47 protein-coding genes (2 of these 47 only partly in view) are annotated in these 57671 nt (G+C 63.2%); 15 read left to right on the forward strand and 32 right to left on the reverse strand.

Translation table 11 applies throughout. The features are described 5' to 3' along the window. A protein-coding gene (locus tag ACQKOE_RS05390) for a response regulator transcription factor (protein ID WP_427511868.1) crosses the window boundary here: on the forward strand, positions 1-331 show its 3' portion. 269 nt of this gene lie to the left of the window's left edge; 331 of the gene's 600 nt are visible here — the last part of the coding sequence; its start codon lies off the left edge, out of view; its stop codon occupies positions 329-331. A 9-nt stretch (positions 332-340) separates the two neighbouring features. Here ACQKOE_RS05390 and ACQKOE_RS05395 read toward each other — a convergent pair whose 3' ends face one another. Genes ACQKOE_RS05395 through ACQKOE_RS05405 form a run of 3 tightly spaced genes read right to left on the reverse strand, consistent with a single transcriptional unit; the run spans position 341 to position 2693 of the window. After that, positions 341-1912 carry an ATP-binding protein gene (locus ACQKOE_RS05395; RefSeq protein ID WP_427511869.1) on the reverse strand — a complete coding sequence of 524 codons (1572 nt, stop codon included), beginning with the start codon at positions 1910-1912 and terminating at the stop codon, positions 341-343. Next, positions 1909-2460: a heme NO-binding domain-containing protein gene (locus tag ACQKOE_RS05400; RefSeq protein ID WP_427511870.1), complete on the reverse strand. Its 552-nt coding sequence runs from the start codon at positions 2458-2460 to the stop codon at positions 1909-1911. Before ACQKOE_RS05400 ends, ACQKOE_RS05395 begins: the two co-directional genes overlap by 4 nt. A gap of 35 nt (positions 2461-2495) precedes the next feature. Further along, the gene (locus ACQKOE_RS05405; protein WP_427511871.1) at positions 2496-2693 is read right to left on the reverse strand and encodes a histidine kinase dimerization/phospho-acceptor domain-containing protein; all 198 of its coding nucleotides are present in this window, start codon (positions 2691-2693) and stop codon (positions 2496-2498) included. Between the two features lie 253 nt (positions 2694-2946). On the opposite strand from ACQKOE_RS05405, the gene ACQKOE_RS05410 reads away from it, so the two are divergent. The 3 genes from ACQKOE_RS05410 to ribH all read left to right on the forward strand — a co-directional run bounded on the left by ACQKOE_RS05410 (position 2947) and on the right by ribH (position 5664). After that, positions 2947-3840: a response regulator gene (locus ACQKOE_RS05410; RefSeq protein ID WP_427511872.1), complete on the forward strand. Its 894-nt coding sequence runs from the start codon at positions 2947-2949 to the stop codon at positions 3838-3840. A gap of 128 nt (positions 3841-3968) precedes the next feature. Continuing rightward, the gene (gene ribB / locus ACQKOE_RS05415) at positions 3969-5240 is read left to right on the forward strand and encodes a 3,4-dihydroxy-2-butanone-4-phosphate synthase (RefSeq protein WP_427511873.1); all 1272 of its coding nucleotides are present in this window, start codon (positions 3969-3971) and stop codon (positions 5238-5240) included. Positions 5241-5244: 4 nt separating this feature from the next. Next, positions 5245-5664 (forward strand): 6,7-dimethyl-8-ribityllumazine synthase, encoded by a 420-nt coding sequence (ribH, locus tag ACQKOE_RS05420; RefSeq protein ID WP_374591038.1) that lies wholly within the window; start codon positions 5245-5247, stop codon positions 5662-5664. Between the two features lie 80 nt (positions 5665-5744). Here ribH and ACQKOE_RS05425 read toward each other — a convergent pair whose 3' ends face one another. The 20 genes from ACQKOE_RS05425 to ACQKOE_RS05520 all read right to left on the reverse strand — a co-directional run bounded on the left by ACQKOE_RS05425 (position 5745) and on the right by ACQKOE_RS05520 (position 29325). Continuing rightward, a complete protein-coding gene (locus ACQKOE_RS05425) occupies positions 5745-6224 on the reverse strand; it encodes a hypothetical protein (protein ID WP_427511874.1) in 480 nt (159 codons plus the stop codon). Positions 6225-6250: 26 nt separating this feature from the next. Continuing rightward, the gene (locus ACQKOE_RS05430) at positions 6251-7039 is read right to left on the reverse strand and encodes a hypothetical protein (RefSeq protein ID WP_427511875.1); all 789 of its coding nucleotides are present in this window, start codon (positions 7037-7039) and stop codon (positions 6251-6253) included. A gap of 26 nt (positions 7040-7065) precedes the next feature. Beyond that, positions 7066-9528: a fimbria/pilus outer membrane usher protein gene (locus ACQKOE_RS05435; protein ID WP_427511876.1), complete on the reverse strand. Its 2463-nt coding sequence runs from the start codon at positions 9526-9528 to the stop codon at positions 7066-7068. Between the two features lie 294 nt (positions 9529-9822). Beyond that, on the reverse strand, positions 9823-10443 hold the full coding sequence (locus tag ACQKOE_RS05440) for a hypothetical protein (RefSeq protein WP_427511877.1): 621 nt from the start codon (positions 10441-10443) through the stop codon (positions 9823-9825). Positions 10444-10692: 249 nt separating this feature from the next. Next, the gene (locus tag ACQKOE_RS05445) at positions 10693-11313 is read right to left on the reverse strand and encodes a hypothetical protein (RefSeq protein WP_427511878.1); all 621 of its coding nucleotides are present in this window, start codon (positions 11311-11313) and stop codon (positions 10693-10695) included. A 107-nt stretch (positions 11314-11420) separates the two neighbouring features. Further along, the gene (locus ACQKOE_RS05450; RefSeq protein WP_427511879.1) at positions 11421-12029 is read right to left on the reverse strand and encodes a hypothetical protein; all 609 of its coding nucleotides are present in this window, start codon (positions 12027-12029) and stop codon (positions 11421-11423) included. Between the two features lie 101 nt (positions 12030-12130). After that, positions 12131-12742 (reverse strand): hypothetical protein, encoded by a 612-nt coding sequence (locus ACQKOE_RS05455; protein ID WP_427511880.1) that lies wholly within the window; start codon positions 12740-12742, stop codon positions 12131-12133. A gap of 72 nt (positions 12743-12814) precedes the next feature. Further along, positions 12815-13408 (reverse strand): hypothetical protein, encoded by a 594-nt coding sequence (locus tag ACQKOE_RS05460; RefSeq protein ID WP_427511881.1) that lies wholly within the window; start codon positions 13406-13408, stop codon positions 12815-12817. A gap of 76 nt (positions 13409-13484) precedes the next feature. Further along, positions 13485-14078 carry a hypothetical protein gene (locus ACQKOE_RS05465; protein ID WP_427511882.1) on the reverse strand — a complete coding sequence of 198 codons (594 nt, stop codon included), beginning with the start codon at positions 14076-14078 and terminating at the stop codon, positions 13485-13487. An 82-nt stretch (positions 14079-14160) separates the two neighbouring features. Then, entirely contained in the window at positions 14161-14772 is a 612-nt protein-coding gene (locus ACQKOE_RS05470) for a hypothetical protein (RefSeq protein ID WP_427511883.1), read from the reverse strand. 59 nt (positions 14773-14831) lie between these two features. Continuing rightward, a complete protein-coding gene (locus ACQKOE_RS05475; RefSeq protein WP_427511884.1) occupies positions 14832-15443 on the reverse strand; it encodes a hypothetical protein in 612 nt (203 codons plus the stop codon). Between the two features lie 84 nt (positions 15444-15527). Continuing rightward, entirely contained in the window at positions 15528-16142 is a 615-nt protein-coding gene (locus tag ACQKOE_RS05480; RefSeq protein WP_427511885.1) for a hypothetical protein, read from the reverse strand. A gap of 105 nt (positions 16143-16247) precedes the next feature. Continuing rightward, positions 16248-16859 (reverse strand): hypothetical protein, encoded by a 612-nt coding sequence (locus ACQKOE_RS05485; RefSeq protein ID WP_427511886.1) that lies wholly within the window; start codon positions 16857-16859, stop codon positions 16248-16250. Positions 16860-16967: 108 nt separating this feature from the next. Beyond that, the gene (locus tag ACQKOE_RS05490) at positions 16968-17579 is read right to left on the reverse strand and encodes a hypothetical protein (protein ID WP_427511887.1); all 612 of its coding nucleotides are present in this window, start codon (positions 17577-17579) and stop codon (positions 16968-16970) included. Positions 17580-18177: 598 nt separating this feature from the next. Continuing rightward, a complete protein-coding gene (locus ACQKOE_RS05495) occupies positions 18178-19452 on the reverse strand; it encodes a sugar MFS transporter (RefSeq protein ID WP_427511888.1) in 1275 nt (424 codons plus the stop codon). A 21-nt stretch (positions 19453-19473) separates the two neighbouring features. Then, a complete protein-coding gene (locus ACQKOE_RS05500) occupies positions 19474-21510 on the reverse strand; it encodes a glycoside hydrolase family 97 protein (protein ID WP_427511889.1) in 2037 nt (678 codons plus the stop codon). Continuing rightward, complete coding sequence (locus tag ACQKOE_RS05505; protein WP_427511890.1) at positions 21510-23144, reverse strand: alpha-glucosidase; 1635 nt, start codon at positions 23142-23144, stop codon at positions 21510-21512. Before ACQKOE_RS05505 ends, ACQKOE_RS05500 begins: the two co-directional genes overlap by 1 nt. Before the next feature lie 15 nt (positions 23145-23159). Beyond that, positions 23160-24974, reverse strand: a complete 1815-nt coding sequence (locus ACQKOE_RS05510; protein ID WP_427511891.1) for an alpha-amylase family glycosyl hydrolase — start codon at positions 24972-24974, stop codon at positions 23160-23162. A 7-nt stretch (positions 24975-24981) separates the two neighbouring features. Beyond that, entirely contained in the window at positions 24982-26496 is a 1515-nt protein-coding gene (locus tag ACQKOE_RS05515) for a tryptophan halogenase family protein (protein WP_427511892.1), read from the reverse strand. Between the two features lie 96 nt (positions 26497-26592). Continuing rightward, complete coding sequence (locus tag ACQKOE_RS05520; protein ID WP_427511893.1) at positions 26593-29325, reverse strand: TonB-dependent receptor; 2733 nt, start codon at positions 29323-29325, stop codon at positions 26593-26595. Between the two features lie 263 nt (positions 29326-29588). On the opposite strand from ACQKOE_RS05520, the gene ACQKOE_RS05525 reads away from it, so the two are divergent. The 8 genes from ACQKOE_RS05525 to ACQKOE_RS05560 all read left to right on the forward strand — a co-directional run bounded on the left by ACQKOE_RS05525 (position 29589) and on the right by ACQKOE_RS05560 (position 40359). Beyond that, positions 29589-30623, forward strand: a complete 1035-nt coding sequence (locus ACQKOE_RS05525; protein WP_427511894.1) for a LacI family DNA-binding transcriptional regulator — start codon at positions 29589-29591, stop codon at positions 30621-30623. Between the two features lie 99 nt (positions 30624-30722). Next, on the forward strand, positions 30723-32216 hold the full coding sequence (locus tag ACQKOE_RS05530) for an MFS transporter (protein WP_427511895.1): 1494 nt from the start codon (positions 30723-30725) through the stop codon (positions 32214-32216). Between the two features lie 203 nt (positions 32217-32419). Further along, a complete protein-coding gene (locus tag ACQKOE_RS05535) occupies positions 32420-33700 on the forward strand; it encodes an MFS transporter (RefSeq protein WP_427511896.1) in 1281 nt (426 codons plus the stop codon). After that, complete coding sequence (locus ACQKOE_RS05540) at positions 33700-35793, forward strand: alpha-galactosidase (protein ID WP_427511897.1); 2094 nt, start codon at positions 33700-33702, stop codon at positions 35791-35793. Before ACQKOE_RS05535 ends, ACQKOE_RS05540 begins: the two co-directional genes overlap by 1 nt. Further along, positions 35790-36806 (forward strand): UDP-glucose--hexose-1-phosphate uridylyltransferase, encoded by a 1017-nt coding sequence (locus tag ACQKOE_RS05545; protein ID WP_374590037.1) that lies wholly within the window; start codon positions 35790-35792, stop codon positions 36804-36806. The genes ACQKOE_RS05540 and ACQKOE_RS05545 overlap by 4 nt, the downstream gene beginning before the upstream one ends. Continuing rightward, positions 36803-37933 carry a galactokinase gene (galK, locus tag ACQKOE_RS05550; RefSeq protein WP_427511898.1) on the forward strand — a complete coding sequence of 377 codons (1131 nt, stop codon included), beginning with the start codon at positions 36803-36805 and terminating at the stop codon, positions 37931-37933. Before ACQKOE_RS05545 ends, galK begins: the two co-directional genes overlap by 4 nt. Beyond that, positions 37930-39042: a glycoside hydrolase family 68 protein gene (locus ACQKOE_RS05555; RefSeq protein ID WP_427511899.1), complete on the forward strand. Its 1113-nt coding sequence runs from the start codon at positions 37930-37932 to the stop codon at positions 39040-39042. Before galK ends, ACQKOE_RS05555 begins: the two co-directional genes overlap by 4 nt. 9 nt (positions 39043-39051) lie before the next feature. Then, positions 39052-40359 (forward strand): glycoside hydrolase family 32 protein, encoded by a 1308-nt coding sequence (locus ACQKOE_RS05560; protein ID WP_427511900.1) that lies wholly within the window; start codon positions 39052-39054, stop codon positions 40357-40359. 5 nt (positions 40360-40364) lie between these two features. Here the strand turns inward: ACQKOE_RS05560 and ACQKOE_RS05565 are convergent, their stop codons facing one another. From ACQKOE_RS05565 to ACQKOE_RS05575, 3 genes are all read right to left on the reverse strand, one after another. Then, positions 40365-41864 carry a tryptophan halogenase family protein gene (locus ACQKOE_RS05565; RefSeq protein ID WP_427511901.1) on the reverse strand — a complete coding sequence of 500 codons (1500 nt, stop codon included), beginning with the start codon at positions 41862-41864 and terminating at the stop codon, positions 40365-40367. A gap of 82 nt (positions 41865-41946) precedes the next feature. Continuing rightward, positions 41947-43494, reverse strand: a complete 1548-nt coding sequence (locus ACQKOE_RS05570; RefSeq protein WP_427511902.1) for a putative 2OG-Fe(II) oxygenase — start codon at positions 43492-43494, stop codon at positions 41947-41949. Between the two features lie 93 nt (positions 43495-43587). Further along, on the reverse strand, positions 43588-46161 hold the full coding sequence (locus ACQKOE_RS05575) for a TonB-dependent receptor (RefSeq protein ID WP_427511903.1): 2574 nt from the start codon (positions 46159-46161) through the stop codon (positions 43588-43590). Between the two features lie 239 nt (positions 46162-46400). Here ACQKOE_RS05575 and ACQKOE_RS05580 point away from each other — a divergent pair, with 239 nt between their 5' ends. Further along, positions 46401-47423, forward strand: a complete 1023-nt coding sequence (locus tag ACQKOE_RS05580) for a LacI family DNA-binding transcriptional regulator (protein ID WP_427511904.1) — start codon at positions 46401-46403, stop codon at positions 47421-47423. On the opposite strand, the gene ACQKOE_RS05585 is transcribed toward ACQKOE_RS05580, so the two are convergent. After that, positions 47397-48296, reverse strand: coding sequence for an ROK family protein (locus ACQKOE_RS05585; RefSeq protein WP_427511905.1), 900 nt, complete (start codon positions 48294-48296; stop codon positions 47397-47399). The genes ACQKOE_RS05580 and ACQKOE_RS05585 overlap by 27 nt on opposite strands. 228 nt (positions 48297-48524) lie before the next feature. Here ACQKOE_RS05585 and ACQKOE_RS05590 point away from each other — a divergent pair, with 228 nt between their 5' ends. Then, on the forward strand, positions 48525-50528 hold the full coding sequence (locus tag ACQKOE_RS05590; RefSeq protein WP_427511906.1) for an acyltransferase family protein: 2004 nt from the start codon (positions 48525-48527) through the stop codon (positions 50526-50528). Between the two features lie 72 nt (positions 50529-50600). Here the strand turns inward: ACQKOE_RS05590 and ACQKOE_RS05595 are convergent, their stop codons facing one another. The 3 genes from ACQKOE_RS05595 to ACQKOE_RS05605 form a co-directional block, all read right to left on the reverse strand. After that, complete coding sequence (locus ACQKOE_RS05595; RefSeq protein ID WP_427511907.1) at positions 50601-51311, reverse strand: SDR family NAD(P)-dependent oxidoreductase; 711 nt, start codon at positions 51309-51311, stop codon at positions 50601-50603. Between the two features lie 10 nt (positions 51312-51321). After that, positions 51322-52608, reverse strand: coding sequence for an MFS transporter (locus tag ACQKOE_RS05600; RefSeq protein WP_427511908.1), 1287 nt, complete (start codon positions 52606-52608; stop codon positions 51322-51324). Between the two features lie 61 nt (positions 52609-52669). Continuing rightward, positions 52670-53500: a TauD/TfdA dioxygenase family protein gene (locus ACQKOE_RS05605; protein WP_427511909.1), complete on the reverse strand. Its 831-nt coding sequence runs from the start codon at positions 53498-53500 to the stop codon at positions 52670-52672. 138 nt (positions 53501-53638) lie between these two features. On the opposite strand from ACQKOE_RS05605, the gene ACQKOE_RS05610 reads away from it, so the two are divergent. Further along, positions 53639-54250: a TetR/AcrR family transcriptional regulator gene (locus tag ACQKOE_RS05610; RefSeq protein WP_427511910.1), complete on the forward strand. Its 612-nt coding sequence runs from the start codon at positions 53639-53641 to the stop codon at positions 54248-54250. 28 nt (positions 54251-54278) lie between these two features. On the opposite strand, the gene ACQKOE_RS05615 is transcribed toward ACQKOE_RS05610, so the two are convergent. After that, a complete protein-coding gene (locus ACQKOE_RS05615; RefSeq protein ID WP_427511911.1) occupies positions 54279-56570 on the reverse strand; it encodes a TonB-dependent receptor in 2292 nt (763 codons plus the stop codon). Positions 56571-56989: 419 nt separating this feature from the next. Then, on the reverse strand, positions 56990-57671 hold the 3' portion of the coding sequence (locus ACQKOE_RS05620; protein ID WP_427511912.1) for an SMP-30/gluconolactonase/LRE family protein. 224 nt of this gene lie beyond the right edge of the window; only the last 682 of its 906 coding nucleotides appear in the window; its start codon lies off the right edge, out of view; it ends in the stop codon at positions 56990-56992.

Consider the following 57671-nt stretch of genomic DNA (forward strand, 5'->3'; position numbering starts at 1 on the left):
CCGTTCCGGCGCGGCCGACTATTGCCAGTGGCCGCTTGACCCGGAAAGCCTGCAGGAAGCCGTCGACAACTGCCAGGCCGTTGCCGAAACCGAATGGACCCGCGCAGAAAAGCAGGCCTTTGCCCGCAAGCTGATCGAGCGCCTCACCCCGCGTGAAAAGGAAGTCCTGACTTACATGACGCGCGGCTTCTCGAACCGCGCCATCGGCGAGCAGCTGGGGATCAGCCCGCGCACGGTGGAAATCCACCGCGGTCACATGCTGAGCAAGCTTTACGCCAACAATTCGCCCGACGCCGTGCGGATTGCGCTGGAAGCGGGGATCGAAGTCTAGATTACAGACTCACGCCCGGGTAACGACGCGAAGCAATTCGGTCACTGCCCGGGCGTCAATCGGCTTGCGCACGAACATCCAGTCGTCCTTCAGCTCTTCGCCCTGTGGCACGAAGCCGCTCATCAGGACGACTTTCAGCCCCGGATCCATCTCGCAGGCCTTGCTTGCCAGCTGAGCGCCACTTTCTCCCGGCAGGACAATGTCCGTCAGCAAGATTTCGAACCGGTTCCGCGCCAGTTCCTCGGCGGCAGCCTGGCCGTTGGCAACGCCGGTGACGTGAAAGCCGCTGCTGTCCAGCAATTCGCATAGCGCCTCCAGGGCGTAAGGTTCATCTTCGACCACCAGAACCCAGGGCATCAGCGCTTCGGCAGCTGGACCGGTTTTCGCGATTGCGCTTGGTTCACGCGCCTCCGCCCCGACAATCTCGATCTCCGCAACGCCTGGCGGTGTGAAGCACGGTAGGGACACGGTGACCCGCGTCCCAGTGCCAGGGTTCGAAGCAATGCGGGCACTGCCGCCCGAATCCGTGGCAAATTCCAGGACCGAGGGCAGCCCCAGGCCGTTGCCATGGGACTTGGTCGAAAACAGCGGTTCAAAGGCGCGCTCGCACACTTCGGCCGACATCCCCTCCCCGTCGTCGATCACTTCGATCACGATCTGCTGTCCGGTGGCCTGATCCCCCGCCAGCAGCGCGGTCGACAAATGCACGGTGCCGCCGCTTGGCATGGCATCGCGCGCATTGATCAAAAGGTTCACCAGGCAATTCAGCGCGGCAACGGGACTGGCCATTGCCGTCGCCCCTTGCGCATTCAGGTCCAGGTCCAGTTCGACGCGAGCCCCGACAGTGGTCTGGAAAAAGGCCAGGTTCTCCTCGATCAGCGCGTCGATCGAAATGGGAATGCGCGTGTCGTTGCGCTGGTAGGACAAGGTCATCAGCGAACGGGTGACGGCCGATCCCCGCGCGGCGGCACCGGCGATGATTTCCACCAGGCGCAGAGGGCGAGGCTGATCGGCCAGTTTCAATTTCAACCGCTCGCAGTTGAGCTTGATGATCGAAAGGAAATTGTTGAAATCGTGGGCCAGGAACCCCGCCGCTCGGGTTATGCGGTTAACCAGGTCCAGGCTCAACTGGCGCGCCCGGTCAAGCTCAAGCGCGACGAGCCGCTGTTCTTCCAGCACCGCGCGCTGGATGCTGAACATCAGCAGCGCGTGGATGGCAGGATCGCCAGGCGCAAAATCGCTGATCTGCAGGCCCGAGTTTTCCAGGGCATAACCGGCGGGCGCCAGGCGCAGGGCGAGGAAATAGCCCCCGTCAAAGGGTATGACCCAACCGCACAGGACTTCATCGGAGGAGAGCGAGGCTAGGTTGACCATCGTTTCGGTCCCGGCGACCGCCTCGATGGTCGTATCCACGCCCGCTGCGGCTGGCTGAAAGTGATCGAGAAGGGACGCCCCAACCGCCAATTCGGGAAAGCGCCGCCGGACAAATGGACCGAGTGCGACCACGCGCAGTTGCCGGTCCAGCATGATATTGGCCGGAAAGATGGCATCGCGCTGCCGCTTGCCAAGCTCGAACTTCAAGCGCCGCTCCCCGGCTGGTGTGAGATCAGGAAACGCACCTCGCCGCTCTCGCCAGGACTCATCGTTACTTCCCCGATCAGCCCGAAACGATCGAGAAGACCGTGGAGCAGGCCCCGTACGAATGGCCCCAGCCCTTGCCGGATCGAACGGTATTCGACCAGCATTTCCCCCTCGCGTTCCGACACGAGCGCAAAGCGCGGCATTTCGGCTTTAGGCATTACTTCGCGCACACTGTCGTGCAAGCGATCGAGATTTCTGATGAACGTGGGAAAGTCGTGCCCGGTGAAATCCAGGATAGCGCCGAAGGAACCGCGCTGCGCATAACCCATCCAGTAACGGCCGAATTCGAACAGGAACTCGTCCATATCGATCCCCGTGCGCCGCGCCGCCCCGCCCAGCAGCGCGAGGGTGACTTCATCATCGTAAAGTTCGGCACTGATAAGCTGCGAATATCCGATTCCGGCGGCGGATTCGATTTCCAACCACGCATGTTGGCCCACCCGGTCCAGCACCATCTGGCGCACTGCGCGATGGATTACTCCGTACATACCGCCTTATTCGACCTCGCCTTGCATTGCCTCAATCAACGATCCGTCTTCCGCTCGATAAGTTCTGCCGCGCGGGCCACCTGCTGCTCGATCCGGTCGAGCTTTTCATTCAAATAGTCCGCATCCGCCGGATCCAGCCGCGGCCCCAGGCGCGCGCGCAGGTTGGCCGCGGCGAGACTGATGACGTTCAGCGGCTGGCGCAGGTCATGCGATCTTTTCGCCGTATCGGTCATGTTGCCATCCGTCCTTGTCGGCCAGCCAACCAATCTTGAACCCGTCTTGGGGCGAATTGGATCGGTTTTGCTAATTAATGTATATTTCTTAATTGCAATTACCCCCAAGCCCAACACGAATCGTCTCAATTGCATCAGCAATCGGTCCCATTTCGGCAATAATTTGATTCCGCCAACAACAGGCCTCTGGGGTAGTGGCGCGACAGGGTCAGATTTTGATGTCGTAGTCGCACACATAAAACAACAGAGACCGATGATGCTTGCAGAGATGACCACTATCGACGCTACAGAAATGGCCTCGGCACAGTGCCATGTCGTCATCGTGGACGATGATCCGCAGTGCCTGGTGGAGTATCGAGAACTGGTGGAAGCCCTGGGCTATCCCTGCCACCAGGCATCCGATGCGGCCAGCGCCTTGCGGCTGATCGCCAGCGACGCCCGGATCGGCCTGGTCATCACCGACGTGCGAATGCCGGGCATGGACGGGCTGACCCTGCTGGAAGAACTGTCGGAACGGTTCATGAGCGCACGCCCGCTCGTCGCCATCATCATCACTGGCCAATCGAGCATCGACACGGCGATCTGCGCCATGCGCTCCAATGCGGTGGACATGCTGGAAAAGCCGGTGTCTCTGGAGGGCCTGTCCGCTTCGCTGCGCCGCGCAACGGCGCGCTGGGCGCGCCTGGCCGCCCAGTTCAAGCTGCTTGCCCTGTCGCAGACCACGGCACGCCGCCCGGAAACTGCCATTCCGCAACCAGCACCGCAGGACGTCAGCCGCCGCCAACCCAGCGTGGACGAGCTACAGGCGTTCGCGGCCCGGGTAATGAAGGATCGCCAGAGCCGGTCCAAGTTCTTCGATCCGCAGATCCTGTCCGGCCCGGCCTGGGATATCCTGCTCGATCTCGCCGCCGCTGGCCTGAAGGGTGAGCCCGTGCCAACCTCTAGCGCCTGTGCATCGACGCAGGTTCCGCTCAGCACCGCGCTGCGCCACGTCAATCAGCTGGTCGAGGCCGGACTGGTGAAGCGCGAGGCGGACCCGGGCGACAAGCGCCGGACCTTGCTGGAGCTTGAGCCGCATGCGCTTGAATTGATGACTCGCTATCTGACCTCATCGTTCGAAGCCCTGGACCCGCGCCGACCCGGTTGATCGCCCTGCCGTTCAGGCCCCGGCAAAAGATCGGTGCCAAAGTGGAACAATCGATTTAACACTCGGCCCGAGCGTTGATGTGATGCGCGCGTTTGACGCTCACATCGAAATGTGACATGGCGATTCTCATGTCGAGCAACATCATCGATCGCGTTCGCCGCCTCGTCACTGACGGCGGCATGTCCCGTTCCGGCCTAGCCCGCGCGGCAGGTCTTCACGCCAACACCCTGCGCGATTGCACGGATGATGGCTGGAACCCCACCACCGACACCCTGCGCAAGCTGGAACGGTTCCTCTGGGACAGCGATGAAAGCCCGGTGCTGGTCAGCATCGAGGAGATCATCGAGGAAGCGCGCAACGGCCGCATGTTCATCCTGGTCGATGATGAGGACCGCGAGAACGAGGGCGACCTGGTAATCCCCGCGCAGATGGCAACGCCCGATGTGATCAACTTCATGGCCACCCACGGACGCGGCCTGATCTGCCTGACCCTGACCAAGGAGCGTACCGACGCGTTGGGCCTGGAACTGATGAGCCGCAACAACGGCACCCGGCACGAAACCGCCTTCACCGTCTCGATCGAAGCGCGCGAGGGTGTTACCACCGGCATTTCCGCCGGCGACCGCGCCCGCACCGTTGCCGTGGCGATCGACGCGGGCAAGGGCCGCGACGATATCGTCACTCCCGGCCACGTCTTCCCCCTGATTGCCCGCGATGGCGGCGTTCTGGTCCGCGCCGGCCATACCGAAGCCTCGGTCGACATTTCGCGCCTGGCGGGCCTCAACCCCTCGGGCGTGATCTGCGAGATCATGAACGACGATGGCACCATGGCGCGGATGGACGACCTGATTCCGTTCGCCCGCCGCCACGGCCTGAAGATGGGCACGATCCGCGACCTGATCGAATACCGCCGCAAGCACGACCGCCTGGTCGAATGCATCAGCGAAGCCCCCTTCACCTCCGACTATGGCGGGGACTGGACCGCCAAGACCTATCGCAACAAGGTCGATGGTTCGATCAACATCGTCCTGCAAAAGGGCCACGTGGTCCCGGGTCAGCCGACCCTGGTGCGGATGCATTCGATGTCGATCTTCTCCGACGTGCTCGGCCAGCCGGGACCGCGCAAGCGGACCTTGCAGCGCGCGATGACTGCCGTGGGCGAGGAGGAAGCGGGCGTGATCGTCCTGCTGATGCCCAGCTCGCGCGAGCGGCTGACCGCTGAACTGGGCCGCGCCGCAGAGCCGGAGATGGACCTGCGCAATTACGGCATCGGCGCCCAGATCCTCGCGGACCTTGGCATTCACGACATGATCCTGCTCACCAATTCGCACCGCCATATCGTCGCCATCGAAGGATACGGCCTTAACATCGTGGGCGAACGCCCGATCCAGGAAGGATAAGACCTTGGCCCGTTTCCTTATTGTCGAAGCCCGCTTCTACGACCACCTCAACGACATGCTGGTCGATGGCGCCCGCGCCGCGCTCAAGGCCGCCGGGCATGAGGTGGAAGTCATCACCGTACCGGGCGCCCTGGAAATTCCGGGCGCGATTGCCCTGGCGGACCAGGCCGACCTCTACGACGGCTATGTCGCCATCGGCGTGGTGATCCGCGGCGAAACCTATCACTTCGAAATCGTCGCCGGCGAATCCGCGCGCGGGATCATGGCTCTCACCATGGACGGCATTGCCATCGGCAACGGCATCCTGACGGTCGAGAACGAAGAGCAGGCCCTCGTCCGCGCTGACCCCAAGCAGAAGGACAAGGGCGGCGAAGCAGCCAAGGCCGCGCTCGCCCTGCTCGCCCTGCGCGAACGCTTCGCCTGAGCCAATAAATGAAACACCCGCCGGACCTGTTGGACCGGCGGGTGCTCGTTTTGCACCGGACTGGACCGCGCCGCGCGCGGTCAGTCGGTAAAGGTGAAGACCAGCGGTCCGTTGTACTGGCCCGAGCGCATGCCTGCGGGCGCGTTGACCGGCACGAAAACCAGGCCCAGCGTCACGTTGCCCACGAACTCATGCGCGAATTGCGAGAGATCCTTGGGCGATGGCAGCGCATTGCCGTCAACACTGACCAGCCACGGCGCCAAGGTAAGCGTCTGGCCGTCCTTGCTCATGGTCACGCGCTCTGCCCGCACTGACGTGGTCAGCGTTTCCGAGCATCCCGTAAGCGGGACGGAAATCGGCGCCGAGGTTCCCCGCACCAGGGTGCCGCCCTCAGCCCTGCCCTGCATGGCCTGGAGCTGCGGCGCGGAAGTGACGCGTCCCAGCGAGATGTTGGGCATCGGGCTGCAAGCGGCGTGGCTAACCGCGGGCAGCCCCGCTCCCCACAGCGCCGCGCAGGCAGCCATCGCGCGAAGGGGCAAATGACGAGCGGACAGCGTCATGGCAAACTCCTGCCTGCCTGGGAACATCACTGGATCGGAGCGGACCGCAGCGGGTCCTTGTCCTTGCGGACATGTTCCGCACGGCCCGAGGTGTAGAGCAGTTCCAGACCCTTCGTGTCCTGAACTGCGGGCAGTTCAACATCAGCCGTCGATCCGGGCAGAACATAGACCATGGCGTTGTAAACGGTGCCCTTGGCATCGCGGAAACCGGCGACGCGGCCATAGGTTCCGCCGCTGTTGGTAACCCGCACGACGCGCTGTTCCACCATCTTCTTCTCGCCATTGGCGGGTGCTTCTGCGCTTGCCATTGGCCCAGCGTCCACCATGACGGTTTCGAACTTGGCGCTGAACTGGGCCGGCGGAAGGTCGTTGCGGCTGTAGATCACCATCGGCAGCGAAGCGCGCGGACGGACGCGGAAGCCCAGAACGGCCGTGTCCTTGCCCTTGTCGCTTTCGCCCGGACGGTCGAACTCTTCCAGGATCAGGCGGTAATACCGCTCGTCAATCGGCGTGGCCGAACGCGACCATGCCAGGCGAACGCTGGCGCGGGCCTGCGGCTCGAGCCGGACCATCTGGGGGAAGACGGCCACTTCGGGAGCGGGTTCGAGCGCATAGGCATCGTCCGCCGTCTGGACCCAACGATAGACGCGGACCGAGACGTAGCTCACCTCGCGCTCGCTGCCGCCGTAGAGGGGGAGCGAAATACCCTTCTCTGCCTCGGCCTGGCTGGCAAAGACATAGGGATTGCCGAAGTTGATGGATGCCAGGGCCGGATGGGCCATCAGCATCGCCACTGCCGCCAAGGCAAATTTCATTAGACCGCGCATTACTTGTCCTCTTTTCATTTGCATTCGACGTCACGCAATTCGACCAGATCGAACGCGGTACTTCCTTCCGTCGGCAAGGGTGGTGCCGGCAGTTCGATGGAGCAGGATTGCACGCCTTTTTCAGTTTGCCAGGTGACCTCGAGCGGGACGCCGACGTCGGGCCAGGCATTGAAATAGAGCGTGCCGTCCACTTCGATCGGCGCGAAGCTGTTGCCCGAAGTGGCATTGCCGCGCGCCCAGGCCTCCTTGGGGAGGTTCGGGTAGATTCGCAGCGGCTGCAAACGCTTGACCGGCACATCGACCACATAGGCGCGATAGGGCCGCAGCGAGCCGCTGAGCGTGTCCTGCGAGATTTCCGTGCCCAGGGGCAGTCCGGATTCGTCAAAGGCCAGGTTGATCCGGCGATAGGACGGCAGGTCGGTGATAACGGCATAGCCCGCACCGTTGAAGCGGGTCCGGCCCTCCATGTCAGGCGGCACGAACAGTTCGGATCCGGCCAGTTCCTTGCCCCGAACCACCAGCAGCGAATCCGCGATGGGCCGGGTCATGATCAGACCGCCGCCCGCCATTACCAGGGCACCGCGAACGCCCATGTTGCCGAACAGGCGCGAACCGGCTTCGCGGCTCAGGCTCGCGTTGAAATTGCCGAAGCGCGTGCGATAGGCGCCATCGGCATTGATCCGGGCGTCCTGGTCGATCGAGATCTGATAGTTCCCGCCCATGCCATAGGAACCGCCCATGCTGCCCCAGAAGGTCGCGCCGTAACGGTTCTCGCGCGGTGAACCGTCGCCCTTGCTGGTATCCAGGTTCATGCTGAGGCCTTTGCGTCCGCCGAGCGGAACCACCCAGTTGAGCATCGCGCTGGAAAAGGTCTTGCCGAATTGATCGCGCCCGTAACGCCCGAGCAGCGATGCACTGCCCAGCTTGCCCAGGCTGCGGCTCAGGTCGACCTGGATGCTGCGGTTATCCAGGTCGGCATTGCTGTAGATCGAACGCTCCGCCACGACCCGCAGCGAGATGTCGCTGCCCGGGAACGGTACCGGCAGACCCACTGCTGCGCGCGTGGTCTGGGTGATCGAACTGGAATAGACTGCGGCCTGCTCAATGCCCAGGCCGCGATAGCCGCCGTTGAAGTACTGGCGATGCGACAGGTCGAACGACACACTGCCGAAGCGGTTGAAATAGTTCACATCGACCGTCGAGGCGAACGGCCCAGGATTCTTGCCCCAGCCCCGGCTTGTCGCGCCCGCCACGCTGACCGCGCCCAGGATCGAAGGCAGGCGCAGGCTGAACGATCCGCCAATCGCGAAGGCCCGGTCGGTGGCCGAGACGCCAAGATCGAGCGTAAGGTCGCGCAGCAGGCCGTAACGCCCGCCGAGATTGCCGTAGGGAATGTGTCCTTGCGGCGTCTTCAACCCGCCCATCTGAATGTTGAAGCTGAAATCGCCCGGGCGATAAAATGCATAGCTGACCGAAAGGTCGGTCGGGATCGACAATTCGCGGGCAACGCCATCCAGCCCGACGAATTCCAGGCGCCCACCCTGCGGCACGTCGGAGAGGAATTCGGAGCTGATGTCGTACTTGCCTTCGCGCACCGGCAGCTGCTTGTAGACCTTGTCGCCAACGCGGTACTGGATGACCCCTGCACCGGTCGCAAAGCCGGTGATCGGGCGCCGCCCCGCCGTCGGAACCGAACCGACGTCGTCCGAATTGAACCGCTCCAGCGAGATCCCGTCGAACCGCTCGCCGCCCATCAGGCCGCGCCCGACCCCGCTGGTCCGGCCGACCGAGACGCGCAGACGCTCTTCGAACCATTCGCGGCGGAAGACGAAGGAATTGACGGTGATCTGGCTTTTGACCGAAGTCTTGTCGCTGCCGGAGGTGAGGTTCTGGAAATAGCTCGCGTCAACGTCGATCGCGTTTTCCTTGATCCGCAACGAGGGCGAGAGCGTGCCGTAGACCGCCAGGCCACCATTGGGATTGGACACGAAATTGGTGTCATAGTTGAGGAACGCGACAGTCGCCGGTTTCAGTTCGGGCGCGGTTTCCAGCGCGACAGTACCCCCGGCAAGCTTATCGCTCGATTCCACGAACAGACGGTCGCCCTCGGTCCAGAAATTCCGCACGGCGACAGCGCACAGGCTGTCCTCACCCGCCATGACCATTTCACCGCAGTCCAGTCCGGCAACCGCAGCAAGGTTCGACGGCATGTAGAGTTTGTCGTTGGCAACGCCGGTAACGCCCAGACCGTATTCCACGCCGTTAACGATAACGGTGCGCTGGCGACTTTCGCCCATGAAGGTCGCCACGGCCGGAGCCGCCGCAACCGGTTCGCTGACGGGGCTCTTGCGGATGAAGTCCAGGTCATAAGGAACCGCAACGGCCAGGCGCACTTCCTGCCCCGAACCCGAACCGGAACCCGCATCGGCCGCCCAGGCGGGCGTCAGGCAGGATCCAGCGACCGTGGCAGCAGCCACAGCGCGCAGGGCAACGCTGCAAAAGGCAAGTTTACGAGGGTGCGACACTCTTGTTTTTTTCCAACGGTGCGATCCGGCTGGCGACACTGCGGGAGTGTCCCAAAGGCCGCCGAAACGAATCGCGAATGAACGGTTATCTACCTAAATTTCAATAATAAATCCTCACCTATTCCAGTCCGGAGAAATTGCAACGCTTGCGGGCTGCCGATTATCAGACAGTCCCAAAACGAGCCGGATGGAAGGGTAAACGTTGCACCGGGGACGGCCGATGCGCGGCCATCCCCCGACCTGAGATTAGAAGTTGAGGGTATAAGACAGCGTATCGGTTTGAGCGCCGCCGGGCACATTGTCGAAGTATTGGGACATGGAAGCATCGTAATTGAAAGCAACGCTGCCCAGAATGACTTGATCGGCCCCATTACCAACGCCCGATGCAGCGTCGGTATTAACCTTGGCACCAGCACCGACTGCCAGGACATTGGAGTCTGCAACCGTGGTTCCACCGATTGAGTTCACGTAAATGTCGAAGATCGCAGTATAATTGTTATTTTGCGCATCTGACCAGGCGAAGCGAATTCCGCCCGGGGAAAAGGATTGAACGGACGTACCCTTGATCGAAAGCGTATAAGGCACGCCGTTTGAGCAGTTGACCGACCCCCAGGTCAGGTAGGACTGCCCCCGATTACCGGCGGTATAGGCCGCTTCCATGTTGCCCAGTTCCGCCGCCACATCGGCCAGCGTCTGGCTCGTGCTATAAGTGCCAAGGTTAACCGTCGCGCCGGTCACGGAGCATTGGTCCACCACCTGGAACGTGGCGGTTCCGGTCGCTGTGACCGCGCCAGCATGGGCCATTCCCGGCAAACTTGCCGCGCAAAGGACACAGGCGGCTTTGAACAACTTGGAGTAGAACGACATTTGAATTTCCTTCCGGGATCATGATCCACGGTCGGTATAGTCTGCCGCCTGTTGACCAATAAATTCAGCGGCTTAGTTAAAATACTTATTCATTTCCTGAAACCGGATAGCCTGCTCGCATACCGGACAGTCCAGCCCGGAGGGGGTTCGTATTCGGCAGGAACGTCCCGCCCAGACTTTTGAGCCTGGGCGTGCTGGATGACCTGGTCGTTCACCACGAAATACGAACCGCTGCCCCCGGTGCCGGAATCAGAACGTGAGGGTGTAAGACAACGTGTCTACGTGAGTACCGCTCGGGAGTTTGGTGGAGTAGAGGGACATCGATGCAAGGTAATTGAATGCAACGCTTCCCACGATTTCCTGGTCAGTACCTGTACCAGTGCCGGAGGCGGGATCCGTGTTTACTTTTGCGCCGGCACCAACTGCCAAACCATTGGAGTCCGCAACTGCAACACCACCAATCGATTTGACGTAAATGTCGAAATTCGCCCTGTAGTCGAGATTCTGCGCATCGGTCCAGGCAAACTGGATTCCTCCAGGCGACGGGGCCTCAACCGACGTACCCTTGATCGAAAGCGAATAGGGGAGGCCATTACTGCAGTTGATGGTTCCCCAGGTCAGGTAGGACTGTCCGCGACTGCCGGGTGTGTAAGCCGTCCACATGTCGCCCAGCTCAATCGCCACATCTTCAATTCTCTGGCTGGTGGTATAGGTGCCCAGGTTAACCGTAGCGCCGGTGACAGAACATTGGTCGACCACATTGAGCGTCGCGGTTCCGGTCCCTGTGGAGGTTCCGGCATAGGCCATTCCAGGCAAACCTGCGGCGCAGAGGGCGCAGGCGGTCATGAGCAACTTGGAGTAAAACGACATTTGCATTTCCTTCCGGGGTTATCGTCCTCGGTCGGTATAGCTTCCCACTTATTATCAAATTAATTCAATAGCTTGGTTAATATACGTATACGTGATCCAGCGCCGGATCAAAAGGTCAAGACGTAACTGAGAGGAGTGCTGAGCTGCTCGGTCGTGCCGATCTGCTGTTGCGGATGAACCGTTCCAAAGGCGCCGGTTTCCTCGATCCCGATCAGCATCGTGCCACGGAGAACCTGCGGCGCGCCGGTTCCGACGTGCGAAATCGGGAAGCTTGCCCGCGTGCCGAAACCGCCGAACTGTGACGTGTTCGCATCCGGCAGAGGCGTCCCGCCCAGGCTCTTGAACATGGGGATCATGAAGATGAACTGCTCGTTCACCATAAAATACGAATTGTTAGTGTCATTGCCCGTTACCACAAGCGTGTAAGGTGCACCTGCAGAACAATTCACGCTGCCGAATTCCAGCGCTTCCATTCCGGCTGAACCTTCGACCGCGCCATTCTCGCCGTAGGAACCCAAAACACTAGCCACATCGCCCCAGGTCTGGGTGGAGCGATAGGTTCCCATGTTCACCGTCGCCCCGGTAACCGTGCACTGCGCGGCCAGCTCCACCGCGACGTTGCTGACCGCCGTGGTCGTTCCGGCCTGAGCACTCACTGGCACAGCGACCAGACCCAGCGCCAGTGCCGTCCGGAACAAGCTTTTGGATATGATCATGTGCCAGTGCACCCTTCTAGATTGGTTTTACGGACGACTAAGTTACTGCACAATGATGCAAAATCCGTTAGCACGCCTTCAAGGGAAAGCGCGCCGCCGGATCAGAATGTCAGGGTGTAGGTCAGCGGCGAGCTCACCTGGCCGGTGGTCGCGAGCTGCGTAGAGCGGAACGTGCCGTTAGGAGTACCGGCAGCATCGATCCCGACCAGCATCGTGCCCCGCAGAACCTGCGCCACGCCGGTTCCGGTACCGTTGATGTTGAAGCTTGCGCGGGTGCCAAAACCGACGATGTTCGAATTGTTGACGTCCGGCAGCACCACGCCGCCCAGCGACTTGAACATCGGGACAAGGTAGGTGGTCCGTCCGTTGATCACGAAAGTGGACGAAAATCCGGTGCTCCAGTTCCCCTTCACGACCAGGGTATAGGGCAGCCCGTTCGAGCAGAGGACCTGACCGTACTCTAGCCCTTCCGTGCCCTTCGTGCCGATGTACCGGGTGTTGCCTTCACTCGATCCCCAGACAGCCGCGACGTCACCCCAGGTCTGGGTCGAAGTATAGGTGCCCAGGTTCACGGTCGCGCCCGTGACTGTGCACTGATCGGCAACAGCGAACGAGGCCGTGGAGGTGGCGGTGCTCGTCCCGGCCTGGGCGGCGGAGGGAAGTGCCAGTGCGGCGGCGGCGGCCAGGGCCGAAAGTGCAAGCTTGTGGTTCACAGGTTGGTGTCCTTGTCCAATCAGTGTTTGAGCAATGTTCCAGGCGGCGCAAAACGGGGGCGCGCTGGTGGATCAGAAGGTCAGGGTGTAGGTCAGCGGATCGACATGCTGCCCAGCGACCATCTTCTGCTGGAAATGAGACGAGTCGCGCTGCATCACCAGAAAACTACCTTTGATGACTTGTGCGGAACCGGTCCCAGTGGTTCCAATGGAACCGACACTTGCCGAGCCCTGACCGAGATTAGGCCAGAATGTGGCGGTATCCGGGAGGGTAGAATTGCCAATCTGCTTGATGAACATGTACATTTCGGTAGTATTGCCGGCAAGTGTGAACCGGGCCACACCCGTCCCACCACTTGCCAGAACGACAAGCGAATACGGCGTTCCATTGGTGCACAACACCGAACCGTAATCGGCGTAAAGATTTCCCTTACTCCCGGCAACGAAACCACCGGTATCCGGCTGGTACCCAAGGTCCGAGGCAACATCCCCCCAGGTTTGAGCGACGGTGTAAGTGCCGAGGTCGACAATTTTGCCCGAAATTGCGCATTGCTGAACCACGTTGAACGAGGCCGTGCTGGTGGTGGTGCTCGTCCCTGCCTGGGCGGCAGCGGGAAGGCACAGCGCGGCTGCTGCCAGGGCGGAAAGTGCAAGATTGCGCTTCATGGGCGGATGTCCTTGTCCAATCAGGTTGATTTGCCCTTCAACCGGCGCAGGTTTGGGGGGCGCGCCGGTGTAGGCTTTAGAATGTCAGCGTATAGGTCAGCGGGTCGACATATTTGCCGGCAGGCAGGGTATCAGTGAAAAAGGTGTCTACAGTTTGCATGAAGATGACCGAACCCAGGATGGGCTGCTGAAGGCCCGTACCGATTGAACCGATCGAATTGTTGGCCACGTTATTGCCCATGGTTGGGTAGGACGCCGATGCGTCTGATATGGTGAAGTTACCGATCTTGCTTACGAAGGGTGCCAGAACATAGGTCTTGTTGTTCATGTTGAAATTTATGTACCCTAGCCCGCCGCTGCCCTTGATGTTGATCGTGTAAAGAGTGCCGTTGGTGCAAAGGATCGATCCGAAGTTGGCGTACTGGTTGCCCTTGGTGCCCTTCGTGAAAGCGCCTGGGGCCGTGGTGTAGCCGATGTCTTTGCCCAAATCCAACCAGGTCTGCCCGGCGATGTAAGTGCCAACGACCACGGTCGCCCCGGTCACTGCGCATTGCTGAACCACGTTGAACGACGCCGTGCTGGTGGTGGTGCTCGTCCCGGCCTGGGCGGCGGCGGGAAGGCACAGCGCGGCGGCGGCAGCGAGGGCCAGTTTCGATGCTTTGTGGATCATGACATTGGTTCTTTCGCGTGTTGCCCGGCCAGCGCCGTCAGCACTGGGTGCGGCGCGGCCGTGCTGGCCGCGCCGCGTTGCATCAGAAGTTCAAAACGTAGGTAAGCGTGTCGGCGTAGGTTCCGGGCGTGCCGAACTTGTCGGACAACTGCGCAGTGGTGCTGTCAGTTGAGTAGAGCAGGACACTGCCCTGAATATCTTGGGCCGATCCGGTTCCTGAACCGTAAAAAAAGTCCCAGCCGAGGCTTGCACCCCTGCCCGGAATAAATTCGTCGCTGATAACGGCTGCGCCCAACTTCTTGGCATAAATCAAGATGCGGCCGGTCTTCCCGTTGATCGTCAGTTCGATGGCCTTGTCCGCTTGGATGTCGTTGCTCGAGCCACGGATATCGAAGCCGTAAGGCACATTGTTGTCGCAGGTAATGGATCCGATCTTCATCAACGCTTCACCGCGGCTGCCCGCTGTGTAGACAGATCCAGCGATGTTGAGATGGCCAATCGTTGCAGCCAGATCGCCCCAGGTCTGCTGCGTCGTATAGGTACCAAGATCAATCGTGGCGCCCGTGATCGAGCACTGGTTGACCACCGTGAAGCTGGCAGTCTTCGTGTCCGTAGACGTACCAGCCTGGGCGGCGGCGGGAAGGCACAGCGCGGCGGCAGCGGCGAGGGTCAGTTTCGAAGCTTTGCTGATCATGACAGTCTCTCTTTCGTATGTGTTGCAGCGAGTGCAGCCAGTGGCCGCGCCGTGCTTGGTCAGAAGGTCAGGGTGTAGGTCAGCGTGTCGACATAGGTTCCGGCCGCGGCGAACTTGTCCGCCAGTTGTGCCGTGGTGGTGGCCGTGGTGAGGAGAAGAGCGCTGCCCTCAATGTCCTGCGGCACGCCATATCCGATCCACGGAACAGGATCCGCACCGACGCCGATGCCCCGGCCTGGAATATTATCATCGACGGCAAAGTCGCCGCCCACTTTCGTCACATAGAGCTGGAGCCGCGCGGTCTTTCCGCCGATCGTCAGCTCAACCGCCTTGTTCGCCTGCGGATCATTGCTGGAGCCGTGGATGGTGAACCCGTAGAACAGGTTGTTCTGGCAGGTAATGGTCCCCAGCTTCGTCAGCCAATTTCCGCGGCTACCCGCGGTGTAGACGGCGCTACCAACATCGAGATGCCCGATCGAGGCGGCCAGGTCGCCCCAGGTCTGCTGGGTCGTATAGGTGCCCAGATCAATTGTGGCGCCAGAGATCGAGCACTGGTTCACCACATTGAAGCTGGCGTTGGTGGTCCTGATGGACGTACCAGCCTGCGCCGCGCCCGGAACTGCAGCCACGGCGGCCGCAACAAGCGCAATCCTGGAAATGATCTTGTTCATCATCTTTTTCCTAGAAAGCCCCGGGGTGAAGCTGGTTGTCGGGGAAAGGGGAAGGCGATCCGCAGAACGCCCTCCCCCGTCCAATCAGAACGTCAGGGTGTAGGTCAGCGTGTCCGAATACTGCCCCACAGCGCCGAGAGTGTCGGTCACGGCGGCAAAGGTCGGATCCGTTGCAGCGAGCGCGTATACCGTCATGTTCCCCAGCAGGACCTGAGGATTGCCGGTTCCGGTCCCGCTCACAGGGCTGCTCCAGACCTGACGGCCGGTGCCAGGCCATGCAGCGCTGCTATCGGGGAGAGTTACGCCATCAAGCTTTTTGATGCCCATTTCCAGCCGGATGGTCTTGCCATTCAGGGTCATCTTTGCGGTACCGGCATTGCCAGTAGCGTTCGTTCCCTTGATCGTCAGGGTGTAAGGCGTTCCCGAGTCACAGGTGATCGAACCATAGTCCAGGTACTCAAAACCCTTCGAGCCAGCAGTGAAGCCAGTGCTACGAAGACCAAGCGAAGCACCGACCTGCGCCCAGGTGGTGTTGCTGGTATATGAGCCAAGGTTCACGGTAGCGCCCGTTACCGAGCACTGGTTGGTCACAGCAAAGTTGGCCGAGTTGGTTGCAGTCGCGGTGCCGGCCTGGGCTGCGCCCGGAAGAGCTGCGATCGCAGCGGCGGCAATGGCAGCCTTGATAATCGAATTACGCATGAATCTATCCCTGTATTTTGTCACGTCCAGCCGCACCACCGACACTGCCCGACGCATGGAAGTCCGAGGGGTGGCACCCCTGAGCGGAGCGCCACCCGATCAGGATCAGAAGTTGAGGGTGTAGTTCAGGGTGTCGTTGGCAGTGCCGGCAACGCCCAGAGTTTGGGAAGGCAGCGGAGCAGCAGTGCCGCCAACTGCGAAGTTCAGGGTGACGTTGCCGAACAGGGTCTGCGCGGTGCCCGTGCCGGTGGCCGACAGGGTAGCAGTGCCGACCTGGGCGCCCGTACCGGCATAGATGGCCGAGGTGTCGGCAACCACATTACCGGCCAGCTTCTTGATCCCCGGCAGGAAGGTTGCGGTCTTGCCGTTGTGAGCGATGCTGATCGCGCCCGGAACGATGGACGAACCACCCTTGATCGACAGGGTGTACGGCGTGCCGGCATCACAGGTGACCGAACCGAAGTCCAGGTGTTCCTGGCCCAGCGAACCGGGGGTGTAGGTGGTGCCGTTGTAGCTGCCCAGCGCAGCACCAACCTGGCCCCAGGTGTTGGAGGCGGTGTAGGTGCCCAGGTTCACGTTCTTGCCCGTGACGGTGCACTGGTTGATCACGTTCAGCACGGCCTGACCCTGGGCAGTGGCGGTGCCGGCATGAGCAACGCCCGGCAGAGCAGCGAGGGCGGCGGCGGCGATGGCAAGCTTGGAAAGGTTCTTGATCATGATTTGTCCTTTGAATGCAGATCTTTGGGAGTAATTCTAATGCGGTCGCTTCTAACGAATGGAAAAGGGAGGCACCTCGTCAGGAGGCACCTCCCCTTTGCCGGTTTGTTAGAAGTTGAGGGTGTAGTTCAGGGTGTCGTTGGCAGTGCCGGCAACGCCCAGAGTTTGGGAAGGCAGCGGAGCAGCAGTGCCGCCAACTGCGAAGTTCAGGGTGACGTTGCCGAACAGGGTCTGCGCGGTGCCCGTGCCGGTGGCCGACAGGGTAGCAGTGCCGACCTGGGCGCCCGTACCGGCATAGATGGCCGAGGTGTCGGCAACCACATTACCGGCCAGCTTCTTGATCCCCGGCAGGAAGGTTGCGGTCTTGCCGTTGTGAGCGATGCTGATCGCGCCCGGAACGATGGACGAACCACCCTTGATCGACAGGGTGTACGGCGTGCCGGCATCACAGGTGACCGAACCGAAGTCCAGGTGTTCCTGGCCCAGCGAACCGGGGGTGTAGGTGGTGCCGTTGTAGCTGCCCAGCGCAGCACCAACCTGGCCCCAGGTGTTGGAGGCGGTGTAGGTGCCCAGGTTCACGTTCTTGCCCGTGACGGTGCACTGGTTGATCACGTTCAGCACGGCCTGACCCTGGGCAGTGGCGGTGCCGGCATGAGCAACGCCCGGCAGAGCAGCGATGGCGGCGGCGGCGATGGCGAGCTTGCTAACCTTCTTGAACATCTGATTCATCCTGTCTGATGCCAGCCCGACCAAATTTGGCGCGTCACTTGAACCCCACACGAAAGTTCGGAGCGTAACTGGCAGTATTAACTTTCCAGGCCGGATTCGACCTAGGGGGCCGTACCTACCCTGAATTCGTTTTAAATCAATGGGTTAATCCGCCCCGTCCCATCCCGGGACAGTTGCCGGACAAAAGTTAACTCGCGGAAATCTGCGGCAAAATTGAACAGTGCATGAAGTCCATCCAAAAAAGGGCACCATCTGTTCGGTGCGGAATGGAAGACTTCGTTAACTATACTTCTTCATTAATCAGCATGCGTGCGACGCGGGCCAATTAACGCTGGCATCGGGGAGACCTGATAGGGCGCCGCTACTCCAGAGTGTTTCAATTTTTTCGGGATGCGACCCCCGGGCCAGTCTGCAGAACGAATCCGGACTCGGCACTTTTTGCCTAATGACGCGGTAGCATTACCACGGCCTTAGCCAATTGGAAAGATATAATGACACAATTGTAAGCACATAGCCCAAACCGCGCGGTCTGGGCCAGGCTCATTGGTTAACATGTCGCTGACCGGGCGGGTATGACCTGCCCGCGCGGTCAGGCCGGTCGGCGGGCGTACCAGCCGAACCCGGCAATCACGGCGTAGCACAGCGCCGGCAGCAGCAGCGCCAGGGCCAGGCTGCCGGTGGCGTCGGCAATCACCCCGGTCAGCAGCGGGACGACTGCCCCGCCGAAGATCGCGACGTTGATGATCCCGGATCCGTCCGCCGCACGCGGGCCCAGCTTCTCGCAGGCCAGGGTGAAGATGGTCGGGAACATGATCGCGTTCATCAGGCCGATGGCGAGCAGGCTGTAGCCTGACAGGTCGCCGCTGGTCTGGGTGGACAGCCCGATCAGCGCAATCGCGCCCATGGCCACTCCCGCCAGCACCTTGCCCGGACTGACCATGCGCAGCACGGCCGAGCCGATGAAGCGCCCGACCATGGCCCCGCCCCAGTAAAGTCCGATCAGCTTGCCTGCGGCTTGTTCCTGCAGGCCCATGACGTGATCCTGCATGAGGTAGCTGACGATCAGCGATCCAATCGAAACCTCTGCCCCGACGTAGAGGAAGATGCACAGCGCGCCATAGCCGAAGCGCGGCCGCTTCAGCAGGTCCAGACCGGCCAGCCCCGTGCTTTCCTCATGCTTTTCGCCCTTCAACGCATCGCGGAACAGCCAGACCACCCCGGCTACGACGGCCAAAGCCGCGGCAATGCCGAGGTAGCCATTCACGATCGCCTGCGTCTCCGCCGTGCGATAGGCGTCCAGTTCCACGCCCGAAAGCTGGTCCGCCGTGACCGCCGCCAGTCCGCCAAGGATCAGGATCGAGCCGAAATAGGGGAACACCGTCGTCCCCACCGAATTGAACGCCTGGGCAAAGGTCAGGCGGCTGTGGACCGTCTGCGGCTTGCCCAGCAACGAAATCAGCGGATTGGCCACGACCTGGACGATCACCACCCCGCTCGCCAGCACGAACAGGGCCAGCAGGAACAGGGCATAGGTCGCGGTCTGGCTGGCTGGGATGAACAGCAGGCAGCCCGCCATCATCGTCGCCAGCCCGGCCACCGCCCCGCGCATGTAACCGATCCGCTTGACCAGCCGCGCGCCGGGAATTCCGATCACCAGATAGGCGGTGAAAAAGCAGAACTGCACCAGCATCGCCTGGGTATAGCTGAGCGTGAACAGCTCTTTCAGCTTGGGAATGATCACGTCGTTCAGCGAGGTGATCCCGCCGAAGATGAAGAACAGCCCCATCACGAACAGCTGCAACTGCGGCGCGTCGATGTGTTCGGCCTGCGTTTCGGCAGGTGCCTTGCCAGTGGTTACAGCCATGATCGTCCTCTCCCGTCTGCCTTACTTGATCCGCCGGAACCGGACCGCGGCCCCGCCGCCCGGCGCAAGCCGCAGGCTCATTTCATCGGCGCTGCTGACGCGGCGTTGCTCGATCACAATCGAATGGCGCTTGTCCGTGCGGTAATCGGCATCGTCGCCGTCACGGTAGATCTCGGCCACGTACTTTGCTCCCGGGCTCAGGAAGTCGAGCTTGAAGCTGACGCTGCGCGCCTCTTCATCGCCGACCGCGCCCAGATACCAGTCCTCGCCTCCGCGCTGCTTGCGGGCGATGGTGGCATAGTCGCCGATCTCGCCATTCAGGACGCGGGTTTCGGACCAGTCGGTCGGGACGTCGCGAATGAACTTCATCGGGCCGGGATACTTCGCATAGTTTTCCGGCGTGTCGGCCACCATCTGCACCGGCGAATAGATCACGACATAGAGCGCCAGCTGCTTGGCAATGGTCGACAGGATATTGCTGTCGTCGCTGCCCTTCAGGCTGAGCACGCCCGGAGTGAAGTCCATCGGGCCTTCCAGCATCCGGGTGAAGACCAGGTTGGCTTCATGCTCTGGCGGGTTCTTGCCTGGCCAGGCGTTGTATTCCATCCCCCGCATCCCTTCGCGTGCCACCCAGTTGGGATAGGTCCGCTGCAGGCCGGTGCCCTTGATCGGTTCGTGGCTGTCAAAGGCGATCTTGTACTTCGCGGCGGCTTCGGCGACGCGGATGAAGTGGTTGCTCATCCACTGGCCCTGATGCCATTCGCGGTACTTGGTCCCATCCGGATCGACCCGCTCGATCTGTCCGGCATCCGTGACATAGCCAGTCTTGACCACCATGTAGCCATGATCGGCGGCAAACTTGAACGCCTTGTCGAACTGCTGTTCGTAGTGGCTGGCCGCACCGCCGGTTTCGTGATGACCGATCAGGCGCACGCCCTTTTTCCTGGCATAGGCGGCCAGCATCTTCGCGTCGAAATCCTCGGTCGGCTGGGCAAAGTCCATGTCGTTGCCATTGCCGAACCAGTCGCCGTCCCAGCCGACGTTCCAGCCTTCGACCAGCACCTGCGGAATGCCGTTGGCGGCGGCGAAATCGATGTAGCGCTTGACGTTTTCATTGGTCGCGCCGTGCTTTGGCCCGCGCGCCCAGGTCCATTCGCCCTTGATCATGTTCCACCAGACCCCGGCGAACTTGCCGGGCTTGAACCAGCTGACATCGCCCAGCTTGTTCGGCTCGTTGAGGTTGAGCATCAGGTGGCTCTGATAGACGCCAGGCGCATTGTCGGCGATGATCAGCGTGCGCCAGGGGGTGTTCCAGGCGCCGGTCTTCTCCACCTTGGGCCGCCCTGCCCCCGGATGGAGCGCGGCGCGCAGCGTGGTACCTTCGGTGCGCGAGACGGCCATGCCGGAAAAGTCCACCAGCGCCGCTTCGTGCAGGGCAACGTGAGTGCCGTCGGCCAGCTTGATCGTAATCGGTGTGTCGGCATTGCTGACGGCGGACAGCGGGGTCTTGTTGTAAAGGTATTCCTCGCGGTTCCACAGGAAGGCGGGCTTCCACCAGGCGGTGCCGTCCTGGGCAAAGGCGAATTCGGTCAGCTCTTCGGCAATGTTGGTCTTGGCCATGTTGGGCTGCTGCGGGAATTCATAGCGGAAGCCGACGCCGTCGTCGTAAATGCGGAACGTCACGCTGAACACGCGGGCCAGCGCGGTCGTTTCGCGCAGGTGGACCTTCAGTTCGCGGTAGTGGTTGCGGATGCTGGTCCACTCCCCCCACGGCTGGGTCCAGGTATCATCGAAGTCGCGCGTTTCGGTGCCGGTGATTTCCAGCCGCCGGTCGATCTTTGCCACGTCCGTGAACAGGAAGCCCAGGCGCGAAGGCGCGATCACCGGCTTGCCATTGCGGCTGACCGCATAGAGCGCGCGGCCATCGCCATCGGTGGACACTTCAACGCTGACTACACCGCCGGGCGAAGTCGCCGTAGCAGTGCCCTTGGCCTCGGCCATGGCCGGGGCGGCAACGACAAGGGCAGCAGCGGCCCCCAGGACGGGCATCAAACGCATCAGGCTTGTTCCTCTATCAGCAGCGCGCCAAAGGGCGGCAGCGTTCCCAAATCCGCGCCATTGACTGACGCGAGTATCTTTCCGGTCGTTCCCACTCCATCCGGCCAAGGGACGGCCTGTGAAGTGAAGTAGAACACGCAGGCAATCGATTGCTTACCGTCGCTGCGCCGCGCGGCAAGACTGCATTCGTCTGCATGCAAGACCGCGTAGCCGCCCCAGCGCAGGGCCGGGTTCTCGCGTCGCAGGCCCAGCAGCTGGCGGGTCAGGTGCAGCAAGGCCGACGGGTCTTGCTCTTGCCGGTCAACGGCCCGCGCCAGATTGTCCTCGCCCAGGGGCAGCCAGGGAGCGCCGACGGAAAAGCCGCCGTGTTCGTCCTGCGCAACCCAGGGCAGCGGAGTGCGCGCACCGTCGCGCGACAGGGTCAGTGGCCAGTTGGCAATCGCTTCGGGGTCCTGCAGCCGCTCGAACGGAATGTCGACCTGGGTAAGCCCCAGCTCCTCGCCCTGATAGACGATCGGATTGCCGCGCAGGCTGGTCAGCAGCACGGCCTTCATCCGCGCAAAGGAATCGCGTTGGTCCGCCGCGCACCAGCGCGACAATGCGCGCGGGGCATCGTGGTTTTCGAATGCCCAACTGGGCCAGCCGTGCTCGCCATCGCAAGGCCAGCAGGCCTGGGCCTGTGCGACAAGGGCGGGGGTCAGTCGGTCGGCATAAAGGAAATCGAACCCATAGGCGCTGTTCAGCCGCGCCTGTCCCTGGGTGTAGGCGTGCATTTCGGCCAGGGCATTGGCGCCGCCCACTTCGGCCATGGTGAACACCGCGCCGTAACTGTCGCACAGCGCCCGGATCCGCTCGATAAAGGCGGGGATCGCGGCGTGCGACTGGTTGTGCAGGTGCAGCTGGAAATCGAACGGACGCGTGCGGACCTTGCCGTCCTCCGGCGCGGGCGGATTGTCCGTCAGGTCCGGATTGTGCATCGCAAAGTTCAGCGCATCCAGCCGAAAGCCATCGACCCCACGCTCCAGCCAGAACCGCGCGGCATCCAGCAGGGCATCCTGCACGGCGGGGACATGGCAATTGAGCTGCGGCTGCTCTGGCAGGAAATTGTGCAAGTAATACTGCCCGCGCCGCGCGTCCCAGGTCCAGGCCGGGCCGCCGAACACGGACTGCCAGTTGGATGGCGGCGAACCGTCCGGCTTGGCATCGGCCCAGACGTACCAGTCCGACCGCGCACCCCTGCGGCTCTGGCGGCTTTCGGCGAACCACGGATGCTCGTCCGAAGTGTGGGCGTAAACCTGATCGATCAGGACTTTCAGGCCCAGCGCGTGGGCCCGCGCCACCAGTGCGTCGAAATCGGCCAGGGTGCCGAAGATCGGATCGACGCCGCAATAGTCGGCCACGTCATAGCCGAAGTCCTTCATCGGCGAAGTGAAGAACGGCGAAATCCAGATCGCGTCCACCCCCAGCGCCGCGACATAGTCCAGCTTGGCCGTGATCCCGGGCAGGTCGCCAATGCCATCGCCGTTGGAATCCATGAAACTGCGCGGGTAGATTTGATAGATCGAGGCACCGCGCCACCACGGATGCGTGACGGATTGCGCGGCAGGGGCTTGAATGCGGGAAAGCGAGTTCATGGGTCGAGGCTGGGCTTACGGCTTGGCCGCACAGACGGCGTAACCGAAAGCGGGCAGAGTGACGGACAGCGAACCGGGTGCGGCAACCTGGGTTGAGCACTGGCCAGCAAGCGGGGCGAAGGATAGGCTCTGCGGATCGACCTCGACCAGGGCAGACAAGGGCTGCGCCGAGGTGTTGTAGGCCAGGAGGACTTCGCGCCCGGTTTCGGGATCGAACCGCGAAATGGCCAGCAGGCCGGGCTTTTCGGAAAAGGCGCGGATCTTCTGCAAGCCCCCGGTCAGCGCGGGAGTGGCGCGGCGCACGGCGGACAGCTCTGCGATCAGGCGATAGAGCGGGTGCGCGGTGTCAAAGTTCGCCTGTGCCGTCGTCGCGTCGGTGCCGATCAGGTCGTTATCGTTATAGACCGCGACCTTGCTGGGGAACATATCCTCACGCGCCAGCTGGTCGTTCCCATCGGAAACGAAGCCCTGCTCGTCCCCGTAATAGATCGTCGGGACGCCGCGCAGGGTCAGCAGCATCGCGTGGCCCAAGGCCACTCGCTCCAGCAGTTCATCCTGCGAGATGCCGGGATTCGCCTGCTTCACGAACATCGAAAAGCGCCCGAAATCGTGGTTGCCCAGGAAGGTCGGCAGGCGCAGCGCGGCCTTTTCCCCGCCGCGATAGAGCGCGTCATCCTCGAACAACCGGGCCACCTTGTCCGTCCCGATCTTGCCCGACACGGCCTGCTGCATCGCGGCGGCAAAGGCCATGTCGATCGGCGCGGAAAGGTGGGCGATGTGGCTCCACCGCGCGAGGTAGCCGGGATCGATCTCGCCCGTCGCCACTTCGGCAAAGATGTGGAAGTTGGGAATACCCCGGGCCTTGGCACGCTCTATCATGGCCGGTTCGAAGGCCTGCCAGAATTCCGGATTGACGTGCCGCGCCGTATCGATGCGGAAACCGTCGATGCCAAAGCGGTCGATCCAGCTGCCGTAGATCTCGATCATTCCGGCGACCACGCGGGGATGCTCGGTTGCGACGTCGTCCAGCCCGACAAAATCGCCAAAGGTGGCGCTTTCCCCGAACCAGTTGGTGTTGCCCCGGTTGTGGTAATAGATCGGATCGTTCAGCCAGTCCGGCTTTTTCACCCGCTCCTCGCCCTTCGGCACATAGGGCGTATAGGCCCAGGTCGGATCGGTCAACTTGACCCAGTTTTCCGGGGCAGCGACGTGATCGCCGGCAAAGCCGGGATTGATCGGAGCGCCGTTCACCCCGCCGCGGCGGGAATAGGGATAGTCCGCCTTGCCGCGATAGGCATAGTTGCCGCCTTCGCGGTACTGGATCACGTCGGCCGTGTGGTTGACGATGATGTCCATATAGACCTTGATCCCGCGCGCATGGGCGGCATCGACGAAGGCCTTGAACTCTGCCTCGGTCCCGAAATGCGGATCGATGGTGGTGAAGTCGGTCACCCAATAGCCGTGGTATCCGGCGCTTTCATCGCCCTTTGGCCCCTGCACCGGCTTGTTCTTGAACACCGGCGCGAACCAGATCGCGGTGATGCCCATGCCCTGGATATAGTCCAGCCGCCGGGTCAAGCCCTTCAGGTCGCCGCCGTGGTAAAAGCCCTTGGCCGTGGGATCATAGCCATGCTCGAGCCGGTCCCCCTTGATCCCGCCCTTGTCGTTGCGGGTGTCGCCATTGTCGAAGCGGTCCGGCAGGACGAAATAGATCACTTCCTGTTCGGGCGTGCGGGCGCGGAAATCGGCCGGAGCCGCCGCCGGTTCGGCAGCGATTGCGGCGGGAGCAAGGCCAAGTGCGCTGGCGGCCACCAGCAGGGTACGGATCATGGAAGTCTCACGCTGCATGGGCGACCTCTGCCGCGCACTGCTGCGCAACAAAGTCCGCGTGGGTGGGAAGGCGCAGGGCCGTGGCCGAAACGATGGTTTCGATGTCACGCAGGAACCCGGCCAGTTCTTCGCGGGAAAGCACGTCGGCCAGCGGATGGTAGGTATCGGGCAGGACGTTCTGCCCGATCAGCACCTGCAACCAGCCGACTTCGGTGAACAATTCGTCCTGCTCGCGGAAAATCCGCCCGGTCGCTTTGAACAGGTCAATCTTGTCGCGCAGGACCGGCGGCAGTTCCACATCGCGCATCACCTTCCAGAACGGTTCATCGCGTTGGTTGGCAGAATAGTGCAGGACGATGAAATCGCGAATACGCTCAAATTCGTAGGCGATGCGGCGGTTGTAGGCATCAACGTTCGCCTGGGCGAAACCACGGTCCGGGAAATGCGAGATCAGCCGTGCAATGCCATTCTGGACCAGGTGGATCGAAGTCGATTCCAGCGGCTCGATAAAGCCGGAGGATAGCCCGAGCGACACGACGTTGCGGTTCCACGCCTGCTTTCGCATTCCGGTCTGGAACGAGATCGTGCGCGGATCGGCGAGCGGCTCGCCTTCCACGGTATCCAGCAGAATTCGGGTCGCCTCGTCATCGCCCATCCAGGCGCTGGAAAAGACGTGGCCGTTGCCCGTGCGGTGTTGCAGCGGGATGCGCCATTGCCAGCCTGCCGGATGGGCGATCGACTGGGTATAGGGACGCGGCTGGCCGACATTGGCGGTGGGCACGGCGATGGCCCGGTCGCAGGGGAGCCAGTGGCTCCAGTCCTCATAGCCGGTTTGCAGCGCCTGCTCGATCAGAAGCCCGCGAAAACCCGAACAGTCGATGAACAGTTCGCCCTGGTGCTCTTCGCCCGAAGCGAGCGTCACCGAACGGACGAAGCCGGTTTCCGGGTGCAGGTTGACGTCGACGATCTGCCCCTCAACCCGCTGCACGCCGCGCTGCTCTGAAATGCTGCGCAGGAAACGGGCGTAAAGCGAGGCGTCGAAGTGAAAAGCATAGCTCAGCCCGTCGAGCTGCGTGTTGGGTATGCGGGATACGCGGGCAAAGCGGCCCTCGCGCGCAGCGGCCTGGTTGAAGGAATAGCGGCCCAGTTCGCTTGCCACCCCTTCGCGGCGGCCGCGCAGCCAGTATTGCCAGAACTCGATCAGATCCAGGCTCTGCCCGATCTGGCCGAAGCCGTGCATATAGCTCTCGCCGATCCGGCCCCAGTTCTGGAATTCGATGCCGAGCTTGAAGGTGCCCTGGGTGGCGCGGAGGAACTGGTCCTCGTCAATCCCGACCAGCCCGTTGAACAGGCGGATCGCGGGAATGGTCGCTTCGCCGACACCGACAATGCCGATCTCGTCGCTTTCGATCAGGCGGATGCGCAATTGCTCGCCCATCGTGGCTGAAAGGGCCGCTGCGGCCATCCAGCCTGCGGTTCCGCCCCCTACGATCACTACGTCACGGATGCGACTATCGTTCACAGTCCAGCTCCCGGCGCGATCGAGGGCGACACACTCGACCAGATATTATTCGAAAAAACAGGCGGGTCCAGCGCGTGCCGGACCCGCCCCCTGGCATCAGAACTTGTAGGTGATGCCAGCCATGAAGTTGCGGCCATAGGTCTGGTAATCGCGGACCTGGCGCACATCGTCGTTCTGGTAGGTCATGAAGCGTTCGTTGGTCAGGTTGCTGGCCTGGAGCAGGATCCCCAGCCCTTCCAGCGAACCGCTCTGGAACGTGTAGCCGATCTGGGCATCGACCACGAATTCCGAAGCCGCCATGATCCGGTCACGCACCAGGCTCAGGCCAGCCACTTCAGCCAGGAAGGCCGAGCGGTAACGACCCGAAGCGCGGGCCTGGAAGCCGGCCTTTTCGTAATAGACCGTTCCATTGACCACCCAGCGCGACAGACCCGGCATCTTGATCGGGTCGGCCCCGCCTTCGCGGACCTTGCTGTCGGTGAACGAAGCGCTGCTGATGAAGCCGAAGCCATCCAGTGCGGACGAGAAGGTGCTGAAGGGCAGCGAAAGCGAAGCTTCGAAGCCATAGACCTTGCCCGATTCACCGTTCTGCCACTGCGAAACGATACCCTTGTTGAAGGTCGGGACAACGTTGCCCGGAGTGGGGGTTCCGGTGAAGTCGAATTCCGAATCCTGACGGTAGATCCAGTTTTCCAGGTGCTTGTAGAACCCGCCAACCGAGATGTAGGCACCGCGTCCGAAGTACTTTTCAACCGCGATGTCAAAGGTGTCCGCCATCAGCGGACGCAGCTTGGCATTGCCGACATTGCCCGACCACGGCGAGTTCGTGATCGTCGCGCCCGGTACGTTCTTGGCTTCACTGAAGCCATAGCCGACGCCGGGGTTGAGCTGGTCCATGCGGGCACGTGCCAGCATGCGGGCCGCGCCAAAGCGGAGCAGAGTCTGCGGCGCGACTTCATAGGACAGGTTCAGGCTGGGCAGGAAATCGGTGTACTTGTCACCGTCCGTCACCGGACGCGCCACCACGCCCGAACCCAGGTTCGCCGCGGAATAGCCATCGGCTTCCTGGTTGGTGTGGACCACCTGCACCCCGGCATTGCCCTTCAGATTGCCGCTGTTGATGTTGGCCTGGACATAACCGGTCAGCACCTTTTCGCGCACCACATAGCTGTTGGTATAGCGACCGCGTTCCCACAGCGCTTCGTTGGTCAGCTTGTAGTTGCCGTCGTTGTAGTACTTCCAGCTATCGAACGAGACCATGCCCGGGATGCCGATGAAGTCCAGGCTGACCGGATCGAACAGATAGCTCGACGGGACCGCCGGGCTGTTCGGGTAGTTCTTGTTGGTCAGGACGAAACCTTCGTCGATCAGCTGCTTGCGGCGATCCGAATAGTTCGCGCCGACAGTCAGGCTGTCGAACAGGCCGCCGTCCAGCGCCTGCACGGCCTGGAGACGGATCGACTGCAGGCGGTCCTTGATCGTCGGGCGGTTGACGAAGCCATCCTGGCAGTTCGGGACCGAACCACCGCAGCTGTTCCAGCCCTGCGGGTCAGTAATCACGAACAGCGAAGGATCGGCGTAATTGATAGTCGGCTTGAACGTGATCACGCCGCCGTTTGCCGGCTGGACGAAGCCCAGGTTGTCGGTCGCGCCAACCCCGCCGCCACGGCCCGTGCCGAGGTAGATTTCCAGGTTTTCTTCAACCTTCTTGAGCTTCGAGTAGCTCAGGTCCAGTTCGATCGACAGGGTGTCGTTGGCCTGGAACTGGTTGTTCGAACCAATGGCCCAGATTTCCGCATCGCGGTGGACAACGTCGTTGCGCATGACCGCTTCGACGCCATTGAACGTGCCGGAAGTGACCAGGCCGTTTTCGGTGGTGTAACCCGGCTGCAGCTGCGCGCCCGACCACTTGAGCGGCAGTTCGATACCGCGCAGGCGCTGTTCGTCCTTGAACTTGGACCAATAGCCGTCGAACGTGGTGTGGAAGCGATCGCTGGGCTTCAGTTCGAGCACGCCCATCAGGCCATCGCGCTTCAGTTCGTTGGACTTCACGTAGGGCTTGGCGCCGCCAATGACCTTGGTGCTGTTGGTGTCGCTGACCGTGGGGTAACCCCAGGCCTGCCAGCGCTCTTCCTGCGTGGGCGACTGCATCCGAGCATAGCCGATGGCCCAGCCCACGGTTTCATCGTCGTTCTGGTCGACGTAGAAGAAGTTGGCGCGATAGCCCTTGTTCGAGATGTCCGGGTTCAGCCTGCCCAGGTCGTTCAGTTCGCCGCGCAGGCCGACAACCACCTGCTGCTTGCCATAGGCGAGCGGGCGGACGGTCTTCATGTCGATGGTGCCGCCCAGGGCCTGGCCGATCAGCTTGGCATCGGGGGTCTTGTAGACCACGGCGCCGTTCAGCAGTTCGGTCGGGTACTGGTCCAGTTCCACGCCGCGGTTGTTGCCGGCGCTGACCTGTTCGCGGCCATTGAGCAACGTGGTGGTGAAGTCGGGCGCAAGGCCGCGGATCGAAACCACGTTGGCGCGGCCATCAAGGCGCTGCGTGGCAAGGCCCGGCAGGCGCGAAAGCGATTCGGCGATCGACAGGTCGGGCAGCTTGCCCAGGTCTTCCGGCGAAACCACTTCGACGATCGAGGTGCTGGCGCGCTTTTGCGCGGCCGAGGTGTCGATCGAGCTGCGGAAGCCGGTTACGACGATGTCATTGGCGGAATCGTCTTCTGCGGTTGCGGCCTGTGCCTGCGCTGCCGCCGGCAGAATGAATGCGGAAACGGCGATTGCCAGGACCGAAGCCCCCCGTCCGCCGCGAAATTGGGTGCGAAGCGTCACGATGTCTCTCTCCCTAAACCATGCCGGACTAAGCGTGGGGCCCCGGCGTGCAGACCCATGTGCAAAGGGCTTAGAGTTCCAGTCCCCCCTTGCTTGCCATGCGTGAATAAGGCTGCGGGCCGCCATGCAGGAAGAAGGCATACGTATACCAATTATGCGCAAGGGCTGCGTGTTGCCCCCGGGCAACGTTTTCACGCCAGCACCTTGGCACACGTTGCAGGCGTGCAAAGGAAGGCCTAGACTGCCCGCTTCGGGAGGAACGGATGGGCCGAAAGCGCTCCACCAAGCCAACAAGCTTTGACATCGCTTATCGCGCGGGCGTTTCGCAGCCGACGGTCAGCCGCGCGCTGCGCGGGTCCAAGTCGGTTAGCCTCGCCACGCGCCAGCGGATCGAGGAGATCGCCCGCGAACTCAACTACTCGGTCGACAAGAACGCCTCTTCGCTCCGTTCGCAGCGGTCCAACACGATTGCGCTGCTGTTCTTCGAAGACCCGACGCCCGACGGCGCGAACATCAATCCGTTCTTTCTGGCCATGCTGGGGGCGATCACCCGCGCCAGTGCCAATCGCGGGCTGGACCTGCTGATCTCGTTCCAGAAGATGGAGGACGATTGGCACGTCCGATATCAGGACAGCCACCGCGCCGATGGCCTGATCCTGCTCGGCTATGGCGATTACACGCTTTACACGAAACGGCTGCGGCAGCTTGTCGCCAGCGACACCCATTTCGTGCGCTGGGGATCGGTGGGCGAGGACAACATCGGCACGACGGTCGGTTCGGACAATTTCGGTGCGGGCCGTCAAGCAGGCGAACACCTGATCGCGCTGGACCGCAAGCGGATTGCCTTTCTGGGCCAGGCGGACGAGCACTATCCCGAATTCGCCGAACGCTATCGCGGCCTGTGCGCTGTCCTATCGGAAGCAGCCTGTAGCGTGGACCGGGCGCTGCAAGTCAACGCCTTGTCCAGCGAGGACGACGGGCGCAAGGCCGTGGAAAAGCTGCTGGCCAGCGGCACACCGTTCGATGCCATCTTTGCCGCCAGCGACCTGATCGCGATTGGCGCGGTCCAGGCCCTGACGGCAGCGGGCAAGCGCGTGCCGGAAGACATCGCCGTGATGGGCTTTGACAATATCCCTGCCGCCAGCATGACTTCCCCCCCGCTCACGACGCTGATGCAGGACCTCAAGGCAGGCGGCGATCTGCTGGTCGAGGCTTTACTCGCCCAGATCGAGGACCGACCGGCTCCGAACCAGACGATCCCGGCGCGATTGGTGGTGCGCAAGAGCACGGCCGGATAGGTTCGGACAGGCACACTTACACTTTACGTATTCGTATGCCTCTTGCCCCCGCGCTTCGGCCATGCCAGCCGTGGGCAATCACGGGGAGAGCGTAAACGGATGGAAAAACCGCGCCAGGATTGGGCCGGGCTGGCCAATATCAGCTTCGGCTTCTTCGGCATCCAGATTGGCTTCGCGCTTCAAAACGCGAACATGAGCCGCGTCTTCCAATCGCTCGGCTCCAGCATGGACGACCTGCCCGCGCTGTGGGTGGCGGCCCCGCTGACGGGTCTGCTGATCCAGCCGGTAATTGGTCATATGAGCGACCGCACCTGGCTGGGCCGCCTGGGTCGCCGCCGTCCCTATTTCCTGGCGGGTGCGGTGCTGGCCGCGCTGTCGCTGTTCCTCATGCCGCTCAGCCCGGTGCTGCTGATGGCCGCGCTGCTGCTGTGGACTCTGGACGCCAGCCTGAATGTCTCGATGGAGCCGTTCCGGGCCTTTGTCGGCGACATGCTGCGCAAGGACCAGCACACGGCGGGCTATGCCGTGCAAACCGCCTTCATCGGCGCGGGCGCGGTGGTCGGATCGCTGTTCCCCTATCTGCTGGAACACCTGGGCGTCGCCAACGAAGCCGCACCCGGGGTGATCCCGGATACGGTGCGCTATTCCTTCTGGGCGGGCGGAGTGGCCCTGTTCGCCGCCGTCTTGTGGACCGTGGTGACAACGCGCGAATATTCGCCCGAGGAGCTGGCCCGCTTTGCCGACCATGATGAAGCAGCCGCCCATGCCGAGGCGAACCTGGCCGAGCGTGACAGCGCCGCGCCTTTCGGCTGGATCGTGGCCGGGATCGCAGCAGGCCTGGTCACCATGCAGTTTGGGCTGGAGAAAGAGGTCTACCTGCTCGCCGGCCTGCTGGTCGGTTATGGTCTGATCAGCCACGTGGCGATCCGTCTGGCCCGCGCCGGTCGCCCGGCCTCGATGCTGACCGGCATTGTCGGCGACTTTTCCGGAATGCCCGACATCATGAAGCGGCTGGCACTGGTTCAGTTCTTCTCGTGGTCCGCGCTGTTCATCATGTGGATCAACACCACGCCTATCGTCGCCAAGGACTTCTTCGGCAGCGCCGATCCGGCGAGCGCCGCCTATCAGGAAGGCGGAAACTGGGTGGGCGTGCTGTTCTCCGTCTATAACGGCGTTGCGGCAATCGCGGCGCTGACCCTGCTGCCGTTCCTGTCGCGCCGCTTCGGCAAGGTCCGCACCCACATCTTCGGCCTGCTCTGCGGTGCGGCAGGCTTTGCCAGCTTCTTCGTGATCAAGGACCCAACCTGGCTGATCCTCAGCGAGGTCGGCATCGGCATTGCCTGGGCCTCGATCCTGGCGATGCCTTATGCGATCCTGGCCAGCAGCCTGCCGCAGGCCAAGCTGGGCATCTACATGGGCCTGTTCAACGTCTTCGTGGTCGTGCCGCAACTGCTGGTCGCCACGGTCATGGGCTCGATCATGAAGGCCTTCTTCCCCGGCGAGCCGATCTGGACCATGGCCTTCGCGGCCGGAACCCTGGTGCTGGCGGCGCTGTCCATGGCCCGCGTAAACCTGCCAGCCGAGCGGACCTAAGTCGCCGTTTTTTTAAACGAATCCTGGCGGCACAAGGGGGAGAAACAGCGCGCCGGAAAAACAATCCGCAATTCTTTGCAATCGATTGTTGTTCATTTCATCCGGGTATGACATTATGAACCATCCGAGCAATATCGGGCACCGATCGAGGGAGAGCCATGGTTCAGGTCAAGCCGCATCTTTCACTGCCGCGAATCCTGCAAATGAACCTGGGGTTCCTGGGTCTGCAATTCAGTTTCGGGCTGCAACAGGCCAATCCGATCTTTGCCTACCTGGGCGCGGATGAGAAGGATTTCCCTTGGCTGGGCATCGCCGGGCCGCTGACCGGCCTGATCGTGCAGCCGCTGATCGGGGTGATGAGCGACCGGACCCTGTCCCGCTTTGGCCGCCGCACGCCCTATTTCCTGATCGGCGCGCTGATGTGCAGCGCGGGCCTGTTCCTGATGCCGTTCTCGCAAAGCCTGCTGATGGCGTTTTCCATCCTGTTCCTGCTCGACCTGGGCAACAACATCACAATGGAACCCTACCGCGCCTATGTGAACGACCGGCTGCGCGAAGAGCAGCGCGGGTTCGGCTTCCTGTCGCAAAGCGGTTTCACGGGCCTCGCGCAGTGCCTGGCCTATGCCAGCCCGTTCCTGCTGGTCAGCCTGTTCGGCGTGTCCAAGGTGGCGGAACCCGGCGTGATCCCGGATTATACCCGGCTGGCCTTTTTCATCGGCGCGGTGCTGTCCATCTCTACCATCGCCTGGTCGATCTGGCGCGTGCCGGAACTGCCCCTGACCTCTGAGGACCGGGCGCGTATTGCCGCCCTGCCCAAGGGTTTCGGCGCGACTTTCACGGAAATCTTTTCGGCCATGCGCGAAATGCCGGCGGCCATGCGGACCATGGCCTGGATGAGCCTGTTCCAGTGGTACGCGATGTGCTGCTATTGGGCTTACCGCGTCCCCTCCATCTCGATGGCACTGTTCGGCACGTCGGATGGCAGCACGGCCCAGTTCCGCGAGGCGGACCTGATCGCCGGACCGATGGGGGCGTTCTACAACGCGGTGGCTTTCGTCGCCGCCTTCTCCATGGCTCCGCTGGCGCGCAAGTTCGGTGCGGCCAGGCTCCATGCGACCTGCCTGGTGCTGACCGGCCTCGCCATGATCGCCATGCCCATGCTGAGCAGCGAGCCGCCGATGTGGCTGATGATGGGGATCATGGGCCTGGGCTGGGGTTCGATCATGGGCAACCCCTACATCATCCTGGCCAACGCCATCCCGGCAGAGCGGACCGGCGTCTACATGGGCATCTTCAACATGATGATCTGCGCCCCGATGCTGGTCTTTGCCGGAACCATGACCTTCATCTACGAGCCGGTCCTGGGCGGTGATCCGCGCAATGCCCTGGCCTTTGGCGGACTGCTGATGCTCTGCGCGGCGATAGCCGTAATGCGGATCAAGAGCAGCGGCCATGCGCCGCAGCAGGTGGCCGTAGCAGCCTGATGTCCGCACAACTTGCCTCATTGCACAGCGGCCAGGCCAGCCTGGTGCTGGAGTGCCGGAACGATGGCCCTCCGCTGTGGCGGCACCTGGGCGCGCAGGTGGAGCCGCTCGATCTGGCTCCGCTGGCGCTGGGCCGGACTCCGGCCTCGTTCTCGCTGGACGAGGACGTTCCGTTCAGCACCGCACCGCCCAGCGGCCTGGGCTGGTTCGGGCCGACCTGTCTTGCCTTGCGGCAGAGCGGGCAGCGGCTGGTGCCGGTCTTTGCGCAGGCCGAGGTCAGCCAGACGGAACAGACGATCCGCATCGTCCTGAGCGATCCGGTTTCCGGCGTGGAACTGGTCCAGTCGATCGACCTGCTGGCCGGCGGCGCATTCTGCTTTTCCGCGCAGGTCAGCAACAGGGGCGCTGCTGCGGTCGAAGTGGAATGGCTGGCCAGCGCGCTGTTCCCCCTCGCCGCCAGCAGCGCCGCAATCGTCTCCTGGCACGGGCGGCACAATGCGGAACTGAGCGAATGCACCGAGCCAATGCCGCAGCAGGCGTGGGTGCGCGAAGGGCGGCGCGGGATTTCAGGCCATGGCGGCCCGCCCGGAATCGTTGTGCTGAATGAAGGCGCCAGTCATCACGCCGGGTTGGTTCACGCTTTGCAGCTCGCCTGGTCGGGGGACAGCCGCATCGCGGTGGAGCGCGATGACGAGGGCAACTGGATAGCCAGCGCCGGGGCGGTTTTCCAGCCGGGTGAGGTTGTGCTTGGCCCCGGCGAGAGCATTACCGCGCCCGACGCGATCCTGGCCGTTTCGACCAAGGGCCGTAATGGCGCGATGGCCCAGCATCACGCCGCCATGCGCCAGCGCCTGTGCTGGCCGACCGGCACCATGCGCCCGCGCCCGGTCCATCTCAATTCGTGGGAAGCCTGCTATTTCGATCACGACGAGGACCGCATTGTCGCCCTGGCCCAGGCTGCGGCGGAGATCGGGGTAGAGCGCTTCATCCTCGACGATGGCTGGTTTCGCGCCCGCAATGATGACCGCGCGGGCCTGGGCGACTGGACGGCCGATCCGGTCAAGTATCCGCAGGGCGTAAAGCCGCTGGCAGAGCGGGTCCGCGCCATGGGCATGGAATTCGGCCTGTGGGTCGAACCGGAAATGGTCAATCCGGACAGCGACCTCTATCGCCGTCATCCGGATTGGGCGCTGCACCTTGCCGGACGCCCGCAGCCCACGGCGCGCAACCAGCTGGTGCTCAACCTGGGCCTGCCTGCCGTGCGCGACTATTTGTTCGCCGCGCTGGATGCGCTGCTGCGCGAAGTGCCGATCAGCTACCTCAAATGGGACCATAACCGCGACCTCGCGCCTGCCGGGGGGCAGGCACAGGTGCTGGGCACCTATGACCTGCTGACGCGGCTGCGCGCGGCTCATCCCGATGTCGAGATCGAAGGCTGCGCGGGCGGCGGCGGACGTTCTGACGCGGGCATGGTCCCCTATGTCCACCGCTTCTGGACCAGCGACAATATCGACGCGGTCAGCCGGGTGCCGGTCCAGCGGGGCTTTCAGGCTTTTCTGCCGCCAGAGATCATGGGCGCGCACGTCGGCGCCAGTCCGGCCCATGCGACGGGCCGCAGCCAGTCAATGGGCTTTCGCGCTGCGGTCGCCATGCCCGGCCACTTCGGCGTCGAACTCGATCCGCGCCAGTTAGCTGACGAAGACCGGGCCGAGCTGGCCGAATGGATCGCCTTTTACAAAAGCTGGCGTCACCTGCTTCACGGTCAATCTACCTGGCTGGGCGAAGGGCCCGACGGCCTGGTCTGGCAGGCGGCAGGGACAGCGCAGGAATTCCTGCTCTTCGCCATCCAGGTCGCTCCGCAAATGAACCGCCGCCCCCAGCCGCTGCGCCTGCCCTTCCTGGCCGATGCCAAAAGCTGCACCATCGAGCTGCTGCGCATCGCCGGAGGTGAGCGCGGCCACGCGGCGCACCGCCCTGCCCTCTATGACGCCGCGCAGACCTTTTCCGGATCATGGCTGGCCCATGCCGGCCTGCCGCTGCCGCCACTGAAGGGCGAAAGCGTGGCGATCTTTCACGGGAGGAATTCCGCATGAGCCTGGACGACCTGCCGCACCGCCGCCGCAACCTGCTGACCGGCGAATGGTTGCTGGTATCGCCGCACCGCGCGAAGCGGCCGTGGCAGGGAGAGGCGGCCCCGCCTGCCCCGCCAGCCGCTCCGCCGCACGATCCGGCGTGCCACCTCTGCCCCGGCAATCAGCGCGCTACGGGTGAGGCCAATCCGCACTATGACGGGACTTTCGTGTTCCCCAACGACTTCGCCGCATTGCTGCCCGAAGGCGGATCGGCGGACGAGACCGGCCTGTTCGAAACCGCACCGGCCAGCGGCGAAGCGCGGGTGATCTGCTTTGCCCCGGACCACGGCGCCACCATGGCGCGCCTGCCCGTGGAGGCCATCGCGCGGGTGATCGACACCTGGTGCGCGCTTTCGGCAGAGCTGGGCGCGCGGTGGAACCACGTGCAATTGTTCGAGAACAAGGGCGCGATGATGGGTGCATCCAGCCCGCACCCGCACGGCCAGGTCTGGGCCAGCGACTTCGTGCCCGAACTCCCCGCGCGGGAGGACCGGCACCAACGAGACTGGCTCGACAGCAAGGGGCAAGTCCTGCTGGATGCCGTTGCCGAGGCGGAACTGGCCACCGGGCAGCGGGTGGTCGAAAGCAATGACCACTGGCTGGCCGTGGTGCCGCACTGGGCCGCCTGGCCGTTCGAAACGCTGCTGATCGCGCGCGGCCCGGCGGCGCGGATGGAGGACCTTTCCCCCGCTGCCCGCACCGCCCTGGCTCTGATCCTGTCGCGCCTGCTGCGCCGCTATGACGGGCTGTTCGGCTGCGACTTTCCCTATTCGATGGGCTGGCACGGCGCGCCCCATGCCCTGGGCGATGATACGGCGCACTGGCGGCTCCACGCCCATTTCTTCCCGCCGCTGCTGCGCTCTGCATCGGTGCGCAAGCATATGGTCGGGTTCGAGCTGATGGCCGAAACCCAGCGCGACCTGACCCCGGAAAGCGCGGCGCAGCGCCTCCGCGCGGTGGAGATCGCGGCATGACCCTGACTGAACGGACCAGGGCAGGCTTTCGCGCCGCATTCGGCAGCCAACCGGACGGCGTGGCCTTTGCCCCCGGCCGGGTGAACCTGATCGGCGAGCATGTCGATTACAACGACGGGCTGGTCCTGCCCCTGCCGATTTCCACCGGCACCGCCGTCGCTTGGAGCCGCTGCGACGGCAGCGAGGTCGAAGCCGTGGCGCTGGACTTCGGCAAGGAGCGAGACCGCTTCCTGGCGCGGAGCGCCAAGCCGCACCAGCCAGCAGACTGGCGTTCCTACCTGCGCGGCATGGCCCAGGGCATGGACGCACAGGGCGTGAAGCTGGCCATTGCCGGGTCCAACCCGCGCGGCGCGGGCCTGTCCTCGTCCGCCTCGCTCTGCATTGCCCTGGGCCGCGCCATGGCGGCTGCGGGCAAGGTCGATCCTACCCATCGCGAACTGGCCTTGATGGCGCAGATCGCAGAGCATGAATGGGCCGGGGTGCATTGCGGGATCATGGACCAGATGGCCATTGCGGCAGGCGAGCCGGGCCATGCCCTGCTGCTCGATTGCCGCAATCTGGAAACCCGCCAGTTCGCCTTGCCAGAGGATTGGGCCGTGGTCATCGTCCAGTCGGGCGTGACGCGCGGCCTGGTCGAAGGACACTACAACGCGCGCCGCCACGATTGCGAGCTGGCGGCACAGGCGCTGGGGATTGCCAGCCTGCGCGATGCGGACGCAGACATGATCCGCGCCGCCAATCTCGATCCGGTGATTGCCGCGCGCGCCTTGCACGTCGTGGGTGAGATTGCCCGGACGGCCCAGGCCGTATCCGCCATCGAAGCCCATGATCTTGCCGCCATGGGAGCCCTGCTGCGCGCCAGCCACGCCTCGCTGCGCGACCAGTTCGAAGTCAGCGTTCCCGCCGTCGACGAACTGGTCGACCTGGCCAATGCCGCGATCGGCCCGCAAGGCGGCGCGCGGATGACCGGCGGCGGCTTTGGCGGAGCGATCGTGGCGGTGCTGGCGGCAGATGCCGCGCCGCGCTTCATCGCCACGCTCGAACAGCAATTCGCGCAGCCCCGCAGGGCGGCGCTTAACCCCATGATCGAAGGAAAAGGCCGGCACCTTGCCGGGATAGAGCTATGACAATTGACACATTCAGCGCCTCAGCCTGGCGTCCCGAGGCTATCGAAGGAGGCGCGGAAATCCCGTTGATCGGGGCAGCCGATGCCGCACCCATTCTGCCGGGACTGGACCTGTGGGACAACTGGCCGCTGGCCCATGAAGATGGCCGGACCGCCGAGGTAAACGGACGTCAGTTCTGGTTCTTCCTTTCCGCGCCCTGCTTCCCAGATCCCGGCCAGCGTCACGATGCGGCGCGGCTGCGGATGGCCTCGCTGGGCGCCGATGGCTGGCGCGATCACGGCCAGGTCATTGCTGAAGGCACCAGCCCCGGCACCCGCGAATGGGCCGGATCTGCCGTGCTGCACGATGATGGCACCAGCGTGACCCTGTTCTTCACCGCAGCGGGACGGCGGGGCGAACAGCCCTCGTTCGAACAGCGCCTGTTTGCGGTTTCCGGCCAGCTTGGCCCCGATGGTCCCGCTGCCTGGGGCGAGCCGCGCGAAGTGGTGCGCGCCGATGGCAAGGACTATGTCATTGCCGCCGAAACCGAAGGCAAGCCCGGGCTGATCAAGGCGTTCCGCGATCCGGCCTGGTTCCGCGATCCGGCAACCGGCCAGCGCCATCTGCTGTTCACCGCCAGCGCTGCATGGAGCGACGACGATTACAACGGCGTCATTGGCCTCGCCACCACGGCCAGCGACGGTTCGTGGGCTCTGGAAGCGCCCCTGGTCGAAGCGGTTGGCGTGAACAACGAGCTGGAACGCGCGCACGTGGTGGTGCGCGGCGGGCTCTATTACCTGTTCTGGTCCACCCAGCGCCGCACGTTCAAACCCGGCACGCCCAGCGGCCCCAACGGTCTTTACGCGATGGTGGCAGACAGTCTGCGCGGCCCCTACCGCCCGGTCAACGGCAATGGCCTGGTTGCTGGAAACCCGGCCTCCGAACCGACCCAGGGTTATTCCTGGTGGGTGACGGGCGAAGGCCAGGTCTGGAGCTTCATCGACCACTGGGGGATGGAAGGGCGCAGCTTTGACAAGCACCCTGAATTGCTGCGCCAGCAGTTCGGCGGCACCCCCGCCCCCGTCTTTTCCCTGGCCTTTGCCGGCGACCGCGTGACCATCGCAGACTGAGTTTTCCCCATGCGCCCGAATTACCATTACGCGCCGGCCAGCAACTGGCTGAGCGATCCGAACGGACTCGTCCATCACAAGGGTGAATGGCACCTGTTCTATCAATACAACCCGCATGGCGAGGATTGGGGCCACATGAGCTGGGGCCATGCGATCAGCCCGGACCTGTGCGAGTGGCAGGAACAGCCCCCTGCCCTGCTGGAGGATGACCGCTTCATGATCTTCTCCGGATCGGCGGTCTGCGATGCACAAGGCACCGCCGGGTTCGGCAAGGATGCGCTGGTGGCGGTCTATACCGGGGCCCAGCTGGGACCTGACCCCTTGCAGGCGCAGTGCCTCGCGTGGAGCAACGATGCCGGTCGCAGCTGGGAAAAGTACGCCGGGAATCCGGTACTGGACCTGGGCATGGCGGACTTTCGCGATCCCAACGTGTTCTGGCACGAACCGACCCGGCGCTGGATCATGGTGGTGGTCCTGTCCAACGAACAGCGCGCCCTGATCTATGCCTCGCACGATCTGAAGCAGTGGGATGAAATGTCGGTCATCCACACCGCCGGGGCGCCCGGCGAAGTGTGGGAATGCCCGCTGCTGATCGAACTACCGGTCGAAGGCACGGACGAGACCCGCTGGCTGTTCAAGGTGGACGTGCTGCGCGGCGCACCCGGATCGGGCGCGCTGTACCAGACCGGCAGTTTTGACGGCATCCGGTTCATCCCCGACGGGCCTTCGCTGGAGCCGCACTGGCAGGTGGCGGACATGGGCAGCGATTTCTATGCCGCGATTGCCTGGCACGAGCCGCGCGACGCGTCAGGACGCCCGGTGTGGATCGGCTGGATGGGCAATCACGCCTATCAGGGGCAGTTGCCCAAGCAGGGCTGGCGCGGCGCGATGAGCCTGCCGCGCCGGATCTCGCTGCGCCGCGACGCGGGCCGCTATGTCCTGCGGCAGGAAGCGGAGCCAGCGGCGGTGCGCGGCGTAGCGGCCCTGCCCTGCACCGACGGGCCGGTCCCCGCCTCCGCGCGGATCGACCTTCCGGCCTCCGGCGATTTCGCCCTCACCTTGGCGGACCGGGACCAGCGCCTGCTCCAAGTGGAACGCCAGGGCACTGCCCTGGTCATGCAGCGCCGCGACCCCGTGTCGCCCTGCCTGGATAACGAGCAGGTATTCACCGCCCCGCCGGGTGCGGCCCTGACCCTGTGGCTGGACCACGGCAGCGCCGAACTGTTCGCTGCCGACGGGCTGGTCTGCGCCACCATGCAGCACCGGATGGCCAGCAACGAACTGACGCTCAGCCTGAGGGTGAAAGCCGAGGCCTGATCAGATCAGCCCCGCGCCGCGCAGTTGCGGGCGATGTAGTCCTGGTGACTTGGCATCCCCTCAGCCGCGCGGGCCAGGGCTGCTTCCAGCTTGCGCAGGTAATCGGCATGATCCACCCCGCGCAGGGGCAGCAGGGGATCGGTGCCTTCGGGAATGTTGCCCTGCCCGATGTGGACGGCCAGCCAGCTGGGCGGGCCGAACAGGTCGGCATCGCGCTGGACCAGGCGGCCATTGCGGCGGAAATGCTCCATTTTCCAGATGACCGTTTCCGGCACGTCCATCGCCGCGCAATAACGCCACAGCTCGCTATCGGTCCGGCTGGTCAGCTTGTAGTGCAGGATGATGAAATCGCGGATACGTTCGAACTCGTTGATGGCGATGCGGTTGTATTCGTCGATCACCAGCGGATCGAACGAGCGATCCGGGAACAGCGCGATCAGCTTGGAGATGGCGGCCTGGATCAGGTGGATCGAGGTTGATTCCAGCGGCTCCATGAACCCGCCGGACAGGCCCACCGCCACCACGTTCTTGTTCCAGAACAGATTGCGCCGACCCGTGACGAACGACAGCTTGCGCGGCTCGGCCAGGGCTTCGCCCTCAAGATTATCCAGTAGGACCGCCGCGGCTTCGTCATCCGAAATGAAGCTGCTGCAATAGACGTGGCCGTTGCCGGTGCGGTGTTGCAGCGGAATGCGCCACTGCCAGCCGGCCTGATGCGCGGTGGAGCGGGTATAGGGTGTGAACTCCCCCCTGGCGCTGGGCACGGCCATGGCGCTGTCGCAGGGTAGCCAGTGCCGCCAGTCCTGATACCCGGTCTTCAGCGCGCCTTCGATGAGCAGGCCGCGAAAGCCGGAGCAATCGACGAACAATTGCCCCTCGATCCGGCGGCCATCCTCCAGCGTCACATGGCTGACGTGGCCGGTCTCGCCATCCAGCCCAACGTCTCCGATCTTGCCTTCGATCCGCACCACCCCGCGCTCTTCCGCATAGCGGCGCAGGAACCGGGCATAGAGCCCCGCGTCGAAATGGTAGGCATAGTCAAAGGTCGAAAGCACGTTGCGCTGTTCAGGCGAAGGCTGGTCGAACTTCCCCCGCTTTGCCGCTGCCCAGGCCATGCACAGGTCCTGCAGCTCCGGCGCCTCGCCCCGGTTGCGCGCGGCCAGCCAGTATTGGTGGAGCGGCAGGAAATCGAAATTGCGGCCATAGGTGCCGAACGGGTGGAAATAGCTGTTCCCCAGGCTGCCCCAGTTGACGAACTGGATGCCCAGCTTGAACGAGCCCTGGGTGGCGGAAACAAAGTCATTCTCGGCAATGCCCAGCGCTTCGTTGAACGTGCGGATCGGCGGGATCGTCGCCTCGCCCACGCCCACCGTGCCGATTTCGTCGCTTTCGATCAGGGTGATGGTGCAGCCGGTGCGGATCGCATTGGCGAGGGCCGCGGCAGTCATCCACCCGGCAGTTCCGCCGCCGACGATCACGATCTGGTCGATGGACTGGTCGTTCATGGCATCCTCGGTTGTTCTCTTTGCAGCGGGTTTCGGTCAAGTCCGCGCCGCGATCAAGCGGTTTTACGCAATCGATTGCAATTCAATAGCGCGGGCGCGCGACATCCAGCGCCATGACCAGCCGTTCGCCGTCTTCGAACGGCATGGTCCGGTGCCACATGGTTGAAGGGAATACCGCCGTCACCCCCTCTTGCGGAGCAATGGTACGGTAAGGCTGAAGGTCCAGTCCCAGTTCCTCGGGCGGCGTTCCAAAGGCGATGTGCCCGGCAGGCGCTGGCCCCATCGCATCAGGTGACGGAAGGGCGATGTAGAAAGCAGTGCTGAGCCAGCCGACCGGATGGTTGTGCGGCACGTTGTAACCCTGCCGCAGCAGGCGGACGGACCAGCTTCCCTCAATCAGCAGGTGCTGGCGCGGCAGGCCCAGCAAGGGGTGCCCCTGCTCCCACGGCGGCAGATCATCGACATAGCGCCGGATCGCCTCCATCCAGCGCGCCCTGGCCCGCTGCATGATCGGTTCGTGGCGCAGGATGACCGAGCGATCGGTCTGCGTGCCGCCGCGCACCGATTGTTCGATGTAGGGCTGCTCCATCGTGTGCAATTGGCGCAGCAGGGCTGCCAGTTCGGGCAATTCGGACGTATCCAGATCGACCGGGCAGGCCTTGATGAACTGGTCCGGTCGGTCCACCCAAGTGGCGCGTGGATCATTCTTCACCCGCCAGGCCAGCGTGATGTAGGGCCAGAACAGCGGCGCCGAGGGGGTGATGAGCTGCGGCAGGCACACCGCCTCTGCCGCATCGGGTTCGCCTCGGCGCAAGGCGTGGCGGACGCGGATCAGGTTGATCGTCTCTCCTTGCAGTGCGGCGGTTGCGGCGAGCAGCCGCTCCGTCTCCGCCTCTTCCCCGGCCTCGCTGGCGATGAACAGGCGGGAGACGAGGATCGCAGGCGTGACTCCCAGGCTCCGTTCGGCGCGGTCCAGCACGCCGCGCGCGCCGGTCCAGTCGCGCGCCTGGGCCAGGGCACGGAACCAGGCGAGCCACAGGTCCGCATTACCAGGCTGCGCCGCACAGGCCGGGCCATAGCTTGCCGCATGGCGCGCCTGATCCCCGCCGGTCCAGCGCAGGACGGACAGGGCCTTGTGCCCATCCAGCCAGGCGGGATGCTTCGTCACGGCTTCTTCCAGCAAGGTCTCTGCCCCGGCCCGCCCCCCCTCGCTGGCCAGGGCGAGCGCCCGGTTGCGCAGGATTTCCAGATCGGCGGGATTGCGCGCCTGCGCCTCGGCAAACAGGGCCGCTGCGGGCTGGCCGAGTTCATAGCGGGTCTGGGCGAGGCCCTGGACCAGCGCGGGATCCTTGGCCCCAGCCGCGATCGCGGCAGAGAACACGGCTGCCGCATCGAGCAAGCGCTGTTCGCGCCGCAGGGCGACCCCATGCAGCAGGGCGATCTCCGGATCAGCGGGACGCGCTTTGGACAGGGCGGACAGCAGCGGCAAGGCCTGTGCCGCCAGCCCTTGCCCCAGTGCCTGCCGGACCACATCCAGCAAAGCGGCCCGCCGGGGCGGATCGGCCAAGTCCGCGCGCGACCGTGCCCGCTCCGCAAGCTGCTCGGCAATCTGGCGCTGCTGTGGGTTCATGGCCTACCTCTGGCACCAAAGCAAAAGGGGGACAACCGCAGTTGCCCCCCTTCAACCGGCGGCGACAGGCGCAGCCGGATGCTTTCAGCCTGATCAGAAGCTGTACTTGACCGAAGCGGTCCAGGTGCGGCCCAGGGCCGGGTTGGTGCCGATGACGACCGGGCTCACCGAACCGTCGGCAATGTTGCCGCTGCCGCGCAGGTCATAACGGTTGAACACGTTATAGCCCTGGATGCCCAGTTCGACGTTGTCCAGCGGCATGACGCGCAGGTTAACGCCCAGGACGGCGCCGCCCGGATACTGGCGACCAGCATCGTCGACGATGCTCGACTGGCCGGTGACGTTCAGGCCGACGGTCGCCTTCGAAGCGATGTCGTAGTTGGCTTGAACGGTGTAGACCAGGTCAGGCATGTACGGCGCGCGGGTGAACGTGGCGCTGCCAGCGCCCGCACGCGTTGCCTTGGTCCAGGTGGCGTTGCCGACCAGGGTGAAGCCGCCATTGCTGTAGGTCGCGTAGGTTTCGAAGCCCCACGACTTGTAGCGCGCGTCGATCACGCAGCCGCCCGAGCCGCCGGGGCAACGGGTTGCCGACAGTTCGAAAGTGGACTGCTTGAAGTTGCCCTTCAGCGCGGTCAGTTCGAGCGTGTAGCGACCGCCGGCCAGCTCGCCGCGGTTCTTCAGGCCCAGTTCGTACTGCTTGACGAAGTCCACCGAAGGCGTGACGCCGTCAGCGTCGCAGCCCAGGGTTCCGGCCTTGGCCATGGCCGAGGTGCAGAGCGAACCGTCGCTGGCGATCTTGCCGCCAAAGGTCTGGCGGTCGCTGTTGAAGCGGCCACCGCGCGATGCACGGACGAACAGGCTGGTGTCGGCATTTGCCTTCCACAGTGCGCCTGCGGTCCACGACGTGTACGAACGGCTGTAGTTCAGCACTTCGCGCTCGCCGTTGGCGATCATCGCCGGGATCAGGACGCCGTTCGAGCTGACGGGGAATTCAGCTCCGCCGCCGACGCCGCTACCGGCAGCCTTGATGTTTTCGAAGCGGACCGAACCGTCGATCGCGAACTGATCGTTGTCCAGTTCCAGCGCCGCATAGGGAGCGGTGTTGGTGTAGGACAGGTCATAATCGCGCGAGCAGCATTCACCCCAGTTGTTGTTGTAGCCGGAAATGCCTTCGGTGGTCAGCCGGTTGCCAGCAGTGTCGTACAGGTCAAGCTGCGCGGGATTGTTGCCGCTGACTTCGCGCACCGACTTGTTGGTGTGCCAGTCCATCGCGATGTCCTGGTTCATGTAGAAGAAGCCGCCGCGAGCCGTGACCTTGAACGTGCCCATGTCGAACTTGCCGGCCAGGGTCAGGTCGTTGGCCAGGCTGCCCAGGTCGCGGATGTTGGTGAAGACATTGGTGTTGTTGTCGACATAGGTGCCGGTGAAGGCCTGACCCGCCTTAGGCCCGTTGGCATACTTGATCGCGCCGACAACCGCGCCATTGACGCACGAACCGACGATACCGTTAGCCGACCAATTGGCTGCCGCGGGAACGGTGCAGGCGGTGTATCCAGCAGGGACCGCTGCCGTGTTCACCGCACGTCCCAGGTTGAAGAACGGCGAGGTAAAGCCGCCGCTGATCTTCGACCAGCGCATGTTGTTGTCAACGGTGACGCCATTGTCGAATTCATAGTGGAACTGGCCGCCCAGCGCCGTCTGCTTGGTGGTGATCCCGCTCATCGGCACGCGTTCCAGATCGCCGGTGCGATTCACCACCAGGAAGTCCTGGTTGTAGATCGAATAGTTGGCGCTGTTGCGACCGTCGAAGCCGGGGAACGGCTTCACGTTGCTGACCTTGTTGCCGCTGAGCGTGGCAAGCGCCGGAGCACCGGTGTAGTTTGGCTCCTGCGTGTCGGCCACCTTGAACAGCAGCCGGAAGTAGCCCTTACCTTCGCCGAATTCCTGGGTCAGGTTGCCCTTGACCTGGATCGAATCCGAAACGTTGTAATCGGCGTGAAGCGGACCGCGGCCCGACTTGAACTGACCGCCAACGTGGAAGCGCAGGGTTTCGTTGATCGCGCCGCCATAGCGGAAATCGACCTTGGTTTCGTCAAAATTCACGCCCTTGGAAAGCGAAACGAAGCCCCCTTCCTTCTGGCCGGTGTTACTGATGTAGTTGATGACCGCGCCCGGTGCCTGCGAGGCATAGGTGGTCGAACCGCCGCCGCGCACCGATTCCACGCGCTCAACGCTGGAATCGAAGCGGGTCCAGTAGTCGTTGTTGCCGAACTGGATGTCGCCGAACAGCACGGTCGGCAGGCCATCTTCCTGGATCTGCACGAAGGGCGAACCGCCCGTAGCAACCGGAAGACCGCGAACGGCGATGTTCGAGTTACCGCCCGGACCGGACGTACCCGGCACCTGGATACCCGGGATCATGCGGAAGACTTCGGCTTCGGAACTGGGCTTGAAAGCATCGACCAGATCGGCGCTGACGCTGGTGACCGAGACGGCGCTGTCCAGCCGGCTCTTGTCACGGCCCGATGCGGTGACGACGATTTCATCGAGACCGCTGACCTGATCGTCAGCAGCCGGTGCTTCCTGCGCGAAAGCAGGCATTGCAACCAGGCTCATCACCGCGATCGACGCGGCCGAGACACAGCTCTTCAAAATGGACTTGTTCATTTCCTCTCCCCTCGGGACGACCAGAACCGCTTGCTATCTAGCAAGTCGCGAAACCTGACATACAGCTGCAACAATCGATTGCAATTGGTTTGTTGCAATCGATTGTCGAAAACTCTGACCTGTGATGAATCGGCAACGGTCAGGTTGGGGGAAATCAGCCGCTTGCTTGACTTTGCAATCGTTATCAGACCTAGATACACGTTGGGTGCACAAGGTGAAATGACAGGCTCTGCGCTACAATGAACGAACTTGTTCCGGCGTCTGGCCGAATCCGCAACATTGCTGAACTTGCCCGGCTGGCCGGTGTTTCCGCGGGCACCGTTTCGCGTGCCCTGGCCAATTCCAGCCTGGTCAACAAGCAGACTCGGGAGAAGATCCAGGCACTTGCGCGCGAGCATGGTTTTCGCCCCAACCAGATGGCCAAGCGCCTGCGCATCCAGCAGACCAAGGTAATCGGCATCGTCGTGCCATTGGGGCATGAGCGGCGACAGCACCTGTCCGATCCTTTCTTCATGGCGATTCTGGGCCACCTGGCCGACGCACTGACTGAAAATGGTTATGATATCATGCTCAGCCGCGTCATTCCCGATGCGAATGACTGGCTTGAGCGGATTGTCGATTCGGGCATGCTGGATGGCGTTTTGCTGATCGGCCAGTCCGACCAGTTCGAGGCAATAGAGCGGGTGGCGGCCTGGTACAAACCCATGGTGGTGTGGGGCAGCCTGCGTCCGGGACAGGTCCACTGCACGGTCGGCGTCGACAATCGCACCGGCGGTCGCCTGGCGGGCGAATGCCTGATCCAGGCGGGGCGCAAGCGCCTTGCCTTCCTGGGCGACACCCTTGCGCCCGAAATGTCGGAACGCTTCCTGGGCCTGCGCGACGCGGCGGCGGCGGCGGGCCTGCCAGAGCCGGCGCAGCTGGGCGCGCACCTCGCCTCGGACGTCATGGCAGACGAAATCGCCGCCCATATCGGCCGCTTGGGCACGGAATTTGACGGAATCGCCGCTGCCTCTGACCTGATCGCCATGCACACGGTGCGCGCCTTGGCCGATCACGGGCTGAGCGTGCCGAACCAGGTTTCGGTTACCGGCTTTGACGATCTTCCGCTGGCCGAACAAACCATTCCGCGCCTGACCACGATCAGCCAGAGCATCCCGGCCGGGGCCCGGGCCATGGTCCAGGCCTTGTTCGAACGGATCGCGGGTGCCGATACGGAATCGGTGCAGATGGATCCGCTATTGGTCCGCCGCGATACGGCCTAGTTCAATCGCGCCGGTAATTCCGGCATGATCGCCAAGGCCCGGCGCGACGATGAACTGCTCCAGCCCGGGATCGAGTTGCGGCGCGCGGACATAGCCCGCCAGCTTCCGTTCGGTCTGCCTGCGCACCGCTTGCAGCAGGCCCGGCGCTTTCATCACGCCGCCGCCAAAGATCAGGCGGTCCGGCATGTGCAAGAGGACGAGGCTGGCGGCGAGATGCGCGACATAGCCTGCGATCAATTCGACCTTCTCGGGCGGACTGCCCAGCTCCGACAGGCTCTGTCCCCATCGCGCCGCGATCGCGGGGCCAGCCGCCAGACCTTCCAGACAGTCGCCATGGAACGGGCAGGCTCCGAGAAACGGATCGACCGCTGCATCGCGCGGCGGCTGGATGTGGCCGCTTTCATAATGCGAAAAGCCCATCAGCGGCGCGCCCTTGTGCACCACGCCGGTGCCGATGCCGGTGCCGACCGTGGTATAGGCCAGGGTGGTGCAGCCCTGCCCTGCCCCCTTCAGCCATTCGCCCAGCGCGGCACCGTTCACGTCAGTATCGACTGCGATGGGCGCGCCGAACTCACCCAGAACGTCGTGGAACCGCGCCCCGGCCCAGCCGGGCTTGGGGGTTGTAGTGAAGGTGCCATAGGTGCTTGAGGCCGGGTCGATATCGATCGGCCCGAAGCTCGCCACGCCAAAGCTGGCAAGCGGCCCGTGGGCGGCTGCCGCCTCGCGAAAGAACTGCGCCACTTCGGGAAAGCACTCGTCCGGCGTGCGCGTGGCAATCCGCGCTTCGCGCAGGATCGTGCCGTCTTCGCGCGCCACTGCCAGGACGAACTTCGTCCCCCCCGCCTCAATCGCGCCAATCAACCGCTGAACCATCACACTCACCTCTCACTCCGCGCGGGTTTGCACGGCGGACCCGGCCTTGCAATCCTTTGCATACGAATTGGCTGCGCCGGTCCGCTTTGGCCGGGGGAATTTTTCCCGATCCCTGCAACCGGACAGAGCGCTGCGCGTTGCACGCAGGCGCCAATCCTTGGCGCACGGGGCAAGTCATCGTTCAGCACCTTTCCGGCGGCCTTGGCACAGATCCAGCAGGGGACCAGCTTGAGCAATATCGCATACCGCCCGGACATTGACGGACTGCGGGCAGTTGCCGTTGTTCCTGTCATTCTGTTCCACGCGGGGGCGCAGTGGATGCCGGGAGGCTTCGTCGGCGTCGATATCTTCTTCGTCATCAGCGGCTATCTGATTTCCGCGATAATCCTGCGCGAAGTAGGCCAGGGCAAATTCACATTTACCGCGTTTTATGAACGCCGCCTGCGCCGCATCATCCCGGCTCTTCTGGTCATGCTGCTGACCACGGTCACGGCGTTTCAGTTCTTCGCTTTGCCGGACCAGGCAGTGGGTGCGGCCAAGTCCGGCATTGCAGCCCTGCTTTCGGTTTCGAACATCTATTTCTGGAGCGAGACGGGCTATTTCGCGACCAGGGCCGATTTCATGCCCTTGCTGCACACCTGGTCGCTCGCGGTGGAAGAGCAATTCTATCTGCTGTTCCCGCCACTGCTGCTGGTCGTCACACGGCTGCGCTGGAACGTGCGCTGGACCCTTCTGGCCGGAACCTTGCTGGCCTTTGCAGTCAGCCTTTGGCTCTCTTTCAACAAGCCCTCGGTTGCCTACTACCTCCTCCCATCCCGCGCCTGGGAGCTTGGACTAGGGGCCATTCTCGCGGCTGGCGTCGTGCCGGAACTGCGCGGGAAGCTGCTTCGTGAACTGGCTCCGGCGGCTGGCCTTACCGCGATCATTGTCGCCTTGCTCTGGGCAAACAACGAAATGCCTTTCCCGGGCTGGGTTGCGCTGTTCCCGTGCCTGGGCACTGCGCTGATCATCCACGCCAGCGGACGCTCGTGGCTGGCAAGGAATGTCCTGTCTGCCCGTCCGGTCGTGTTCGTGGGCTTGCTATCCTATTCCCTGTACCTGTGGCATTGGCCGATACTGGCTGGCCTCAAGGTTTACACGGCGCGCGCTCATCTCGATCCTGCCTGGGCAGCCGCAGCCCTGCCGGTGATCTTCTTCGTAAGCTGGCTGTCGTGGCGCTATGTCGAGCAGCCCTTCCGAAGCCGCTCGACCATGCCCTGGCCACGCATGATCCAGATCCTGGGCGGAGGATCTGCGGCAGCGCTTGCGGTCAGCGCCGTGTCGATCATCGCCATGGGTTTCCCCGACCGGCTGGACCAGCCGGCCCGCCTTGCACTGGCCGCAGCCAACGACATCGATCCGCTGCGCGACCCATGCGAGGACGGCACCCGCACGGCTGCCTGCAAGTTCGGCCCGCCAGGAAGCAAGATAACCTACGCTATCGTCGGAGACAGCCATGCTGCGGCGATACGTCCCGCGGTGGAAGCATCCGGCATCATGGGTCCGGCAGCTGGCACCTTGTTCTGGAAACCCTCCTGTCCGCTGCTCGACGGCGCAGAAATCATCAACCTCGCCGATCACGCTGAATGCACTGATTTCAAGAACAGGATATGGCAGGAAATCGAGAGCAACCGCGACCTTAGGACCATCATTCTGGCGGGGCGCTGGCCTTATCAGGTTACGGGCACAAGGCCGGAAAGCGGGGGAACAAGCCGCACTTGGCTCGTCGATCGCGAAACGACACAACCGTCCCCCGAGGAGAACACGCGGGTATTCGTCAGATCGCTTAACCGAACCGTCGACCGTCTGCACAAATTGGGTCGTGCAGTCATCATCATCGGTTCAGTGCCCGAGGCGGAATTCGACGTCCCTCACGCAATTGCCAACGCCCGCCAGATGGGCAGACAGATCGGCATGGGAATTAGTCGCGGGGCTGTGACGAAGCGATTATCCGAAGCGGACTCGCTGCTCGCCAAGGTCGCTTTTGAGCATCCTGGAACGCGGTTCCTGCCCATCTGGGACCGCTTCTGCGCTAAGACTTTGTGCCTGACCGAGCGGAATGGAGTCCCCATCTATCGCGATGAGAATCACCTCTCCTACCATGGTGCATTGAATGTAGCGGGACCGGCCCTGAAGCTTGCCTTCGCCCGCTCAGAGAGCCAGCAGCCCGCAAAGACCGGCCCCGGCAATTGAACGCGACCTGCTGGGCGCCGGACTCCAGCCTGGAGTCGTGCGCAGCCCGTCATGCGCGGTCATTTCCCTCCCCTAACGCGGCAAGATCGACAGCAGCGCGGCTATCAGGGCCCAGCGGCGGGGGACGTAGGCGTGCTTGCGCCGCGCCAGGGCTGCGGCGATGATCTGTCTGGCTGCGGTATCCGCATCGACGACCCAGAAGGCCTCGTCGAATTGTTGCAGCGGCGTATCGATGTAGCCGGGCGCGACTTCGGTGAGGCTTACCCGGGGCGCCTTGCGCCGCAGGTATTGCCGCACGCCGTCAAGGTAGAGCGACACGAAAGCCTTTGACCCGCTGTAGCTGGCGGTAAAGGGATGGCCGCGCTTCTTGGCCACCGATGAAATGCCGACGATCCGCCCCTCGCCCCGCGCGATGCAATGGTGCACGGCGACGTCGGTCATGGCCGCGAAGCCCATGACATTGGTGGCAATCGTCTGGCGTTCCGGCTCCCAGGCAAAATCGCGGTTGAGGATGCCGGTTCCGGCATTGAGCACCCACAGGTCCACCCCGCCCAGTTCGTCGGCCAGGGCTCGCAGCCCCGCCCGCGCGGCGTCCGGGTCATCAAGGTCAATGGCCTTTGCCAAGGCTCGATCCCCAAGCCTCGCGCAGGTTTCCGCCAGGTTCTCCAGCTTTCTCGACGTCAACCCGAGCTTCCATCCGGCAGCGGCGAGTTGCTCGGCAATCGCCTTGCCGATCCCGGACGATGCGCCCACGACGATTGCGGTTCCGCAGCTCTGATTCATCTTCGTCCCCTTACGCAGGCGCGCCATGCGCCCCGGTTGTTTGCGAATGGCCTGCCCGGGCGCGCCAGCCGATCACGGCGAAGCAGGGGATGGTGAGCAGCGCCACCAGATCCCCGGCGAAGAGCGGACCGGTCAAGGCAAAGTGGCTGCCCCGCGCTGCCAGAGCATCGCTCGCCATCCCGATGGCCAGTCCTCCCAGGCCCAGCGCCAGGACGTTGACCAGCAGCATGGAAAGCCCGGTTGCAGATGCATGCAATCGCGCCGGAGTAACCGATTGCAGGACCGCAAAGGCCGGGCCGTAGAAGGATGAGAAGAACAGAATTCCGGCACCCATGCCCGCATAGAACAGGAAGGTTCCCGGTTCGGCAAAGCGGAAGGCGACAATCAGCGGGGCGAGCAGCGTGACGAAAAGCGCCAGGAACATCGCCCGCCCGCCAGCAAAGCGCCGCGCGTACCAGTCGGACGCCGCGCCTCCGAAAGCAGCGCCCAGCAGCCCGAACAGGATTACCGCAAGGCCATAGGTAGAGGCGATCTCGTCGCCCCGGTAGCCGCGCTCCTCGACCAGCCAGATCTTCACGAACGGGCTTCCCGCCAGGTAGACGTGCATGAGGACCGAACCGGCTAGGCTAAGCCGGAAATCGCTGTTCTGGCGCAGCTCCCGCGCCAGATCAGCCAGGATCGTCCGGCCCGATCGGGGCTGAGCAGACTCTTCCGCTGACGGGGGGGCGCCTCCGTCGCGCAGCCGCAAGACCACGACCGAGAGCAACACGCCGATCAGTCCGAGCAGGATGAAGACATTGCGCCAACCGAGCAGGGGTCCCAGTTGCCCCGCGATGAAAAAGCTGGCCCCGACGCCCAAGGGCAGGCCCATGAAGAACAGGCCGATTGCCGTCGCGCGGCGCTCGACCGGAAACTTTTCGGACAGGAGTGCCGTGGCGGTGGGCACCAGCGTCGCCTCGCCAGTCGCGACGAATGGCCGGACTGCCGCAAGGGTGAAGAAGGAACGCGCCATGCCGGAAAAGGCGGTAAACGCGCTCCAGGTCACCAGACCGGCAGCCATGATCCGCGTCCGGCCATAGCGATCCGCCAGCACCCCTGCGGCCAGTGCGGTCAGCGCATAGGGCACCGTGAAGGCCAGGCCGCTGACGATGCTGAACTGCGTTCTGGACAGACCCAGCGCGGCAACGATTTCCGGTCCGAAGCTTGCGATCAGGTTCCGGTCCACCTGATTCAGGATGTGCAGCAGCAGGAACAGGCCGAGCAGGCCGAAGCGGCGCCAGGGGCGGGATTCCGTCACGGACACCTCCTGATGACGAAGCCTGGGCGCAAATCCGCTTCCCGCCCAGGCCGGAAAGCGGTCAGGCTGCTTGCAGCTCTCCGCCCACGACCGACACGCGTTCGGCATGGCGGGTGTGTGGGAAATAGTCCCAGACCGCGTGGTGCTGGGTGGCAATGTTGTCCCAGATCACCAGGGTGTTCTTGTCCCAGCGCACGCGGCACTGCACGCGGGGCGTTGCCTCAATGTGGTGGAACAGCATTTCCAGCAGGTGGCGGCTCTCCAGGCGGCTCATGCCTTCGATATGGGTGGTGAAGCCGCGGTTGACCCAGAGCAGCGGCTTGCCATTGTCGGGATGGGCAATGACCAGCGGGTGGGACGTGCGGTTGTACTCGGTCCCGGCGGGCGGCTCCTTGCCATAGCCCTGGCGCCAGGGAACGGCGCCGTCATGAACCGCGCGCAGGTTTCCGATCAGGTCGCGGATCGGTGCTGACAGCAGCGCATAGGCTTCGGTCATGCTGGCAAAGACGGTATCGCCGCCGCCGTTCTCCGGCACCTCGTGCATATAGAGCAGCGAAGCGCGGATCGGCGCGGGATCGCACGATACGTCGGTGTGCCAGCCATCGCCCGCAACGAAAGCCGACTTGGCCGTCGCCTTGACCGTCAGCACGGCGGGATCGGCGCTTCCCGAAATCGCGGCCAGCGGGTGGCAATGCAACTGGCCGGTGCCGAAACAGGCTGCCGCACGCTTGTGGGCTTCGTGATCCAGGTGCTGGTCGCGCAAGACCAGGACCCCGCGATCCGCCAGCAAGCGGCGCAAGGCAGCCGCCGTCACATCGTCGATCTGCGCAAGATCGACCCCGGACACTTCCGCACCGATGACCGGCGTAATGTTCTGCACCGAAAGGGACATCGCTCTCTCCAATTTTGCTTTTGAGACAGGATACGCAGAATTTACCACTTAACAAGTGGTTTTATTCTGCGTGACAAGTTGCAGTGCGCAAGGCAAGGAAATCCGCGTCCAACAGGGTATTGCAAGGAGGCGGACAGCGTGGCGAAGGCCGATACGACCGGGCGCGAAACCAAGGGAGAGCGCACGCGCCGGCGAATCATGAGCGAAGCCCGCGCCATGATCGAGGAAATGGGCATAGATGCGATCTCGCAGGACGCGGTCGCCAAAAAGGTGGGAATTACCCAGAGCGCGCTGCGCCATCATTTCCCGACCCGCGAAAGCATGTTCGACGCGATCTTCGATCATGTCTTCAGCGGATTTTACCGCTCCGCTGAGCAGATCCTGCTGGAGCCGGGCAGCCAGCCGCGCCAGCGCCTGTTGAAGCTATGCACCCTGCACCTGGGCTATGCGATGAGCGAGAGCGACCGGGTCGCGCTGCAATCCTTCGCCCATTACCTTTACAATCCCGATCTCCTGGCGCGCCAGAGTTCGTGGTACCAGTGGATTGCGGGCCACTACGCCGCCTTGCTGGGCGCCATTCGGCCCGAACTGGACGAAAAGACCCGTCATGGCCGGGCTCTGGCGATCCTGACCCTGAGCATCGGGACCTGGATCACGGTCGGGAAATCGCGCCCGCCATGGCCCACATTGCCCGGCGACGAGGCAAGGAGCGCCCTGCTCGCGTCAATCGAGCTTCTGATCGAGAGCTAGCGCCAAACGCAGCTCGGGTGAGCGGGCACTAAAACCGCGCCCGCAAACCCAGAGTCCATCGCCGTGGCGAACCGGGGCCATAGGCGCGGGGATTGGATGCACCAGGCGCTTCTTCAAGCTCGATTTCGTCAACTTCGCTGAACGTGCCGAAGGTGGCATATTGGCGATCGAACACATTGCGCAGTTCGCCGAACAGCGACAGGCCCGGAACCAGATCTATGCTCCCCCGCAGATTAAACAGGACATAGCCCGGAACCTGGGCATTGCGATTGGCTTCGTCGCCAACGAGGTACTGGCTCGAACGCGCGGTTATGTCGCCCCCGATGGTGAAACTGCGCGAGCCAAGATGACCGGAATAATCGGCGTTGAACGTTGCACTGTGGCGCGGAAGGCCAGGCAGGCGGTTGCCGCGCGCCACTTCGATCAGACCGTCATCATCCGCTTCCGGATTGGCGGGACTGCCAAGTGTGAGCGCCGAACGATAGGTCGCATCGATGAAGGCATAGCTTGCTGCAAGCTGCAAGCCGCCCCTGCGCGCCTTCACTGTTGCTTCGGCACCTTGCCTGCGCGTCTGTCCGATGTTCCTGAAGAACGCGCGCCCCCGAATGTCAGAGGCGACATACTGAATGTCATTGGCATTGGTGGTGCGATAGGCGGACAGCAGCCAGTCGATGGCCCATCCACCGCTTTTGTGATTACCCGATGCGCCAAGTTCCATACTCTTGGCCACCACCTGCTCCAACGGCGGGTCGGCGATGAAGAAGTTGGTCAGGCTGCACGGCGCATTCTCATCCGCGCAGGACAATTCTGCCGGTGTAGGAACGCGGTTGGATTCGGCATAGCCGGCGCGCAATGTCAGTTCGGGCGATACCGCCCAATCAAACTCAATGCCGGGATTGATGCGGCTGAAACTGTGATCGCCATTCAGCGCGGTCCCCAGCAGATCGATCAGGCGCACCCGCGCATGGTTGTAGCGCAGGCCGATTTCCGCAATCAGCCGGTCGCCAAGGGGCAAGGTGTCGCTAAGGAAACCGCTCCAGAACCGCGTGCGGGTTTCCAGCCCCACCGGCGCGATCACACCGTCGGGCTGGTCGATGAACAGCCCCAGCCCCTTCACGCTGCGTGCTTCGGTCAGTTCGCCGAGCTCGGTCGAAGCGGCAAAATCACTTTCACTGGAATCGTAGGTGAACCCCACGGCGAGCCGGTTTGTTCGCTCGCCCAGGGCCTGCTCGCTGACGAACTGCGCCAGGACGCCCTCGGATCTGGTCCTGATATGGCCACGATTGAATACGCTATAATCGGCGCCACCCAGGACATCAGCAACGGCATTGCCGTCACCATCGGTCAGAACCGCCTGCTGTTCGTCCTCGTCATCAGCGCCAACCGTTTCGAGGCAAAGCAGCCCTTCAAGATCGTCTTCCTCGCATTCTCCGATATCGGCGGCATCTCCGTTGACTGTCGCCGCATTGCGCCGCTGCCGGTAGAGCGTGGCTTCGAAACGCAGGCCATCGGCAATGGAGAACCACGGATGGACAGTCAGCCGGCCATAGCGGTTGCGGGTGTTGTCGGGCCAGGTGAAGACCGATTTCCGGCGCGCAACAAGCAATTCGACCGGTGCGACGCCATTGCCGGTAAGGTCGGTATCCGCGCCGATGAACTTGATATGCACGCCGGCCCGCTCTCCGTCATAACCAAGATCGACATAGCCATTGAGCAGATCGGACGGGCTGAAATCACGCCATCCGTTCTCTTCGCGATACTGGACCGCACCGAAATAGCTGAGGCCGCCGATGGCATCGCCTGCCGAGAAGCTGAAATCGCGCTCACCGTAGGAGCCGATGCTGGCTACGCCCTCACCCCCTTGCACACTGCGGCCCGTCGCGGTTTCGATCACCAGCGCGCCGCCCAGCGCATTAAGGCCATAGACCGGGCTGGCGTCGCGCAGAGTCACCGCCTCGATCGCGGCATCAGGGATCAGATCGAAATTGACCGTATCGCCAAACGGCTGGTTGAACCGCGCGCCATCGACATAGACCGCCAGCCCTTGTGCCTGCCCCTGCAAAGGCGAAGTGACATAGCCACGATAGACCAGATTGGGCTGCCACGGATTGTTTTGCGCATCCTGCAACGACACGCCCGCAAAGCTGCGAGTGAGCGCGGCCAGCAAGTCCGGCGATCCAGCCCGGACCATGTCCTCGCGGCCCAGGCCAAGCGCGTCATCCAGGTCAAAGCTGTCACCCGGTGCGGTGACGACTATGGCTGGCTTGCTGGCGTCCTCGTCAGGTCTCGTTGCGTCTTGAGCAAGTGCAGGCGACACCATTGAGGAACCTGCCAGCAGGCACGCGGAATAGCACCAGAACTTCAAACTCACCTCCGCCCAAGCGCACTTGTCCAGATTGGCCAAAGCATATCTGTGACTATCGGGATTCGGCGTAACCACAAGACGCAACGGTGAAAAACCGGAACGGATTGGCAGGCTTGCAAGTGAGGCTGCGGCACAATTTCCAAGCTCAGGAAGTCGTGCCGAAAAGCGTGGCGGTTAGAGAGGGACCCGCACCCAACTCTCTCCGCTTATAGCATATTGATTTATAAGAGCCGTATTTTTGGTTCGAATTCCGCTTGGTAGCAACTTCAAGTTACCAAAACACATCGCCCGAACAGCCCAACCATCTGGCTGCCCATTTCGGGTGAGAATTTGAAAAGCTGCTTATTTACAGAAATTTATACCAAAAGCCGCACTTATGCGACTTCAGAAACTAAAATGCGCGCTGTCGGGTTGGTGGCGATCTCAGCCGGATCGTGGCTGCCAGAAGTGCAAATGAACAGGTGGCGCAGTTCGGGTCCTCCGACTGCCACGGCATAGGCGTGGACATCCAATTCGACCGAGGCAGTCACCTCCCCGCCCTCGCGGACTAGCAGGACTTTAGGACCGGTTTCGCCGGGGTTCGAGACCCAAATCGCACCGCTTGGATCAAGGCAGATGCCATCGGGTTGCACACCCTCCGGCAGTTCGGCCCAAACGCGGCAGTTCGACAGGCTCCCGTCAGCGGCGATATCATACGCGGTCAGACAGAAGCCGTTGGTTTCAGCAACGACCAGGGTCTTGCCATCCGGCGTAATCACCAGTCCGTTGGGGAAGCGCAGGTTTCCAGCCACCTTGGTGACAGTGCCGTCCTGATCGATCCTCGAGATCACACATGTTTCGGCAGGAGCCGCATCCGGGTTCCAGAAGTTGTACCCAATGTCACCCACCCAGGTGCGGCCTTGCGCGTCGGTGATCGCGTCGCTCAGGCAAAACACGCTCGTGCCTGAGAGGTCCGCGAAGTCGTGCAGCTCGCTGCCATCCCAGCGCTTCATCTTGAGGCTCAGGGCATCGCTGAACACCGCAGAGCCATCGGGCAGGAAGCCTAGGCCGTTAGGC

The organism is Novosphingobium sp. NPDC080210, from assembly GCF_050281025.1.
Classification (GTDB): domain Bacteria; phylum Pseudomonadota; class Alphaproteobacteria; order Sphingomonadales; family Sphingomonadaceae; genus Novosphingobium.

Bases quoted from the DNA above. Each gene is read 5' to 3' on its own strand.
- ACQKOE_RS05410 (WP_427511872.1), top strand. From the start codon at position 2,947: ATGATGCTTGCAGAGATGACCACTATCGACGCTACAGAAATGGCCTCG.
- ACQKOE_RS05405 (WP_427511871.1), bottom strand. From the start codon at position 2,693: ATGACCGATACGGCGAAAAGATCGCATGACCTGCGCCAGCCGCTGAAC.
- ACQKOE_RS05505 (WP_427511890.1), bottom strand. From the start codon at position 23,144: ATGAACTCGCTTTCCCGCATTCAAGCCCCTGCCGCGCAATCCGTCACG.
- ACQKOE_RS05595 (WP_427511907.1), bottom strand. From the start codon at position 51,311: ATGAATCAGAGCTGCGGAACCGCAATCGTCGTGGGCGCATCGTCCGGG.
- ACQKOE_RS05585 (WP_427511905.1), bottom strand. From the start codon at position 48,296: ATGGTTCAGCGGTTGATTGGCGCGATTGAGGCGGGGGGGACGAAGTTC.
- ACQKOE_RS05615 (WP_427511911.1), bottom strand. From the start codon at position 56,570: ATGGTGTCGCCTGCACTTGCTCAAGACGCAACGAGACCTGACGAGGAC.
- ACQKOE_RS05460 (WP_427511881.1), bottom strand. From the start codon at position 13,408: ATGAAGCGCAATCTTGCACTTTCCGCCCTGGCAGCAGCCGCGCTGTGC.
- ACQKOE_RS05450 (WP_427511879.1), bottom strand. From the start codon at position 12,029: ATGATCATATCCAAAAGCTTGTTCCGGACGGCACTGGCGCTGGGTCTG.
- ACQKOE_RS05480 (WP_427511885.1), bottom strand. From the start codon at position 16,142: ATGCGTAATTCGATTATCAAGGCTGCCATTGCCGCCGCTGCGATCGCA.
- ACQKOE_RS05510 (WP_427511891.1), bottom strand. From the start codon at position 24,974: ATGATCCGTACCCTGCTGGTGGCCGCCAGCGCACTTGGCCTTGCTCCC.
- ribB (WP_427511873.1), top strand. From the start codon at position 3,969: ATGTCGAGCAACATCATCGATCGCGTTCGCCGCCTCGTCACTGACGGC.
- ACQKOE_RS05445 (WP_427511878.1), bottom strand. From the start codon at position 11,313: ATGTCGTTTTACTCCAAGTTGCTCATGACCGCCTGCGCCCTCTGCGCC.
- ACQKOE_RS05565 (WP_427511901.1), bottom strand. From the start codon at position 41,864: ATGAACGACCAGTCCATCGACCAGATCGTGATCGTCGGCGGCGGAACT.
- ACQKOE_RS05495 (WP_427511888.1), bottom strand. From the start codon at position 19,452: ATGGCTGTAACCACTGGCAAGGCACCTGCCGAAACGCAGGCCGAACAC.
- ACQKOE_RS05470 (WP_427511883.1), bottom strand. From the start codon at position 14,772: ATGATCAGCAAAGCTTCGAAACTGACCCTCGCCGCTGCCGCCGCGCTG.
- ACQKOE_RS05545 (WP_374590037.1), top strand. From the start codon at position 35,790: ATGAGCCTGGACGACCTGCCGCACCGCCGCCGCAACCTGCTGACCGGC.
- ACQKOE_RS05475 (WP_427511884.1), bottom strand. From the start codon at position 15,443: ATGAACAAGATCATTTCCAGGATTGCGCTTGTTGCGGCCGCCGTGGCT.
- ACQKOE_RS05490 (WP_427511887.1), bottom strand. From the start codon at position 17,579: ATGTTCAAGAAGGTTAGCAAGCTCGCCATCGCCGCCGCCGCCATCGCT.
- ACQKOE_RS05605 (WP_427511909.1), bottom strand. From the start codon at position 53,500: ATGTCCCTTTCGGTGCAGAACATTACGCCGGTCATCGGTGCGGAAGTG.
- ACQKOE_RS05425 (WP_427511874.1), bottom strand. From the start codon at position 6,224: ATGACGCTGTCCGCTCGTCATTTGCCCCTTCGCGCGATGGCTGCCTGC.
- ACQKOE_RS05440 (WP_427511877.1), bottom strand. From the start codon at position 10,443: ATGTCGTTCTACTCCAAGTTGTTCAAAGCCGCCTGTGTCCTTTGCGCG.
- ACQKOE_RS05430 (WP_427511875.1), bottom strand. From the start codon at position 7,039: ATGAAATTTGCCTTGGCGGCAGTGGCGATGCTGATGGCCCATCCGGCC.
- ACQKOE_RS05465 (WP_427511882.1), bottom strand. From the start codon at position 14,078: ATGATCCACAAAGCATCGAAACTGGCCCTCGCTGCCGCCGCCGCGCTG.
- ACQKOE_RS05500 (WP_427511889.1), bottom strand. From the start codon at position 21,510: ATGCGTTTGATGCCCGTCCTGGGGGCCGCTGCTGCCCTTGTCGTTGCC.
- ACQKOE_RS05570 (WP_427511902.1), bottom strand. From the start codon at position 43,494: ATGAACCCACAGCAGCGCCAGATTGCCGAGCAGCTTGCGGAGCGGGCA.
- ACQKOE_RS05535 (WP_427511896.1), top strand. From the start codon at position 32,420: ATGAACCTGGGGTTCCTGGGTCTGCAATTCAGTTTCGGGCTGCAACAG.
- ACQKOE_RS05525 (WP_427511894.1), top strand. From the start codon at position 29,589: ATGGGCCGAAAGCGCTCCACCAAGCCAACAAGCTTTGACATCGCTTAT.
- ACQKOE_RS05400 (WP_427511870.1), bottom strand. From the start codon at position 2,460: ATGTACGGAGTAATCCATCGCGCAGTGCGCCAGATGGTGCTGGACCGG.
- ACQKOE_RS05580 (WP_427511904.1), top strand. From the start codon at position 46,401: ATGAACGAACTTGTTCCGGCGTCTGGCCGAATCCGCAACATTGCTGAA.
- ACQKOE_RS05575 (WP_427511903.1), bottom strand. From the start codon at position 46,161: ATGAACAAGTCCATTTTGAAGAGCTGTGTCTCGGCCGCGTCGATCGCG.
- ACQKOE_RS05540 (WP_427511897.1), top strand. From the start codon at position 33,700: ATGTCCGCACAACTTGCCTCATTGCACAGCGGCCAGGCCAGCCTGGTG.
- ACQKOE_RS05560 (WP_427511900.1), top strand. From the start codon at position 39,052: ATGCGCCCGAATTACCATTACGCGCCGGCCAGCAACTGGCTGAGCGAT.
- galK (WP_427511898.1), top strand. From the start codon at position 36,803: ATGACCCTGACTGAACGGACCAGGGCAGGCTTTCGCGCCGCATTCGGC.
- ACQKOE_RS05485 (WP_427511886.1), bottom strand. From the start codon at position 16,859: ATGATCAAGAACCTTTCCAAGCTTGCCATCGCCGCCGCCGCCCTCGCT.
- ACQKOE_RS05530 (WP_427511895.1), top strand. From the start codon at position 30,723: ATGGAAAAACCGCGCCAGGATTGGGCCGGGCTGGCCAATATCAGCTTC.
- ACQKOE_RS05555 (WP_427511899.1), top strand. From the start codon at position 37,930: ATGACAATTGACACATTCAGCGCCTCAGCCTGGCGTCCCGAGGCTATC.